Consider the following 57671-nt stretch of genomic DNA (forward strand, 5'->3'; position numbering starts at 1 on the left):
TGACCAGGAAACGCAGAAGCATTTGTTTGAACGATTCTATCGGGCTAATGAGCAGGATGTCCAGGAACGCCCCGGCAGTGGATTGGGATTACCGTTGGTAAAGGCGATTGTCAAGTTATATGGAGGTAAGATTCGGGCATATAGCGACGGCAAAGGGGAGGGGAGTACATTCGTCGTTGAATTACCTTTGATAGAGGAAGCCAAAAGTTAATGAGGTTTTGTAGCCTCAATCCGTTTAACAATACCACCTGATGTTAAATCCTGTACGGCTTCAATATCCCATCCCGCCTTTTCAACATTTGAAACTGTCCTGCGAGCTATATGTACGCCACTTAGATAATGAATAGGACTATCCAGTTTATCCATTGCAGAAGCTAATACAGGGGAATGAGCACGCATGTGTTCCAACAGATGCAGCTTGCCACCGGGCTTGGTCACGCGCAGGGCTTCCTTTAATCCCAAAACCGGATCGGGAACCGAACAAAAGACAAAGGTAGCAATCACATCATCAAAGGTATCATCAGGGAAATCCATCTGCTGGGCATCCATCTCTTTAAGTGAAACACGGGCTTGCTGATTTTTAGCCAATAGTTGTTTGGCCCGTTTAAGCATGCCCGGAGAAAGGTCAATGGCCGTAACTTCAATATCTTCAGGATAAAAGGGAATGTTTTTGCCGGTCCCGACCCCAATTTCAAGCACCTTTGGTCCCGTTATTTTACCCCAAAGTTCCTTTCGCCAACGCTTGAAAAAAAGCTGCTCAATGGGCCACTCCATAACATTATAAAGAGGGGCAATTAAATCATACCGGCTGCGCGTGTGTTGTTGACCTCTCTGAGTCATAAGCAGGTTTTCTTACAGAATTAACCTCAGTAGGATTTAATTTTCTTCAATAATGTGTTTTCGTTCCTCAAATTCTTCTCGTTCTATTTCTCCCCGTGCAAATCGTTTTTTTAAAATATCCAGAGGATCTTCACAGGATTCAGAAGAAGAGTAGCGATAGGGCAAAATATTGAATATGACCAATACTATTACCAAAGTTATAATAACCCACCAGGCCCAATGCATTCCGATAAAGTGATGATCGTAAAACATGACAATGATTTTTTTGGTCAAAACTATTGCATCATTTAATTATGATGCTGTTGATGTTTATTTCCTTTCTTTGATTCTTTGTTCATCATTCCTTTTTGATCCATCATATCTCCCTGCATCATCTGGATACATGTCATATGCATTTTCATCATGGATGAATCGCCCATCATCTCCATCATTTTTGAGCGATCCATTTCTCCATCCTGCATCATAGACTGCATCATGTTCATGTGTTTTTGCATGCGCTCCTTCATCTGAGGATTATTCATCATTTGCTGCATATTGCCCATCATCATGGTACTGTCCATGTTCATCGAACCCATCATCTGCTGCATCATTTGTCGGCGCATTTGGGGGTTCTGAGCCATGTGTTCCATCATCATGGCACGCATGGAGGAATCTTGCATCATCTCCTGCATTTGCTGTTTCTTTTTGTTCATATCACCTTGCTTTTGCTGGGCAATGGTTGTTCCGGCCATTAAAAGAGCAATTGAGAGGGTAAGCATTAAACGTTTCATAGTAACCACCTTGAATGTTCGTTTTATTAAATTAACAATAGTTGAACTTATTTATGCCCAATATAATGAGGGGTTACTTAAAGTAACCTTAAATTATTACCGTTAATTAAGAATATTTGATCCTTGTTGGCCATCTCGTATGCGGATTGCTTGTTCAATGGGTATGACATAAATGATACCGTCTCCTTTCCGTCCGGTATGGGCGTGTTTTTGGATCGTTTGAATAATTGATTCGGTATCCTCTGATTCTGCTGCTATTTCCAATTTTACAACATGGGTATGCATTGCGGGAAAACTGAGGGAGCCATGCTTTTTCTTCGGATCAGTATATCGGCCTGTTCCTTCGCCCTCAAAGATGGTCATAGACGTATGGCCATTATCTCGAAGCTCCGTGTACACATCCTCAAGCACCATAGATCTGATATATGCTTTGACTAATTTCATCATAACCTCGGATTTAGCGTTCTATTTTAAGGAACCGCGCATTAATAGCCACGATTACGGTACTGAGTGACATGAGCACAGCGCCAAGGGCGGGGCTCAGAATAATGCCATAAGTGTATAAAACCCCTGCAGCCAATGGTATCGCAAAGGCGTTGTATCCCGTAGCCCACCACAGGTTTTGCACCATTTTCTTGTAGGTCGCTTTTGCAAGCGCGATTAATGACGCTACATCTTTGGGATTACTTCGGGTAAGGATGATATCTCCTGTCTCCACAGCCACATCAGATCCGGCCCCGATAGCAATACCCACATCAGCCTGCGCCAGGGCGGGAGCGTCATTCACACCGTCGCCGGTCATGGCTACTTTGAGTCTGCGCTGTTGTACTTCTTTAATTTTCGCTGCTTTTTCTTCGGGCAATACCTCGGCAAAGAAATCATCCAGTCCGAGCTCGTTGGCCACATAGGCGGCTGTTTGCCGGTTATCGCCGGTGAGCATAATACACTGGATACCCATGTCGTGGAGGCTTTGAATAGCCTCGCGGGAATCTTCCCGGATATTATCACCAAGGGCGATAGCTCCCTGGAGCTGGTCGTCAATAATGACAAACACGACGGTTTTCCCCTGACTGGAAAGCTGTTCGTATTGGTCGCCAGGCAAATCGATATTGTGTTCACGCAGGTAGCCGGGACTTACCACTTTAATCTGTTTGCCATCTACGCGCCCTTCAATCCCCTTCCCAGTGATAGAGTTGAAATCCTCTACTTTCATCAACCCGTCAGTAGCTTTCACGATGCCACGGGCAATAGGATGTTCAGAGTTTTGCTCCAGCGAGCCGGCCAGGCTCAACAGTTGCTCTTTATCGTCGAAGCCATTGAATGTCAGGACATCTGTTACGCCAAACTCACCGTGGGTCAGTGTTCCCGTTTTATCGAAGATGACAGCTCCGAGATTACGGGCTTCTTCAAAGGCGGTACGGTTGCGGATCAGGAATCCATTCTGGGCGGCCAGGCTGGTGGAAACGGCTACGACCAGTGGTACGGCCAGTCCCAGCGCATGCGGACAGGCAATCACCATCACCGTAACGGTACGTTCCAGGGCGAATACAAAATCTTCAGTGGTGAAGAACGTCCATGCAAAGAAGGTGAGCGCACCGGCACCTAACGCAATAATGGTCAGCCAAAATGCGGCGCGATTGGCCAAATCTTGTGTGCGAGATTTGCTTTCTTGGGCTTGCCGTACAAGTTCAATGACCTGGGAGAGAAAGGAGTCTTCACCCGTCCGGTTAATTTCAATCGTAAGAGATCCTTCTCCATTGATAGATCCCCCGATGACTTCATCGTCTTTTTGTTTGGACACGGGCTTAGATTCTCCGGTCATCAGTGATTCATTAACTGATGACTCACCGTCAATAACCATTCCATCGGCCGGAATCTTTTCACCGGGTTTTACCAACACTTTATATCCCTTTTGCAACTCCTCAAGTGGGACGTCTTTGATGGAACCGTCTTCTTGAATTACGTGCGTTTCCGACGGCATGAGCTTAGCCAGTTCTTCCAGGGCTCGGGAAGCGCTCATTACGGATTTCATCTCGATATAATGACCGATCAGCATGATATCCACCAGCGTAGCCAGCTCCCAGAAGAAAACCTGTCCTTCTACCGCAAAGACTACGAGAGTGCTATATACGTAAGCGGCCGTAATGGCAACACCGATCAGGGTCATCATTCCGGGCTGGCGATCACTTACCTCGTCGTAGAGGCCTTTCAAAAATGGCCACCCACCATAAAAGAACACGATGCTGGAAAGGACGAATGAGATATAGGTATCACCGGTAAACTGGAGGGTATCTCCTAATCCCAAGAACCCCTGAATCATGTGAGAAAGAATCAGGATAGGAATGGTTAGGGCAATGGATATCCAAAACCGCTTCAAGAAATCCTGGGCCATATGGGCATGATGTTCAGCATGCCCGCCGGAATGCCCTTCCTTTTTATGATCGTGTTCCATGTTTCGTTGAGAATGTTCCATAATACTATCCTTAAGCTATTTATTATGGTAACTAATAGATTGCTGGGCATTGATTTGAGGTATTATAGGAAAAGTAGCTTAAACTAAGCTTAAATATTCTCTGAATTTTACCGATAAAAGATTAAAGAAATTGATTAGAGATTATTATGACAGCACCTCCGAAACCCAGGCCCGACGAACACCAAATTTTCAAGCTATTTCAGCTTGGTTTTTTACCTCTCCTGAATCAAGCAATTCTTGATAAATTTTGTGTTGTTCAGCCCAACTTTTCCGTTTCTTTTTCTTCTTCTTTGATGGTTTGGGGTTCACAGATTTTGTATGAAAATTTTGGTTCGCATCATCAAAATTGGGGTACAAATTGAGCAGTTTTTGATAGCCAATTTTGTACTCATTTCCTTTCAGACCTGTCTCAGGACTCCGATACGCTATTGTAGGGGAAAGACTTTCCGTATATCATTTGTATAGGTGAAGCCTTTTTTATTTTGTGCCGGTCTTTTATACCAGCTGAGGTATTGGCTAAATAATGTATTTCAATCGTGATGGTTTACCCCAGGTTTACGGAGATAAAGTGACACAAAATAAATTAAATTACTTAATGAAATCGATTACATTCTATGTATATTTTAAGGTCATTTTAAATATATTTTGGTTTAGAGATGGGAGATAGTCAAAAATATACGGTAGAAGATGTAGCAAGAGAGGCCGATGTATCAACGGCAACGGTTTCAAGGGTATTCAGTGGATCGGCACGGGTGAATAAAGATACCACCGAAAAGGTATTAGAGGCGGCCAAAAAGCTGGATTATCGTCCCAACCGTGTGGCCAGCAGACTTCGTGCCAAGGGAGCCCAGTCGAAAGTCCTGGGGTTAGTAGTGACCGATATGCAAAACCCGTTTTTTTCTGATATTTCTCGAGGTGTGGGGGATGTGGCTTATGAAAACGAAAACGGAGTTATTGTATGTAATACGGATGAGGATCCCAAGAAAGAACGGTTCTATCTTGAAACATTGCTTTCTGAAAAGGTGGCAGGATTGGTTATTGCCCCCACCAATGGGAACAAGGAATTTTTAAACACGGTGAAACAGACCATTCCGTTGGTTACGGTGGACCGGCACCTGGACGGTTTCGATGTGGACAAGGTTTCAGTAGATAATACTCAGGGGGCCTATCTGGCGGTAAATAGATTGCTAGAGCTAGGGCACCGGCAAATAGGGATTGTATGTGGTATTAAGGGTATTTCAACGACTGAGGAACGGCTCGATGGGTATAAAAAAGCTCTTGCCGAAAAAAATATACCGGTTGATAACGCACTTATTTTTCACGGTAACTCTAAAGAAAAAGGGGGCGTTGAGGGAGTACGTTATCTATTAAAAGGAGCCAGGCCACCAACAGCAATATTTTCCACGAATAATCTAATGACCCTTGGAATTTATGAAGAGCTTTACCGCCAGAAGGTACAGGTGCCCGAGGGTATTGCGATTATCGGCTTTGATGATATGTCGTGGGCAACAGCACTAAATCCACCACTTACCGCCGTACGTCAGCCGGGATATGAGCTTGGTGCCACCGCGGTAGAACTGTTATTAAAGCGACTGTCTAACCCCAATCGCCCCATCTCTAATACGGTATTGCAGCCTGAACTGATTGTTAGGGAATCTTGTGGAGATCCAGTAGGGTAACCTATCAAGCAAGCCAAACACACTTACGCACAATTTTATGAAAACGATTACATAAGATTAAGGGTATAATTGGGAATTATATCTCAGCCTATCGTTTAAAACCTTCCATATCAATACATTAGGCCTGTTTTTAAATTGTAACGAATTACCAGAAAAATTACTTTGACAATTTGATGTAATCGTTTACATATTGAAGAGCGGTTACTTTGCATCAGCAGGTAATAAACTAATTGTGTTGAGGTAATTTTTTTGCGGTGGAATGTAACCGATTACATTTTGATGAAAATTAGCCCAAATCCACGAGGATATGCGGTTATCAACAGATAGTAAAAATGTTAAAGTTATGATAAAAATGGGGACATATTATGGATGGTAAAATAAAACGGATGGGGATTTTGGTTATCTCCTTTTTTCTTTTCACCTGCATTCAAGTTCAGGCCTATTCATTTCAACAAACAGCACCATCGAATGATCATACGGTGACGGGCGTAGTAACCGATGCAACAAGTGGGGAGCCAATGCCCGCTGTTAATATCTCGGTTAAAGGAACGACTACCGGAACAACTTCGTCCGCCGATGGTAGTTACAAGCTTGTTGCTTCATCATCGACCGATACGCTGGTGTTTTCTTTTGTTGGTTATAAAAAGCAAGAAGTTGCTATAGACGGTCGTTCAGAAATTAATGTTGCTTTAACGGCCCAGACGCTGCAGGGAGAAGAGGTGATTGTAACCGGTTACCAAGAGACCAGTCGGTCCGAAATTATTGGTTCGGTATCCTCGGTAGATACTGAGGAACTGCAGGATATACCGGTTGATAATCCCACCAAGGCCTTGCAGGGTCGATTGGCGGGGGTGAGTATTGTAACGGATGGTTCGCCCGGAGGTTCTGCCCAAGTTCGAATTCGTGGTGCAGGGACGCTCAATAATAATGATCCGCTATATGTTATTGATGGGGTGCCTTCTAAAAGTGGAGCATTTGAAAATTTAAATCCCCAAAATATTGAATCCTTGCAGGTGCTGAAAGATGCATCGGCGACTTCTATCTATGGAGCTCGTGCTTCGAATGGGGTTATCGTAGTAACAACCAAGCAGGGAGCCGATGGATCGCTGGATATTGAGTACAGTTCCAATATTACGCTGTCGCAATATGCCAGCAAGCTGGAGCCGTTAAATACCCGGGAACGCGGTCAGGTACTTTGGCGGGCTGCTATTAACGACGGACGTGATCCAGCTACGCTGCCAATTTACGATTACGACTGGGAAACCGATTCCAATGGGAATGCTCAGCTTAATGAAGTGATCATCCCGGAATACTTGGGAGATCCCTCAGAGGGTATTCGAACGGCAGATACCGATTGGTTTGATGAGATCTCTCGAACGGGCGTGATTAATCAGCACAATTTAACGGTGTCCACGGGAAATGAACGCGGCAGTGGGTTGTTTTCGCTTCGATATCACGACAACGAGTCTATTATCAAAGAGCAGAATTACAATCAGCTTTCGGCACGGGTAAACTCCAGTTTTAACTTTTTTGATGGCGATCTAACGATCGGAGAAAACCTGTCTATATCGCGCGGAAAAGGTACGCCGTTGCCCAGCGGGTTGGGTGGCCAACCACAGTGGGTAGCCTTGATTGCGCAACCTATTTTGCCGGTTTATACCGAAGATGGCAATTTTGCCGGACCCATTGGTGCAGGATTTGACGATCGTGATAATCCCGTTCGACTGTTGGAGCACAACCGGTGGGATAACACCAACAGCGTAAATATTTTTGGTGATGTGTATGGATCCGTAAGTATCCTGGAAAACCTTGAAGCCAATGTACGGTTTGGGGTAGATTGGGAACGGTATCAATCACGTGATATCCAGCGCACCTATCAAACTGGGTTTTTAAGCAGGGCGACCAATTCTCTTAACAGAACGAAAAATGATGAGCTAAACTGGACCTTTAATTCCACCTTAGAGTATGAAACCAGTGTAGGGAATAATAACTTTACCATCTTAGGTGGAACTGAAGCCATCAAGAACACCTTTCAATCCACTTTTACTTCTATTGAAGATTTTGCATTGGAAACCGAAGATTTCTTTGTGGAAGATGCAGGAACCGGTAATCAAACGGTCTCTGGTGGAGAGACTGGCTTTATGCTGTTGTCCTATTTTGGAAAGGTTGATTACGATTATGATGGAAAGTACCTGGCCTCGGTTACGTTGCGCCATGATGGGTCGTCTCGATTTGGTGAAAACAATCGCTTTGGTACCTTTCCAGCGTTTTCGGTGGGCTGGCGCTTGTATCGCGAATCATTTATTCAGGATAACATTCCATTTCTATCAGATTTAAAAGTGCGCTATGGATGGGGAGTGACGGGTAATCAGGAGATCGATAACCTGGCACGCTTTTCATTATTCGCCCCCAATTATGGGGTAGGATCAATGCCGTTCGAAGCTTCTTATGGAACGGCTTATGATTTGGGAGGAGCCAATACCGGAAACTTGCCCTCAGGATTTAGCAAGCTGCAGACCGGAAATCCCAACTTGAAGTGGGAAGAATCGGCCGAGCATAACATCGGATTGGATATTGGAGTGTTTGAGCAGAAGTTGACGGCTTCTTTCGATTATTTTATGAAGACAACCTCTGACATCCTTATTTCACCCGCATTTATTGGCGCACAGGGTGAGGGTGGTAACCGGTTTGTGAATGGTGCCACGGTAGATAGTCGCGGTTTTGAAGCGGTGGTGGGATATAACCAGCAGTTTGGTGAGTTTGGCTTTGATGTAAAAGCCAACGTGAACCGCGCGGTGGATGAGATTACAGAGTTGCCGCCCGAAGTGGTACGATCCTATCCCGGAAATGTAGAAAAAACGATTTTAGGCCGATCGCAAAGCTCCCTGTTTGGATATGTCGCTGACGGCATTTTCCAAAATCAGGATGAGGTTGATTCCCATGCTAATCAGGCGGGCAAAGATGTGGGGCGTTTGCGGTTTAAGGATCTAAATAATGATGGTGAGATAAATGCACTTGATCAAAAATACCTTGGAGTGGCAACGCCGGAATTTTCTTATGGATTAAACCTCCAGGGCAATTATAAAGGCTTCGACTTGTCGGTCTTTTTGCAAGGGGTATATGGTAATGAGGTGTACAACGGGCGAAAGATTTACACTGACTTTACCTCGGTCTGGAACGGCGCCAATTACGGGCAACGAACGTTGGATGCCTGGACGCCGCAAAATAGCGACTCATCCATTCCGGCTTTAACGCTCTCTGATGATAATGACGAGGCACGATATTCGAGTTACTTCATCGAAGATGGAAGTTATCTGAAACTCCGTCAGCTGCGGCTGGGATACACGCTTCCACAAGATGTTGTATCAAAAGTTAATCTAAAAAGTGTACGATTGTACTTGCTGGGTGAAAACCTCTTTACGATCAAAGATAGCAGCGGTGATGATGCATTTACCGCTCCAGATCCGGAAAATCCAGGCAATGCCTTTCCGCGACCGCGTAACTTTTCACTTGGCATCAATATCAAATTATAAATCTACGGGGATTACGTTATGAAGAATCTAAAGATCATATTTGTACTTGTTTTCACGGGCTTATTATTCGCCTCTTGCGATAACTTTTTAGACTTTCAGCCAAAGGGAACCATCAGCGGGGAGCAGCTAAATACCCCTGAACGGGTTGAAGGGTTGGTAACTGCGGCTTATGCGTCGCTGGGCAATGACCACTGGGATACGCCCTATTCCAACCCCTGGCCCTATGCGACCACGCGTTCCGATAACGCCTACAAAGGCGGAGGGGGTACAGCCGATCAGGGTGACTATAACGATTACGAGCAGTTTGTTTCTCTAAGAGCCGACAACCCCAAGGGAGATCGCATTTGGTTTGACCTATACCAGGGCATTTCGAGAGCTAACGCAGCCATCAATCGCATTAATGAGTTGAGTGAAGATGAATATGCACAGAAGCAAACGCGTCTGGCTGAAATGCGCTTTATTAGAGGGCATTTCCACTTTACGCTCAAGGTTCTGTTTAAGCGCGTGCCTTTTATTGATGAAACCATCTCTGCCGATAGCATTAAGACGGTATCGAACCGGGAGCTTTCGAATAATGAGCTGTGGAATAACATTGCCGATGATTTTCAGTATGCGGCCAATAACCTGCCGCCCCAACAGTCAGAAGTGGGCCGGGCTGACCAGATTGATGCCAAGGCTTATTTAGCCAAGACGCGGTTGTACCAGGCGTATGAGCAGAACGAAGATCACGAAGTTGTAAATATCAACCAGGATCATTTGCAGGAAGTAGTGACGCTGACCGGAGAAATTATGCAGTCGCGTCATGACCTGTTTCCCGATTACTCGCAGAACTTTTTATATGAATCTGAGAATGGAACAGAGTCAATTTTTGCCGTACAGCGTTCTATTGATGATGGAACCGATGAAGGACGAGTGGATATGACAACGGGCTTGAATTATCCCATGAGCGGCGGATTTGGGTGCTGCTGGTTTAATATCCCCAGCCAGAATTTGGTCAATGCTTTCCAAACGAACGCTGATGGGCTACCAATGTTTGATTCATACAACCAGAATAGCTTACAGGATTCTTCTGACTTCAAGGATAATACAGTTGATCCGCGTTTGGATCATACGGTTTCCATTCCCACGCATCCCTTTAAGTACGATCCGAATTTAATTTACGATCTATCATGGGCACGTACCCCACAGGTATACGGACAGTTTTCGTCAATGAAAGCGCTGCAGCATCCCGATAGTCCAAGCCTGAAAGAAGTTGGGCCATTTTTTGCCAGCGCCAAAAATACGGTCATCATTCGGTATGCGGATGTAGTTCTGTGGCGGGCCGAAGCGCTTATCGAGCTGGGACGTCATAACGAAGCGCTACCGCTCATCAATGACATTCGTACTCGAGCGCAAAATAGCACCGATAAACTGCAGTACGCGGATGGGGAATCCGTATCCAACTACAATATTGAAACCTATCAGCCGGGTGTAAACATACAGTGGACTCAAGAAAATGCGCGACAGGCCCTCCGGTTCGAGCGTCGATTGGAATTTGCCATGGAAAGCAGCCGGATGTTCGACCTGGTGCGGTGGGGCATTGCTGAAGAGGTGATGAATGATTATTTATCGGTGGAAAAACAGCGGTACGGTTATCTCCAAAATGCCGAATTTACGGCCGGACGAGATGAATACCTGCCCATTCCGCAGCAGCAGATCGACTTGAGCGAAGGACTATACAAGCAAAATTCGGGCTATTAATAAATCCCAACAGACCTTAACAACCAAAACGTAATGACTATGAAAAAACTAACGATTGCGAATATAATCACGCTTGCCCTTAGCCTGGCTTTTTTGGGGATTTCCTGCCAGAATGCCGATCAGCAGCAAACACCGGAATCATCCGCTGATGCCCAGAAGGTAAGCTACGACGAACCCTATCGCCCACAGTTCCATTTTACGCCAGCCGAGAAGTGGATGAACGATCCCAACGGCTTGGTGTATCACGATGGGGAGTATCACCTGTTTTACCAGCACAACCCCTTTGGGGATACGTGGGGACACATGAGCTGGGGTCATGCGGTAAGCAAAGATCTCGTGCACTGGGAGCATCTGCCCGTGGCACTGGAGGAGGAAAATAATATCATGATTTTTTCCGGCAGTGCAGTCGTAGATCATAATAATACCAGCGGGTTGGGTACCAAAGAAAATCCGCCGATGGTCGCTATATATACCGGCCATCACACCGATCAGGATTTGCAAGATCAGCGTATTGCCTATAGTACCGATAACGGACGTACGTGGACCAAGTACGAGGGCAATCCTGTGATCGATGAGGATATGGCCAACTTTCGAGATCCCAAAGTGTTTTGGCACGATGAGTCAGAGCAATGGGTTATGGCGGTCGCACTGCCTGACGATTATAAAGTGCGATTTTATGGATCAGATAATTTGAAGGACTGGGATATGCTCAGTGAATTTGGTCCCGCTGGCAATACGGGCGGTATCTGGGAGTGTCCCGATTTATTTAAATTACCGGTGGAAGGCAGTTCTGGAGAATCAAAATGGGTACTACAGGTGGATACCAATCCCGGCGGACCGTTTGGCGGTTCGGGATCGCAGTACTTTATTGGTGATTTTGATGGTGAAACCTTTACCCAGGATGAAAGCACCAAAGACGAAATTCGCTGGGCCGATTATGGGAAAGATTTTTACGCCGTGCAATCGTATGCAAATATTCCAGAAGATGATGGCCGACGCATCTGGATTTCGTGGATGAATAACTGGCAGTATGCCAACGAAATTCCCACCAATCCGTGGCGCAGTGCTATGACCATACCGCGTTCGTTGAGCCTTCAGGAATTTGATGATGAAATTCATTTGATGGACGAACCTGTTGAAGAACTGAAGCAACTACGTGGCGAGCATCATCAGTTTTCGGGTGAAACCATTGAGGGTGCATCCAACCTACTAGCCGAATCCGGCATTCGTGGAAACCTGTTGGAGGTAAAAGCGACTTTTGATGTTAGTAATGCTTCGGAGTTGGGATTTGAAGTCGCCAAAGGTGATGACGAGCAAACCATTGTAGGCTACAATACTGAGGATGCGGAACTGTATGTGGATCGTCGCAATTCAGGCGAAAGTGATTTCAGTGAGGAATTTGCCGGAGTGCACAAAGCACCATTGTCAGCACAAAACGGGGAAGTTACCATGCATCTATTCATCGATAAATCATCGGTGGAGGTATTTGGGAATGACGGGCGTGTAGTCATAACAGATCGCATTTTTCCTTCTCCAGAAAGTGATGGCATAAGCCTGTTTTCCGAAGGAGGTTCAGCCGAATTAGTTAGCCTGGATATCTGGGAGCTACAATCCACATGGAAATAATTACAGCAAACGCTATTTATCATGTTTAAAACAAAGTCGATACTTCTTTCGGTATTAGCAGCCTCGCTGGCCGGTTTTCTCTTCGGATTTGATACTATTGTCATTTCCGGGGCCGACCGGCCCATCCAGGAACTATGGCAGACCAGCGATTTATTTCATGGGACTTTTATCATGTCGATGGCCCTTTGGGGAACCGTAATCGGGGCACTTTTCGGGGGAATTCCCTGTGATAAAATTGGCCGTCGCAAAACCCTGTTTTGGATTGGCGTGCTATATCTATTTTCAGCATTAGGGTCAGCTTTTGCTACCAATCCGTACATTTTTTCCTTTGCCCGATTTATGGGAGGACTCGGGGTTGGGGCATCCTCGGTGGCTGCGCCCATTTATATCTCAGAAATTACCCCGGCCAACGACCGCGGACGTATGGTAGCCTCATACCAGTTTAATATCGTGTTTGGGATTCTTGTGGCCTATATCTCAAACTATTTAATTGGCGTTTATTTTGATGCCAATGCCTGGCGGTGGATGCTGGGGGTAGAGGCCATTCCTGCTGCCATTTATTCGATGCTGGTAATGGGCGTGCCCGATAGTCCACGCTGGTTGGCGCTGCGCCAGAATGATAAAGAAGGGGCCCGCAAGATTTTAAAGCAATTAAATCCCACAGAAAATATTGAGCAACTGCTGGCCGAAATTACGTCTTCGGTAGAACGGGCTTCAAAGTCAGAATTTTTTTCCAAGAAGTTTAGCTATCCCATTCTGCTGGCATTTCTTATTGCGTTTTTTAACCAGGTGTCGGGCATCAATTTTGTGTTGTATTATGCGCCCCGCATTTTTGAGCAGGCCGGGCTCGAAGCAGCCGCGGTGCTAGGGGCATCCGTGCCCATTGGTATTGTAAACTTGTTGTTCACCCTTTTGGGGATGTATCTCATTGATCGCGTGGGACGAAAACAGCTTATGTATTATGGCTCATTTGGGTATATCGCATCACTTTCCGGAGTTTCCTGGGCCTTTTTTACCGGCGCAGAAGGGGGCATTGTGGTGCTGTTTGTAAGTGCCTTTATTGCCGCGCATGCCGTGGGACAAGGGGCGGTGATCTGGGTCTTTATTTCCGAGATTTTTCCCAATTCGGTGCGCGATTACGGCATGTCACTGGGATCGGGCACCCACTGGATTTGTGCCGCTATCATCACCTTGATAACGCCCACCGTGCTCGGGGCCTTTTCGGGCGGGACGATCTTTGCATTTTTTGCATTCATGATGGTGCTGCAGCTTCTATTTGTCTGGAAGATGATGCCTGAGACCAAAAATAAATCACTTGAGGAATTAGAAAAGCAATTGCTTCCCAATGAGGTGGAAGTGGAAGACGGATGGGAATAATTATATAGTCAGAAGTAGATTATGAGCTCACAGAAAAAAGTATTGTGCATTGGAGAGGTTCTTTGGGATGCCTTGCCTTCGGGATTATATCTGGGTGGCGCCCCGTTGAACGTTTGTTATCATCTAAATCAGTTTAACGTACCGGCAACTATTGCCAGTAAAGTGGGGGCAGACCGACTGGGTAAAGAGGCCGTACGTCGTATCAAAAAACTGGGTATGAGTGCAGAGCTTATCCAGCGGGATGAAACCAATGAAACCGGCTTTGTAGAGGTGGAGCTTTCACCGGGGGGCGATCCGCAATATAAAATTGTGCAACCCGTAGCTTGGGATGGCATAAACCTTGACGACAAGTTGGAAAACCGGGTGGAATGCTCTTGGGGATTGGTGTTTGGTTCGTTGGCGCAGCGAAATGAAGCCAGCAGAACCACCATCCAAACGCTGTTACGCCATGATGTCAATCTTATTTTTGATATGAATCTTCGCAAACCGTTCATCGATAGAACCGTGATTCGGAAGTCTTTGGAAATGGCGGATATCGTAAAAATGAACGAGGAAGAGCTCAATTACCTGATCGACTGGTATTCGCTTTCCGGAGGTCCAAAAAATGCCGTCGAAGATTTGGCAAGCAAGTTTGGCTGTTCAACATTGTGCATTACCAAAGGCGCCAATGGATCAATGCTTTTTAAGGATGGCAATTGGTTCGAGCACAAGGGCTTTCCCGTTAAGGCGAAGGATGTTGTTGGGGCGGGCGATGCATTTTTGGCCTCATTGATCTATGGAATTATTAGTGAAAAACCGGGGAATGAGATGCTTGCATTTGCAAATGCTACCGGATCGCTTATTGCTCAAAAGAATGGAGCAACGCCCGAGTATAACACAGATCACATATTGGATGAAATGGTTTGATGCAATCTTATCCTAGTAAAAAGAAAGAAAATTTTTTCTATAGCACAGACCATTTTTTCAACAAAATGTTAGAAGTCCGGACCCGGCTGACACCCAATTTACGAACAACTTGAGCTTGATTTCACCTCTCCGGAAACAAGGAATGATTGATAAATGTTATGCTGTACAGCATGACGTTTTCGCTGGCTTTTTTTTGATGATTCGGGCGGCATAAATTTTGTACTTATGTCCTTTCGGCCCCCTTATTAGACTCTGATAGGCCATTGTAAGGGGAAAGACTTTCCGTAATCATCTTTAGAGGTGAGGCCTTTTTACGTTGTGCCAGTCTTTTTTAGACGTTCCAATACAAGTATGGGATGAAGATTACCCATTGCGAGTATGACTCATGGCTTTTATTAAAAGTCTCTAAGAATTTAGGTCATTCAAAGAAAAACTCTTAGGTCTTGGAGGCTTACTCGTCCTGAGCAATTTTTACTCAGTGTCCTAAAATTTCGTCGTCATTAATTCTCACCGATTAATGATGAAAGGGAGTTCAGTTCAAGAAATGTAACAGTATAGTACAAGAGTAGCACTTCGTTACAAAAATTGAATTATAGTTTTATAACAATATTAGAATGGCACAACAATTGTGGCCTATAAATAAAATAATATCTACTAAAATTCGGGGTATATAGCCATGAAAACGTCATCTAAACTTATCACTTCACTGTTGCTAATTGTTATAATCGGGGGCATATCCTGTAAAAAAGTTACAACGGGCAACACAACAGAAATCGTAGAATCCTTGGAGCCCGTTGAATCGGTCACACCCGTTGAAAGCGGAGAAAATGTGACTCTTATTGTAAATATCAATACCGCTAAACAAGCATATTTTGATCTTAGATTCGAAAATATTCAATCTAATTCTGTTATTGGTAATGGCAAATGGGATGGATGGTGTATTGATGTTTTTAAATCAATAGAAAGTAATAATGGGGAATATAATAACGTCAAACTCTTTTCAACGGATTTGGTTGAGAAATGGATGCCAATTAATTATCTGCTGAATATTCAAGATGAATTAAGAGCGGATGATGAAGAGCTCAGCTGGCTTGAAATTCAAGTTGCAGTTTGGTCATTGCGTGCATATCCAAAATTTAATTTGGATGAGGTGGCGATTACAGATCTTCCCGGTCAGTTTCATAAGGATGGAGAGGCGTTATTTAGCTACGAGAAAGTGGAGGATATTTTAGCGTTGGTGGATAGGGAATACAAGGAGTTTGATTACACTCAAAAGGGGACTAAATTTGCCGTAGTAGCAGAGCTCCCCGTAGATGTACAGACAGTATTTGCAGTCGTAGAAAAGAACTAAAATGTTAGAACGGTTTTCTTTTCGAAATGGAGTCTTTGTGAGGGCAGAAAATAATCTTTGAAGTGCGAACTTGGATTTTTCAGATTCGCACTTTTTGTTTCAGTCCTTTCAGCTACTCAGCTTTTTGTCAGGTAAAAAGTTGCTTTCAATATCCCCAGTGTTATTATTTTGTACGTGATAATTTAATGCTTATATCCCTGCTTTCATCAGTTCTTTTAAATTTCTGCTGTCAGATTAATCCCAAAGTTTTAGAAACTTGTTTTGATAATCATTGACAGATCTCAAGAGCTTTTTTGTTTCTGTACTTAATACTCTAAGGTATATTTAATTTTTATTATTGAGTCATGCATATATATTGATGCATGGATTAAAAATAGTACTTTGGGATCTTTTAGATGAAAAACAGCTTTAGCAAAGAACGTTTAGAATTTATTGCAGAAAACGTTAATGGCATACTTTGGGAAGCTGATGCAGAAACGTTTGCTTTTACTTACGTAAGTTCTCAAAGTAAAAATATTTTAGGCTATCCTCCTGACGTTTGGTACCAAAGCCCATCTTTTTGGCAAGAGCATATCCATCCCGAAGATCGTGAGCAAACCGTTGCTTTTTGTCACCGGAAAACAGAAGAGAATGAAGATCATGAGTTCGAATATCGAATGATTGATGCTGATGGTAATGTGGTGTGGCTAAAAGATCTTGTAACTATTCAGCAAATAGAAGACGGGTCTAAGGTATTAACGGGTTTAATGATAGATATTACCGACCAACGTAATCAAAGTATTCAGAAAGAAGAAGTTCTGAAGAAATCATATGATTTGGCGGATATCGGCCACTGGGAGGCTGATTTGGTAGATGAACGTTTGTATTGGTCCCAAAAGGTGAAAAAGCTTCACGAAGTTGATCCGGATTATAAACCGGACCTTGAAACGGCTATTGAATTTTATGAAGAGGACAAACACAGAGAAACGATCAAAGAAGCCGTGAATGATGCTATTGAATCGGGAGGATCATACGAACTTGAGTTGAAAATTATCACTGCCAAAGGAAATCCGAAATGGGTTCGGACCGTGGGTGAGACGGTAATTGAAGATGGTCACTGCATAAAATTATTTGGTAGTACACAGGATATTACAAAGCGTAAGTCAGCGGAATTACAACTCAAGGAGACCGAGAAAAAATATCGCAGTATCCTTGAGAATAGCACCATTTTGTTCTATCGACATGACGCAGACCATAATCTAACCTATGTAAGCCCCCAAGCCAAAGAATTTTTAGGTGTTGAGCCCGGGGATGAATTAGAAGCCTGGACGGATTACTTAACAGATCATCCTGTTAATAAAGAGGCGATAGAAAAAACAAATACAGCCATTCGGACTGGTGAAAGGCAATCCCCTTATGAGATCCAGGTGCAAAAAAAGAGTGGAGAACGGATTTGGGTTCAGGTTAATGAGGCTCCTGTTGTTGAAGATGGGAAGACCATTGCAATGGTGGGTTCGCTCACGAATATCACCAAGCAAAAAGAAAATAAACAAAAGCTTGAGAGATTATCACGCGTAGCGCGGGAGACCCAAAATATTGTCATCATTACGGATCCTAAAGAACGAATAACGTGGGTGAACAAAGCGTTTGAACAGATTACAGGATATACCCTTGAAGAAGCAGAGGGAAAGAATCCTGGAGAGCTTTTACAGGGATCAAAAACGGATTCAAAAACGGTTAGGCGTGTTGCCAGGCAGATCTCACAGCAAGAGCCGTTTTCGGAGCAAATTCTTAATTACAGTAAAGATGGCACACCTTACTGGATTGAGATGGATATTATGCCCATCAAAAATAAAGAGGGAGAGATTGAAGAATTTTTTGCCATTCAGGAGGTAATCACCGAGCAGGTGCGTAGGAAAAAGCAATTAGAAGAACAGAGCCAGCGGCTCGAAGAAGCCCAGCATATCGCCAACGTTGGCGATTGGCATTATGATGTTGAATCTGGCGATATCAGCTGGTCAGATATGACATATGAGATATTTGAACGTGATAAAGAGCTTTCTCCTCCTTCTTTTGAGGAATTAATTGATTCATATAAAACCGATTATCCACAGGGGCTTAAAAAATTGGTTAATCATGCTGTAAAGCAAAATGAAAAGTACGACCAAGATTTTGAAATTCGAACTGATAAAGGGAATAAGAAATATATTAAGACCAGAGGGATCCCAATAACGAACGATGATGGAGAAGTGACCGCTCTGAGAGGTATTGTACAGGATATCACAAAGAGAAAGAGAGCGGAACTCGAACTGCAGGAACGTCAACAGCAGCTGAGTAGTGTAACGAATAGTATAAATGGATTAATTCTCAGATATTTGGTGTATCCCGATGATACCGAAGAAATCACTTATATCAGTGACGGGATCAGAGAAGTACACGAGATTTCGCCGGAAGAAGTATTGCGCTCACCAAAAAAGATGTGGAACCTAACCCTTAAAGAAGATTTAGATGATATGGTTCAATCTGTAAAACGTTCAGCAAATGAGCTCAGTTATTGGGATCATACCTGGCGCATTCAAACACCAAGCGGAAATCTTAAATGGTTGCATGGGAGAGGCAATCCTACCCAATTGGATGATGGAACGGTCCGTTGGGATACGGTTATTTTTGATGTAACCGAACAGGAAAAGGCTAAGCAAGAACGGAATGAGCTTTACGAAATCATCGGGCAAAGCGTAAATGAGATCTACATTTTTGATATTGAATCGCTAAGAATCCAATACGTAAATAATGCAGCTATTGAAAATATAGGGTATGCAAGAGAGGAGTTGCGAAAGATGTCCCTGGCGGACCTTAAGCCGGAATATTCTACAGATCAATTTAGAGACCTGATAGGCTCATTAGTTGAGGAGAAAGATGAAGAGATTTATTTCCAGACGGTTCATCAACGAAAGGATGGGTCCTTTTATCCCGTTGATGTATACCTTCGCAAAGATGCGTATCGAGGTAATAATGTACTCGTAGCCTCTATACTTGATGTAACAGAGAGAACAGAGGCAACCCAAAAACTACGTTCCCTCATTGAAATGGCCCCCGTCCCCATCTACATTGAATCTCCGGAGGGAGAAGTAACGGATCTGTGGAACAAGGCAGCTGAAGATATTTTTGGGTATAACAAGACAGAAATTACAGGACAAAAACTACCTCATGTAGGAGACTCTCGCCTTGAAGGTTATCATGAAATGCTATCTAAAATAAACAAAGGGCAAACTATAAAAGGAGAGGAAGTAACTCGAAAGCGCAGGGATGGAACATATTTTCCGGCAAGGGTAAGTGCAAGTCCATTGCAAAATGAAAAGGGTGTGGTCGAGAACATTTTGGTTGTTATGGAAGATATAACCGAGCAAAAGCAGTTGGAAGAAGATTTAAAGGAGCAGATCTCTATCTCTGAAAGCATATTAGACAGTTTGCCCGGGCTGTTTTATATGATGGATGAGGATTTAAACGTTGTGAGATTAAATAACAATGTCTATAACTTTTTTGGTCTGGCACAAGACGAAGATGAACAAATTAACCCCTTGAGTCTTATTGCGCCTTCCGAGCGAGCAAACGTGAAACAAAAAATTGCGGAAGTAATTGATACGGGCTACGCCGAAATAGAGACAATTATGGTGTCTGGCAACCAAGAATATAACTTCTTCATTAACGGAAAACTGCTTGAACTTGGGAATCGCAAATATATTTTAGGAAATGGTATCGATATTACGGATCGGGTTAAAACCCAGCGAAAAAACCGTGTTCTGTTACAGGAAATCCATCACCGGGTAAAAAATAACTTGGCCATTATTTCCGGTTTGCTGAGTATGGAAATGGAGGAATTTGAGAATGATGATGCCAAACTATCTTTTCAGCGTAGTATTAATCGCATCCACTCGATGGCAAAGGTACATGAGCTCCTATACGATACTGAAGATTTCTCCTCAGTAAATATTGGCCAGTATCTTAGAGAATTATCATCGATTGTTCAGACTACCTTCGACCAGACCCAAACGGTTGATATTGATATAGACGTGGACCAAATCGATATGAATATCAACGAAGCCATTCCACTAGGAATGCTGATGAATGAACTGCTTACCAATTCTTTGAAATATGCCTTTGGAGATGCTGGTGGAAATATTATGGTACGGATAGAGCAGAACGGTAAAGGACACCATGTTATTTACCGTGACAACGGAAAGGGGATGTCTTCAAAACCTGATCTTTCCAATGCTGATTCGCTTGGTTTTATAATTATTTACACCTTGCTACAACAATTGGAAGCCGAGTTTGAGCTGGATGTAGACAACAAGTTTGAGCTTGCATTTACTTTTGGGAGAAGAATGAAAGGGTCTCATTCGACCTTATAGCTTATTAATGTTACCCTTTAATTTTATGCTGTCTGCAACTGCTTTGCTTTCCGCTTTTGATGATATTGATCAATAGTGGCAAATATTTTTGCCATGGCTTCTTCAACATAAACCCCTGTGGCATAGATATTTTTCTTGCCGTTTGAAAAAGCGAGAAGCGTCATTCGAGAGTGAGGGTAGGTACAATTATTAATTTGATAAAAGCCCTTGTACCGATCTGTTTGATAAAAGCTTCTGAACTTTTTGGCCGTTGTCATAATGTTTTCCTCGTATTTAAAAGGACAATCAAATATTGCAAATAGGTAATTAACCGTCTGTAGATGATATTAAGCTGCTTTGTTCCTTTCGGAAAAGCGCTACGACAATTTAATATATTTATAGTTAATAAAAATTAATGTTTGTAAAAATTTATTAGTCATCATGTTGATTATATTGATATCTACATAATATTTTAGCTTAAAAACCTATGTAGTGTAAAGAAATAAAGACCTTGATCGGTATAAGAATAGAAACTAAAAACTGAGATGGGTTGCTGTATATGGCAGGTTTAACTTTGAAAATTATACTTTTAGTTGAACTACTATAAACAGTTATGAAGAGTGTTTTCAGCTTAAGGATGTACTAATTTTATGCCGGCTTTCTCCAGTCCTTGTCAATAGTAGTAGATAAAGTTGAAAACCGACGATCTTTCTTAATATTCTTTAGCTCGTTGGGGAAGAGGTGATGCATTACTTGTGTTGGCCACGGTTCCCAGGCAGATATGCTTTTAAAAGCCTCAAAAGCTTTATCATTATTCTTTAAAGCAGCATGGATAACCCCCTGAGAAAAGAAGTCTTTTTCCCTGTCAAAGTATTCCAGATTGTGTTTTTCAGGTTGTTTCAGTTGGGATTTGATTTCAATTAATGCTTGCAATAGTTGGGGGCCATTACAGGTCCAGGGAACTACCAAGCCCTCCAAATGTTCCTGTGATTCTTCATAGTCATCCCTGTGATAATGTATTAAAGCTATATAGAAAGATGTTGTAGGCCAATCAGGTTGTAATTCACAGGCTTTTTTTGCGTATTGCAAAGCATCGCTAAAATGACTGTTAATAAGATGAGAATAAGCCAGATTAATGATTGCTTCGGGAGAAAAAGGATCAAGATCCACCGCTTTTCGTGCACTTTTGAGCGCCTGTTTTTTGTTTCCCATCAGCTGGAAAATCCAGCTAAGTTTGTTGTGAGCGTTGGCATAACCGGGCCTGATCTTCACCGCCTTTTTTAATGCTTGTATGGCATCCCGACCTTCTTGCCGGCTGGTATGCAAAAGTCCCATTGCCGAATGTGCTTCAGCAAGATTCGCATCCTGATTTAGTGCCTTACGTATAAGCTCTTCGGCTCTGGATAATATTTGCTTGTTTTCTTCATAACCGTATCCGAATAATCCCAGCAGGGCATAGGCCTGCCCGACAAGTGATAAGGAAAAATCTCGATCAACAGCACTGGCTTCCTCAAAATAAGATAAGCCTCGTTTTAATCCTTTTTGCGTCCGTTGTTCTACCCAGGTCCATCCCTGTGTGTAGAGCCGATAGGCCTCCAGTTGATCGGTGTGCTGGACTTCCACACGTTTTTTTTCTCTGGCGCTGAGTTTAGTTTCAAGGGCTTCTGCAATCTTTTTCGTGATTGTACTTTGAATATGGAACAGGTTATTTGCAGTAAGTTTATTTTCAAAATCTTTGGACCAGTACTGGCGATCGGTACTGGTATTTACAAGCCGTACTCGAACTTTGACCAGATTGTTAACTTGCTGTACAGTACCCTCAACAATCCAGTCAACTCCCAGTTCGGCAGATATTTTTTTTAAGGGCAATGCCATTTTTTTATATCGCACTACGGATGTTCGGGAAGTCACCTCAAGGCCTGAAATGCTTGAAAGCCGAGTTAGCAAATCATCATGAATACCATTGGTGAAAGAAGAGGAAGACTCGGTTGATTTAAGCGTTTCGAATGGAAGTACGGCAATAGAGGGTAAGAATTCATTTATAGCCGAATCGTGGTTTGAATTTGGTCCAGAAGTTTGGTTTCTAATTCCTGCAATGCTTTTTTTAAGAGCAGGAGATGGCGATATTTCCCACTTTTGCTTTAGTTTAGTAGTGAAATCTTGGTATATTTTCAGTGCATTTGTTGGTTGTCCCGTGCGATTGAGCAATTCTATCAGTCGAATATGGGCCTCTTCCGAAAGCATCGTATAGTCTACCGCCTTTTTAGCCCAAACTTGTGCTGCTTTTATATTTCCCCTTTCTTCTGCTTTTTCCGCCAGCTTCCAGGAGGCATCATGAGCCAACATTCTTAGTCGTTCTCTCTTACTGTCCAGCCAGCTATGGAAGTCATTGGAAACATCGGTTACATGAAAGCCAACGAGCAGATCATCACGATACAGGTCAAGAGCAAGTTGGTACTTTTTCTCATGAATTAACTTTTCAAAAGCCAGGGCGTCGCACCAGATATTGTTTTCATTCACACTAATTTCTTCCGAACCCCGGTTTTGAATAGTCTCTTTCCCCAGCGAACTTCTGATATGGTAAAGTATATTGCTAAGGGCATTCCGTGCTTTTTGCTGATTCAATTTCGGCCAGAATAAAGCAATAATTTTATCTCTCCGCTTAAATCCTTTTGGACTTCCCAATATTAGGTAGGTAAGAAGAGCCAGTCTTTTAGCACCGGTCAGCAGGGAGAGAGCGTAATCACCATTTGCTTTCTGAATAGTCGTAGATCCGAGTATGCGAAGTTCAACACCCATGGGAAGTGTACCAATTAATCTCTTAGAAGCAATCTAAGAGTAATAACGGATTAAACAAAGAAAGGGAGCTTATAATGATAGTGAACCCCAAAATTTTCACTTAAAGAAGCGTCCTTATGAAAAATTCAAATAACGTGTTATACGGTATAACCCGATTGTTAATAGTAATGTTGTTATTGTTGGTTACAACGAGCGCCTGTAGCGAAGAGTCCGGAATTGCAACAGATTCCTTATCAGATGGGAAAAACCTAACCCAAGCAAAGTTTGTAGCTAAGGGTGGTCTAAATCCAAATGTGGTTGATATCACCTCGATACATGATCATGAAACTAATGAACATTTGTTTGAGGTTAGTGAGGAAGAGATTCCCAGCGGCTGGACGACCTTTCGCTTTAACAATAGCTCACATTCAGACCATTTCCACCTCTTATATAAAGTTCCAGAGGTTGCCATAGAGGCCGCCAATGCTGCCGGTGAACCCGTGCTGGATCACTGGTATAATACCGTGACCGTACCCTTCCAGCAGCAATGGAATCCATATATTGAGGGAGACATCGACTTCGGAACTTTTGTAAACAATCTCTTCGGAGCGGTTTTGAGTTCAGCCCCTTGGTTTGTTGAAGCTGTTACTATGGGAGGTCCGGGGCTTACTGCAGCGGGACAAACCTCGCAAACTACGATAAAACTAATGCCCGGCACCTACATCGCTGAATGCTATGTTAAAGATGAAAACCAGGAATTCCATTCCTACAATGGGATGCTCGATGTAATAAGGGTGACTGATGAAGTATCTGAGAAAAAAGAGCCTCGCGCGAGCATTGAGGTTGCTGTAACACAAAACGGCATTGATTATCCGTCATCGGTTCGTCCCGGAATGCATACTGTAGCTATTCATTTTGGAGCGCAACCCGCTACGGGTTATGAACACCTCCTGGGACATAACGTACAGTTGGTGCGTTTTGATGATGGCTATGATCAGGAATTACTGGATGAGCTTGGTGCATGGATGAATTGGGCAACGGAAGATGGTCTCGTAGATCGCGCTCCTGCAGGTGCTACTTTCATTGGTGGAAGTATGGAGATGACGGGAGGCAGTACCGCTTATTACCATGTAAATCTTAAGCCCGGGAGTTATGCCTGGATAGCGGAGGTTCCTGATCCTGCTTCCAAAGGAATGCTTAAAACATTTTCCATTCCCTTTGGGAAAGAAGTAGGAGAAAATCCTGCCGCATTATCAAATCAAATAGGTAACAGGTGATAACATAGCAACCTGAATTTTGAAATAGACCTCGGAAAGCATAGTTGCTTCCGGGGTTTTTATATTATTAGATCAAATTACTTCCAAAGAGAAAAAATTATGTGAAAGGTGCTCTAATTGAGTCTATCGCCTAATTTATGTAGAGCTATGGTTATATTTGCAGTATATATTATCCCTAAGTATTTAAAAAACAATATTTTATAGAAAAAATTAACGGTTTGTTGAGTATTTGTTTTGTTATATGAAGTGATAGTTCTAATCTATCAATAACCTTAAATGACTATTATGAAAAAAATCTATTTAACAATTGGACTATGTCTCTTAACGACCCTTGCCAGTGCTCAATGGGTCACTGATATGTCTTGCAATAGCAAGGCTGGAAAAATTGCGGATAAAGCAATTACCCATTTTGTAAATTTGGAGAGGCCGGTCGCTGTAGGTATGGCAAGGGCAGCCCTTATGATTGACGAAACATGCGGTAGTGCCAAATTAGTGCTCATAAACTCTGCTATGGGTGGGGAGTATGGAACCCGAACGGCTCAATTGGAAAAGCTGGACACAAAGAAGTTTACGGACCAAGAAAAAGCCTGGGTGAAAGTAATGTCCGCATCCAATGAAGAATTTGAAGGCGCCACGAAACAAGTTGCTGCAACGTATCCGGACGTACCGCTTTTTGCTTTTTGGGCAAGTGTATCCCTCGAAGATGGTAAGGATAAGTTAGCGGAATATGTGATAGAATTCCCCGAATACGCTTCGCCGGCCTATAATATCATGTCTTACCGTTATGCGGATGGGACTTATGGAGAAGAGTCGGATATGCCGAAAGCTATTGAAACAGCACAAAAGATCTTTCTAACACACAATGGACCTAATGGCCATGATTCAATAGCTGAACATTATGCCACAAAAGGGGATTACAAGAAGGCTTTTGAGCATCAACTAAAAGCCCTTGATTATGCTGGTACAGGGTCGGCCTATTCATACAATGCCCAAATATACTATGGACACACGAATAAAGCCGCATTAACAGATTCAATAACGTCCAAGACTAAGCAACGAATAATGTACCAAATGAATAATGACTCTGAGAATCTAAAGCAGTTTTACTCAGATAAAGTCGGGATGGTAGGCTGTAATTCGAATATGGAGCCGTGTGAGTTTTATTCCAGCTTTGAAGAGGAGGATGTGAATCATACTTGGAATCGCTGGGATGTGAAGGATCTGAAAGTATATTTTAGCCCGGATATGAAAACGGCTCTAACCACCTTCCACAACGATGGAGAATATACCATGAAGGGGAGTGATGAACCCATTGCCTATAAAACCAGAGCCAGTGAAGTGTGGCTTTATGACAATGGATGGAAACTGATGCATTCCAATTTTGCCCCGTTGGCTATTGGATCTGGAGTCCCTCAAACAAAGTAAACTAGATTTAAACAATCTATTAATTTAAGGCCGTGAATCATCACGGCCTTTTTTATTTTTCTGAATTTTAATCTCGTTACTCTTTAAAAAAACAAATTTTATAAGAAAATTGCGGAAAATGTATTCTACATAAATAGTTAAAACCCATATTAAACTCTTCAATATGTAAAGTAGTAAGTGTTTTAACTTAGGTGTAAAGGGGAAATCTTACAAATATTTACAACTGAAAAGGACTTTTATGTCTTTTTATTAGTACACTTCGAGAGTTCCATAATTTATTTATGGGACTTCTCTCTCTAAAGCCTCGCGGTGGATAGCCGTGGGGCTTAATTATTTAACATTTAGTTTTGTATCAGCTTAAAGAGTATAATGGTGATCTTTGCTTAATCATTAGTGGCAACGGGGTGGAACTCCCTGAGAATTTTGAAGGATGCAAAGGATCTGTTGGCATGTATCTGATTGGTAAACTTACCAATGAGTTAGATGGTGAATACACCTTTAATTCCACTGATAATTCCATTGACGAAGGAGCAATGTTCACCTTAGAATTTGAGCATTAACCGGGAATTTTAAAGTGGATGATAGGTTTTGGGGTTACTTTTGCTTTTAATGGTATAGCTTTTTGTTATGTCTTTTTCAGCCTTCAGGTTGGTTTTAAGCAAGTCTTCTAAATATAAATCTTCTTTAAGGATTTCGTTTTTCCAATCCGGTGCTACATGATCCAACAGCATGGCTTGAAGCATCCCCAGGTAGTAAAATCGGCTTTCTCCACTGCGAGATGCTGCTCTCTCTGCTTCACCTATTTGCTGTTCAAGGTAGCTTTTACTGTTTTTATAATCTTCGAAATCACTCAATGTTTTTATTTGAGGGACTGATTTGTATTGAGCTAATTCAGAAGCTGTAATGCCGGTTTTTAATTCCGCGTACTTCGCCAGTCCTTCAAGCCACTCACGGTTACGCTCGTAGTCTATAAGCTCTGAAGAAATACTGGCTGATGTTCTTCTTTGTTCACGTTGCTCCAAAAATTCTCTGATATATTTATTTCGAGAAGTATCAGTTTCGCTTTTATAGGCTTGCAGTAAAAGGTCTGCTTCTTTTTTCCATCCCTTTTGGTTTTCTGCGGATTCCCAGGGATACTCTGACGTCAGCCGGGCAATAGATTCACCTTTTTCAAATTTATCATAAACGGATGTTGCCTGGTAGGCATGAAATGCCTCGTGCATGAGTCCGCTAACGTAGTTTTCTGCATTTCCCATAACAAGATTCCAGAATATCTTGTAGGGAAATACCCAATTTATGAGGGGAGGTAGTTCGTTCCGAAATCCGTTATAAAATGCGACTTCTGCGTACTCTCTCGTTTGCATGGTACTAACCCAATTGTCACCAACTTTGACGGTAAAATTTTCAGGCGTTTTGTTTTTATCGGGAAGGGGCTGGCGGTAATAGGACTTATCCAAAAAACGATCATTGCTCACTTTTTGCCATGGGCCGCCCCGGTGTTCTTGCGAAGGCATTTTGTACCATCCGGTATCAGGTTGTTCGATGCCAATCAGGAACGCATATTCTTCATTATATACAATGGCAGGGATTTTAACGTCTCCAAATCCGGGCCAAATATTGGATGTTACCTCAGGCTGTAGGTTAATATACTCTGCAAGATATGCTTTTTGAGGATCTGTTAGCTTTTCAGTTACTGAGGAGGAATCAGGCAGGGTTAAATTATACAATCCGGATATCAAAAGAACTCCCATCAGAAAGATGAAGAACCATTTCAATCCTTTTCCAACAATACGTAAAAGTTTCTTTAGGATTTTCATATCTCTTGTATGTTTACTCAATTTATTTAAGATCTCCAGTTAAGGACTCAAAAGGTTTTGTGTTTCAGGAGTTGGGGGTTGTAACACCATACTCTTCAAAAGGGAAAAACTTAATGAATCAATTTTCCCTGCATGGGCGTGACCTGCGGAAATATTGGATAAAACAGCTACGCCTTTTTTGTTATTGATGTTCATTACCATCGATGATCGATAGCCGCCTGTCCCTCCGTTGTGCCAATGCCAACGGGTATCGGAATCTTGTTTTATAATAAACCAGCCTAGGGCAATATCACGATCTTTAGTAATGGTAAAGGTTCTTTCTTGCTGTAATTTCATTGCTTTGTTATTGGAATCAAGGTTGGCCTGACCAAACTTGGCTAAATCCTCTGAGCTGGAAAGGATGGCCCCGGCCCCGGGGATAGCGCCCAGATCCCAGTTTGTAGCGGGCTTTCCACGCTTGGTTAAGCCAGCGACAAAATTATCAGCCACCAAAGTTCGTTTGGTGGTTGATTGTTGCATGGCCAGTGGCTCAAATATCATCTGCTGCAGCATTTGTTCGTAGGACTGCCCCTCAACTTTTGTCAATGCATAGCCAAGTATTCCGGCTCCGATATTCGAATACTGAAACTCTTTATATGGTTCATACTCCAATTCTATTTCACTGCTTAGATACGTTCGTAGCTTTTCCTCATCATAATCTTTATAGGGATTATCCATGTGCCAAAGTGATTCCCAGATAAATCCCGAGGGAATGCGGGGCAGCCCAGAGGTATGAGTTGCGAGCTGTTTAAACGTTATCTGGAGACTATCATTGAGAGTAAAATCCAGGCACTGTTGGATGGACTGGTCAAGCTGTAATTTGTCCTGCAATACCAGTTTGGCCAGCAGGGTAGAGGTAAAGACTTTTGACAGCGAACCGATTTCGAATACGCTTTTTTTGTTATTTATGGTTTTCAGCGTATCAGCGGTGCGAATAGCACCGTAAAATGTGGCTGATGTATCATCAAAAAAGACAACCGAAAGCTGTGTTTTATTTGGATAATAACGCAACGTAGAAAAAATGCTATCGACCTGTGTCTCAGATACCCCCGGTGGGACTTTAAGGTCGTTGATTGCAGCCTCAGGATTGCTAATACTGCCACAAGATGATAGTGCTATAACCAATCCAGTCAAGCAAATAAGCGGACGCAATTTGATATGTACAGTATTCATGTTCCTAATAAAATACCGAGAGCACAGAAAGGCTCCCGGTAAATAGTTAAAATTAGAATGATCTTGTAATACCTACAGCAAGGTTGAAGTATGTCAAATCAATATCTGTAGTTGTATTTCCAACTTCTATATCTCGAGATAACGATCGATATCGAACACCGGGTTTCAGCGTCCATTTATTGCCGAGGTTAAATGCTAATCCCGCTTCTGCTTGCCATCCCAGTCCATGATCGGAATCGGCGGTGATATCACCGTCACTGCTTTCGACTTCGATATGATTATAGATACCTCCGCCTCGGATATAAAAGTCCATAGAGGTGTTACCCAACGGATGTAAAAATTCTAACCCAAAAGTATATCCCGTTTCTTCAAAATCCATGTTTGATCCGGCAAAGGACTCATCCGAAGTAAAACGATGCCATCCCCACCCTCCAAAAACAGAAGTATGTTCCATGAATTGATAGGTGAGTATACCGTCAAAGCCGAAACCTGTATTTAAATTAGCATCGCCTAAATCCTGTGTAGCTAAGTCAACACCTGCGCGAATCTCCCAACTCAGGTTGCTTTGAGCATGAACTGTTTGAAGCGATAGTGTAAACACTATTCCAATAATTGATAATGTGGTTATTAGTTTTTTCATAATAATTCTTCTTTAAGATGATCCCATCGAGCATAATATATTCAGCTCAGACGAGGTAAATACCTATAACAAGAGAATGCAATTTGTATGCCCAAAAGACATACTGAAACAATTCGAAAGCAGTGGAATTAGTGGGTTATCGGCATTTAAATATCAATCTTTAGTGCAATATTGCGACTTTTAACTAATTGTTTTTCGCAGTTTTGCAATACCTTTTTTAAAAAGAAATATGTTACCCCTTTCTACAGGGCTTTGTGACCGATTAGAAACTGTTAGAATGATGTGAATGTGTGACTTAATAATGGATAAGGACAAGTACAATTTGGTACGATTATTTCATTCTGAATACTACACCTGAGCTGCATGTAATGTTGTTATGCAGAGAAAGTAGTCAGGAGGTTTATTATGAGATATAAAAAATCGGTAACTATTCTGTCCGTAGTGATTATGCTGTTGTCGGTCATTGCCGCATCCACGGGAATTTTTTCGACGGGTGGGCCGGGCGCCTATCAGGTAGAAACGGTACGCGGAGATCAGGTGACCGTTTACGGCAAGGGTATCTATAAGCATATGTCTATTGATGTTGCTCCTCAGGGCATTGCCCAGGATTATGTAACACTTTTTGTGGCTGTGCCGCTGCTTTTTATAGCTCTTATATGGGCGCGAAATGGTTCTATGAAAGGTCGTTTTCTACTGGCGGGTACGCTAAGCTACTTTATGGTAACCTATTTGTTTTATCTCGTAATGGGCATGTACAACCTTTTGTTCTTAGTGTATGCAGCTTTGCTAGGTACTTCATTTTTTGCTTTGGCACAGACATTATTTGCTATAGGATGGGATAATATTGCAGGCCACTTTGAGCCATTAACACCGGTCAGATCCACCGGCGGCTTTCTTATTTTCAACAGCCTGACCATTGGCTTAATGTGGCTCGGGATTGTGGTACCTCCCTTACTGAATGGAACTATCATTCCTGAGCAGGTGGAACATTATACTACCTTAATTGTACAGGGATTGGATCTCGGTCTTCTGCTGCCACTGTCATTTGTAGCGGGTTTGTTGTTTATGAAGAAAAAACCGATGGGCTACCTGCTGGCACCGGTTTACTTTGTTTTTCTATCGATATTGATGACCGCCCTGACGACCAAAGTGATTGCTATGGGTTTGCTGGGGCAAAATGTGATACCAGCTATTTTCATTATTTCTCTGGTGGGATTGATATCGATAACCTGTACTTTTCTTATCCTTAAAAATATCAAGGAGGTTGATAATGAATTCGCCTAAATCTAGATCTAAAAGTCAACATGGGCTGTTGGGGTTACTCCTTTTTCAGGGGATAAGCGGATTGTTTGGCGGTCTTGCTTTAGTCTGGGATTCAACCGGGGGACTATTACAGATGCCGTTAAGTATGCTGGAGGGATCACCGTTTAATACGTATTTCATTCCGGGACTTATTCTCCTTTTAGTATTGGGGGTATTCCCGTTAGTTGTGTGTTATGGTTTGTGGAAAAGAAAATCATGGTCATTGTCCGGGTCTTTTCTGGTGAGTATTGCGCTCCTGATTTGGATAGGAGTGGAGGTTGTGATGGTCGGCTACCATTCCGAACCACCCCTGCAACTCATTTACGGTTTAACAGGGATCGCCTTATTAATTTTATCTCAAATGTCTTCAGCTAAACCATGATCAAAATCGCCATGTTAATCGTAATAGTTCTTCATGGATTGATCCATTTATTGGGGTTTGTAAAAGCGTTTGAATTAGCGCAGGTTGATCAGTTGAAGGAGCAAATATCTAAAACAGCCGGAATATGTTGGTTGCTGGCAGCTGTTGTGTTCCTTGTCACAGCCGAGCTGTTCTATCTGGATAAGGAGTCATGGCGTATGACAGGCATCGTAGCCGTTATTATATCGCAGTTCCTAATAATGCTTTCCTGGAGTGACGCCAAGTCTGGCACCATAGCTAATGTTGTTATGATTGTAGCTACATTACTGGGATCTGGAAATCAAAGATCAGAAAACTATAGTATTGTTGATTTAAGTCAACGCCAATTTGCTGAACATCTCGACCGACGGGTTTCAACGTTGATGGAAGATTATTCAATTCCCGGGGTTAGTATCCTGATCCTAAAAGACGGTAAAAAGCAGTGGAGTAAAGCTTATGGATACGCTGATCGACAGAAACAGCAGCAGCTGACCATCGAATCAATCATAATGGCTCATTCCATTTCGAAATCGGTCACGGCCTGGGGCGTGATGAAATTGGTGGAAGAGGGGCAAGTTAGACTGGACGATCCTCTGTCCAAATATCTTGATTCCTGGACATTGCCGGAATCTGAATTTTCGGATCAAAAAGTAACCGTACGAAGATTGCTCAGCAATAGTGCAGGCGTACCGCTGGGCAAGCTGGGAGTGCATTATGCACCCTCTGACAGTATTCCTTCATTGACAGAAAGTCTCTCCAATGAGGGACTGCGTTTGATTCATCAGCCGGGGACTGCTTTTGCATATTCAAATGTTGGATATGCTTTGTTGGAACTGATCATTCAAGAGGTTACCGGTATGGATTTTGCCGAATATATGGAGAAAGAAATCCTGATTCCTCTTGGGATGAATCACTCGAGTTTTGAGCTGGATAACGAAATAGTTCCAAAAGTACCATTGGGATACGATTTGAACGGCAATACCGTTTCTGTTTACCGCTATCCATACAGGGCCAGTGGCGGATTATTTTCAACGCTGGAAGATATTGGGACCTTTATTGCCTCAGGTTTTAGGAAACAGTCTGCTTACCCGGTTCTTTCTCAAGAGAGTATTGAGGAGCTTTACGAACCCCAAATTCCAATATCAGGGATGTTCGGTTTTGTAGCTGACAATTATGGGATGGGACATTTTATTGAAACTTTGCCGAACGGTGATAAAGCTGTTTGGCACGGTGGACAGGGACTCGGATGGATGACCCATTTCCATTCTATTCCTGAGCGTGGGGATGGGATCGTCATTTTAACCAACAGTCAACGCAGCTGGCCGTTAATGGCTCAAATTCTCGCTGACTGGTCGCAATGGAGCGGTTATGGACCGGTAAAGTTTAGTCGGATTACCTATGCCAATATGGGGCTTCGATTTTTTATTGGCCTTATCTTACTAATCACTTTTTGGCGCATGGGAGAAATGGTGAGTGGATTTCTTGCAGGAAGGCGTAAATTGACTTTGGGAAGTGAGGACGCTTCCCTCGTTAGAATTATTGAGTTTTTAATAAGTATAGGAATAATTGCAATTCTGAGTTGGGCCTCAGTTCAAGATTACTTGTTTATGAGCTCCATATTTCCAATGGGAGCTGTTTGGCTGGGGTGGGCATTGCTAGGGCTTTCTGGAGTATTACTGCTTTCGGCCGCTTTGCCGGTTTGTCGAATGAAAAATAATAACTCATAGATATTTAACAGCGCGCCATTCTTACTTTTATCATTCCGAGTTTATTGCTAATTTGGTTAGTCATTTTATATGCAAAAAGCCAAACAGACATATTGCCTTTCATTTTTTGGGATTGCATTTATTCTGTTTCTCCTTTTGGGGATGCAGTTTAAAGAGAACGCTCCACAAAGTGCGAGTACTGCTCTTTCAAGTCAAGTTCAGGAAACCCATCAATATCAATCTTCTCCCGGTGACTCACGTTGTTTCTTGGCAACAGGGCAAAAACCCCAGTCTATTCTTTATACATCCCGATCTTCGGATCATCGATTACCATTTTCATTATTTATTGCCGTTGAGAATGAACAGAATACAGAGAATAAAAAAAGCGATTGGACGACGGTTTATCGGACTATGGAACGTTCGGTACCGACGTTGATCAACGAGCCTCTTATCAGTAAATCTGGATTGAAATATATCCCAATAAAAAAGTTATCGCTGACACTCCTTTCTACAGTAGTCTTCTTGCATTAGAAATTTGCTATTTGTCTGGCTAAGTGAATAGTGGGGAGCTGCCCCCTTAAATCTTGCAAGAAGAACTGGTTATATGAAGACTTTATTTAACAAGCTGAAAGAACGGTGGGATATTGATAACAATCGTCAATTTCTGCTGATTCTGTTTATTTTTTCTATCTCAGGGATGTCGGTCCTGTATGTTCGCAAAATAGCGTTTGCATGGTTGGGCTTTAGCGGGCAAACACCCTTTTGGGAAGAAGCCATAGTCTGGCTTTTGGTTGTCGTGCCATCGTATCAGTTACTGTTTTTATTGTATGGCACCTTACTGGGACAGTTTGAATTTGCATGGGAGTTTGTGAAAAAGAATATCGATCGTTTGAAGTATCTGGCAGGAAAAATTAATCCATTACAATAAATAGATGTGAGGATAACTAAAGTTGAGGTAGTAATGTCATCCAAAAACAAGCGTTTGCTTTTGGCGCCTATGCCGGGCGGTTATTTGGATTTGGAACAGGGCCTAAAACCTTACGGGGTAGTACCATAATAGTATTAATTTCAGGACTCAATCTTTCCGGTGTGAGGAAGTCCGGTATTTCAGAAGATATGCTGGTCTGTACGAGAATCTTGATTCTCACCGGCTTGGATAGTATTGGATTTGTAAATGTGAGTCCTAAAAAGGTGTATCCAATCGTTGATATGGGGATTGGAAGTACGATCAATGCAGAGGAGTTGGTTTTTTGTAGCATTTGAAGGCTTTCAATTACTAACCTACGATTACAATATCATTGTATATCATAAAAATAATCTCCCACATGCAGTTATCATTTCGACCCAAATATTGGTCGTATTTATGTTAACAGGATCTTTAGCCCTGACGTAATTGTGTTACTTAGTTATCGCGAAACGTGTATCTGGGGCATTCAAAGTACAAAGGAAATAGAAATTGAATAACTATTAACTTAATTGGAAAGCAAAGTGAAAGAACAAACGATAAAAAAATCATTAGAAAATTTTTTAAAAAAAGATTCAGCTGCAGGACTGATGTTATTGTTTGCCACTGTTGCAGCATTAGTGGTAGCCAATAGCCCGATTAGCGAGCTTTACCATCATTTGATGGAGTTACACATTTCAATCGACTTTTCTTCACTGAGCATTGATCACTCCGTACACGCATGGATTAATGATGGGTTGATGGCCATATTTTTCCTGTTAGTGGGGCTGGAAATTAAACGTGAGCTTAAATACGGAGAGCTTTCGTCGGTGCAGTCGGCCTTGCTTCCGGTTATTGCAGCGGTATGCGGTGCGGCTCTTCCGGCATTAATTTTCTGGACTTTTAACGGAGGATCGGCCTACATGAATGGATGGGCAATACCGATGGCTACAGACATTGCTTTCGTTATTGGAGTGATGGCGGTACTGGGCTCAAGAGTTCCGGTTTGGGCCAAAGTATTTGTTACCACCATAGCAGTTGTAGACGATCTGATAGCAGTAATGGTTATTGCCATATTTTATACCGATCACATAAGCATGTTTGCTTTGGGTATTGCTACGGTATGTCTTGTGGTTTTATTACTGATGAATTATCGAAACGTCAATAAACTGTCGCCTTATCTGATTATTGGAATTGTGATGTGGTGGGCGGTTCTGGAATCGGGCGTCCATGCAACCATTGCAGGCGTGGTACTTGGCTTTACGATCCCGGCGGCTCGCGGCTGGAGTGTCCAACGTCTTAAGGAGTATGCCCGAGAGGGATTTGAATTATTTGAACAGGCGGCCGATAAGGACTTGCCGGTTAGTAAGGAGCAGGCTCTTCACCATATGGATACCACGATTAACCAGGCAGAGTCACCATTACACCGGTTGGAGCACAAGTTGCACACCCCGGTATATTTTGTGATTATGCCGCTTTTCGCATTCTCGAATGCCGGGGTTGTATTCAATCCGCAAATAATGGCTGATGCTTTTGCTTCGACGCTTACTTGGGGAATTATTGCAGGATTATTTATCGGTAAGCAGATTGGGATTTTCAGTGCTACCTGGTTGATGACAAAATTGAATTTATCCCCGCTGGCCGACAATAAAGAGACGTGGAAAGTAGTATATGGTTTAGCATTGTTGGGGGGAATTGGTTTTACAATGTCTCTTTTTATTGCCAACCTATCCTTTGATAACGAGTCACTACTGGAATTTTCGAAGGTGGGTATTTTAGCTGGATCAATAATTAGTGGTATCGGTGGTTATCTGTTACTCAAAAGGAGACCTGCATATAGTCGAGATTCACAACCTGAGTTTGATGTGCCCGAACAGCAGAAGGTTCAATAAATTTTTTAGTGCTCTTACTGTTTTATATCTATATCTGACAAGTAAGGTTTAAAAACTATTGAAAATGAACCGGCATAAAAGTATAGATAGAGAATAATCCATATTGCTTTTCTTGATGAATTCGCAATATTCTCTACTTATAATCAGAGTGATCAGCCTGAAATTGGTTTAATCGGACCGATAAAAAACTCTTTTATAAATTCCAGTAGTGCTTATTCGGGTTGTGGAGCTATAGAAAATTCCTGAATGGTTGTTTTATTTACCGGCTGCTCGGAAATCCAGGCGTAGCGACCGGGAACTAAATCAAGGGTGAAATAGGCTGTATTACCTTTGGGCATTTCATGCGTTCCCCCGATAAAAGTCGTTGGTGCTACATTTTCAGTCGTTGAAATAAGTCCCTCAGCTTTATTAAAATCCATCCAGGCAGCGATTCTTTCAAGGCTGTCAGTATTACTTAATTCCGCAACGTGAACGTCTCGGCCAACCATAGCAGGATTTTCTTCATTGAAATTAACTTTGATCAGGTGTTTGCCCGGTGTTGCTTCTCCCTGAATATTCAATCCTTCGTCGGTTGTTGTTATCTCAATGGTTGCAGACTGCGGTGGTATTGCATCGGTTGTGTCAACAGTAACATAGAGGTCTCTCATCATGCCTTTTTTCCAATGAAAGGTACCGTCAGCACTTTTGATATAACACTCCATAGCGTAATTGCCCGATTTCATAAAAAGAGTAGTCTCGGTAGTTTTTCCGGGAGATACAAATCCCGCACCGCCACGGGAGACAATTTCGCTGAACCAATCCGGCAGTTTGGAAAACACAGCCATGGCCTCGTCCTGTTTTCCTTCCAAGGTTAGATAAGAAGATTCCTGGAAAATGGGACTCACTTCTTTCAATAAATCCTCACTAGTTCTATCGCCCGGCAGGTAGTCAAAAAATAGAAAATGAACCATCGGGCTTTTGTTTGTAAAGCGAAATGTTGTCCAACCTGCCGGTATGGTGTCTATCTGGGTTTGAAATAAGTGTCGGTCATTTTCAGCATCGTAAATGGCACTGACTTCAACCAAAGTCGGTTGTTGGTTTGACGTAGCGTTATCTTTTTCTCGGTCGTTGGAACAAGCAAATGCACCCAGCATTACTACAATTCCCACTATGATCTTTGATAGTGATTCCATCATATCCCCACTCTATTATTTGTGCTCTATTGATTTAAGTAAACTGGCTATTTAATAATTGGGTAGTTGAACGTAATAATTTTAGTATTGATCAATTTACCTTGTACTATATCCTAAATAGTGTAATTAAATTTCTACCTGTTTAAAGCAGCCCTTTATAGTCGGCCAAACATACATTTACTTATACTCTTTTTATAACCATGAGGGTGATATCATCACTCTGAGGGGTTCCATCAGCATGTTTCTGAACATCCTGTAAAATGGCATCTAATGTTTCCTCGGATGAAAATCTACTATTACAAATAGCCTGTTCTTCCAATCGTTCTACGCCGTATTCTTCCTTTTTGGGGTTCATGGCTTCCGTAATTCCATCGGAGTATATCAGTAGTAAATCACCCGGCTGAAGTAATAGGGTTTGCATTTCATATTCCGATTCTTTCATAACTCCTAAAAGCAATCCCGTTGAATCAAGATGAATGGCTTCTTCATTATTTCGGATAAGAAGCGGGGCATCGTGGCCGCCATTAGAATATTGGATGGTAGCATTTTTTTGATCCAGAATGCCGTAAAATAATGTGGCAAATTTGGTGGAATCTATACTCCTGTAAAGAAGATTATTTGTTCCATACATGCACTTAACACAATCTTCGTACATGATCGCATGGCTGCGGAGTGTTGCCTGTAAGTTAGCCATCAACATCGCGGCGGGCATGCCTTTTCCTGTTATATCCCCCACACAAAACCCAAGCTTATTGTTTGATAAGCTGATAAAATCAAAGTAGTCGCCCCCGACAGATTTAGCCGGCATGTTAGCGGTACTTATTTGAAACCCTTCAATTTCAGGAGTTGAATCCGGAAGCAGATGCAGCTGAATATCGCGGGCCATTCTCATTTCTTCCTGCAAACTCAAAAAAGCTTTTTCTTCTTCGTATAGTCGGGCATTTTCTATTACTTGAGCTGACTGTGATGCGATAATTGAGATAAGTCGGCGATCTTCATCAGAGAATGGAGCCCCATCTTTTTTATTAAACACGGCCAGATAGCCGATGAGATCCCCTTTTATCATAAGGGGTGCGCTAAGGATGGAGCGGAACGAAAATGAAGTCTTTTGGAGAAAGCTAAACCGCTCATCTTTCAAAATATCGTTACTTAATAAAATGGACTGTTTTTTTAACATCCATCCTTTGAGGTGGTCATCCAGTTTAATGGGTACTTTTTCAACAGAGGAATCATAATGTCTTACCATCGTATGAAATTCCTTTTCAGGGGTATCCACTTCAAGTAAGCTGACTGTCCCTTCTTCAACTCCAAGATGTTTTATGCACTTAAAGACAATTTGGTCGATAATTTTATCAACAGGCTGGATAGATGATATCGTTGTAGCGATATCATTTAAAATGCGCAATTCGTTTACAGCCAGTTGAAGGCTGCGGGTCTCATCCGATATGGACGGGTGCATAGGCATTTAGTAATTGTAGATAGGAATATCACTTACATGATAAAGGACAAAAAACACCATGAAAATATACCTAAATATTTTATAAAACTTATTATTAATACTAATAATATAATATATTAATTATTAATAGTATTAATTATTTAAATAAGGAGGGGTTAGAGAGTTAGCGCTTTCTCCGTGATGATAAATTCTTTTTTACACTACGATGTGATTGAAAAGCTCGGCGAAGGTGGAATGGGTGTGGTTTATCTTGCCCATGACACGAAGCTGAATCGGAAGGTTGCTCTTAAATTTCTGTCGAGGCGTATTTCAGCGGACTCAGTTGAAAAGGAGCGGTTTATGCAGGAGGCCCGAGCCGCTGCTTCCCTCAATCATCCCCATATTGCCCAAGTGTATGCCATTGAGGAAGTCGGCGATGAAGTATTTATCGTGATGGAATTCATCAAAGGAAAAGAGCTAAGAAAGGCCATAAAAGAGGATACCTTTAGCCTTGAAGAAAAAAAATCAATAGCTGTACAGATAGCCGAGGGGTTACAAGCTGCCCAGAATAATGGCATTATCCATCGGGATATTAAGTCCGGGAACATCATGCTGGATGCCGAAAACAACGTCAAAATTATGGATTTTGGCCTGGCTCGAATAGAAGGGGCTCCGCAAATCACCAAGACCGGTACCACTATAGGGACCGTTTCTTATATGTCACCCGAACAGCTTAAAAATAACCAGGTTGATAAACGATCAGACATTTGGGCATACGGGGTCGTTCTCTATGAGCTTTTTACGGAATTGCTTCCTTTTCAGGGGATTTACGAAGCAGCAATCATGTATGCGATTACTGAAGAAGAACCCGTTGCAGCTTCCGAAATAAATGCAGCTATACCAAAAGAAATTGAAGCTGTTATTGAACAGTGTTTGAAAAAAGATCCGGACGTTCGATATCAGGACTTTGGAGAAGTTTTGCATGATTTAGACGAGACATCCCCAAAAATGACCGAGTCCGTTGGGCACAAGGAGAAGGTCTTCAATCCAAAGTTGGGGAGATATCTCTATGTAACCTTGCCTGTAGTGCTGCTGTTACTTCTCATAATTTTTTTACCAATCAGGCTATATTTTGGCTGGGAGAGCTCGGAAGGTATGTCTTTGCCTGAAGAACGGGGAATGGCAATTTTACCATTCAAGAATATTAGTGCCCCTTCCGAAGAGCTGGAAGCACTCTCCGATGGATTGATGATGAATGTAACGAGCAGGCTCACCCAGGTAAGCAATTATAAGGGAGCCCTATGGGTTATTTCTGCTAGTGAAATTATTCAAGAAGGGGTTACATCTCCCGGTCAGGCCCGACGGGATTACTCGGTGAATTTGGCAGTAACCGGTAGCATACAGAAGTTCGAAGATCGAATCCAGTTGACGATGAATCTGATTGATACAAAATCACTGCGACAATTGATGTCCCGCGAAATCAATAGCGAAGACAATAGCATTGCTGTGTTACAGAACCGCGTGTTTGAGGAGTTGTTGGATATGCTGAATATTGAATTGCAGCCTGAAGTAACAGAAGTTGTAATAAAAGGAAATTATAATAACCGTAGTTCGCAGCACTATATAGAAGGTCAGGGGTATCTTTTACGGTATGAAAAAGGTGACAATCTGGATAAAGCAATAAATCATTTTCAGCAGGCCGTTGACGAAGATGCTGATCATGCTCTAGCGTATGCTGCATTGGGAGAAGCATTTTGGCGTAAATATTATGATACCGAAGAAGTAGAGTATGTTGAGCAGGCAAAGAACGCCTTGGCAAAAGCAATGAAAATTGACAGCGATTTGGTACAAGTAATTTCAACCCTCGGCTTGATAAACCGAGGGACCGGTGATTACGATCAGGCTATTGAGAATTTTCAAGAAGTAATTACCCGTGAACCCTATAATGCCATGGCTTTTCGGCAATTGGCCGGTACCTATGTCGAAAAAGGGGAATTAGATAAAGCCGAAGCAAATTATATGGTGGCCATTAAGCTAAAACCGGATTATTGGAGGGGGTACAGTGATTTAGGTAATTTTTATTTACGATATCGGGGAGACATTAATAAAGCGGAAGAGCAATATCAGCAGGTACTGGCGTTGACCCCTGAAAATTATATTGGCCTATCGGGGCTTGGGGTCATAAATATTTATCGGGAAAACTTTGAGTTGGCCATTAATTTTTTAGAGCAATCCATGAGTATTAGGGAGACCTATTTTGCCGCTTCAAATCTTGGTGTTGCGTATTATTTTATGGGGGATTACAGTGAAGCAATTCACTGGTATAGCACCGCTTATGAACTGAATTCCAGTTCTTATACTGTTTTGGGAAATATTGCCTCAGCTCATGAGGCTATCGGCAATGATGATTTGGCCATTAGTTATTACAAAAAGGCTATTGACGTTGCTAAGAAACAGCTAGAGGTGAATCCGAATGAGGTTAGCATTCTTAATAATTTGGGATCTTATTATGCTGATATTGGAGAAAACAGAATGGCCTTAGAGTATCTCCAACGTTCTTTAGCATTAGATTCCAATAATAACGAAATACTGTTTTACACCAGTGCTGCTTACGAACGGATGGGTAATCGGGAAAAAGCATTGGAGTGGATTGAGCAGGCAATTAGAAAGGGGTATCCTGTATCGAATATTATAAATCAGCCTGAACTATATAGTATGGTTAAAGACGCCAGGTTTAAAGAAATGATTAAAGACTATGAAGAGTGATTACTGTCCTAATAAATGTTGACCTGCTGATATTACTAATTGGACAAATATAGAGGGAGCACAAAAATATCACCAAATAGAAAACTAATTTTACCAAAAACCTGATTTCATCAGGATAACGAAAAACAAAAAGTACAGACCCATGACCACTAACAAGATAATTTTATTTTTTGCTTTAGCAGTGTTCAGTTTCGCAACTGTTGGTTTTGTTTTCCATACCGAAAGTATAGATGGAATGCTACGAACGTTTAATGTTAAAATTGAGAAAAGTGAGGATGGCGCTTGGCGTGTGCGGGATAATGAGGGCAGAAATAAAGGAACCTTAAGTGTTGAGAGAGGTGATGTTATAAACTGGCAGGCTAAGGGTTCCGACTTGGTTTTTATCTTTTCCGAAGACGTGGAAAACTATTTTGAGTACGAAGAGAATATGTTTGCGGATGGGCGTACTCAGAAAATATTAAACAATAAGAAGCTACGTCTTACACTCAAAGACGATGCCCCTCAGGGACTTTTACCATATGAGGTTTATATTATATCTGAGACTAAATCGGTAGTTGGTAATTCACCGCCCCGTTTAATTATTTATTAATCGTAGCAAGTTACCTGCGGTGCCATTACAAAGTGATTATCAAACTATAGCCTGTGTTTTAGAGCATGGCTATCTGTATGACAAAACAGTTTTCTAATAATGATTTGAAAATCCTTCTGTTTTTAGGAACCAATATATTTTGAGCTGTGTTTGTTCGGCATACTATCAAAAATGAAAAAACATGCATGGCTCAAAACGTACATATACAGCTAAAGGATTTATCAAAAAGCTATCAGGAGGGAGATAACAATCGCTCTGTTCTGGATGAATTGAACCTTAGTATCGCAGAAGGGGAAATGATTGTTCTCTTAGGGCGATCCGGTTCGGGTAAAAGTACGCTATTGAATTTGGTGAGTGGCATTGACAAACCTGATTCAGGGAAAGTTATTATCGGCGATACGGATTTAACCCGGCTGGATGAAAAAAATCGCACGCTTTTCCGGCGAAAGAATATTGGGTTCGTATTTCAATCATTTAATCTCATTTCTACGCTTACTGCTCTAGAAAATGTACTATTGCCGTTAAAGCTCAAGGGCAGTGGTAATGACGATATCGCCGGACAATTTTTGGAAGAGGTTGGCTTGGGAGACCGGACGGATAGTTATCCCGATCGGCTGTCTGGTGGAGAGCAGCAGCGGGTAGCTATTGCACGGGCTTTGGCCAGTGAGCCTATGTTGATTTTAGCTGATGAGCCAACGGGAAATCTCGATTACGAGACCGGTCGCAATATTTTAGACATACTCAATGACCTGGTTCGTAAAAATGGCCGAACGATGATTATTGCTACGCATGATCGAGATATTTGCAAAATTGCCGATCGCGTGCTTGAGTTGAAAGGCGGTACCTTGCATGAAGTGGAACATGGTACAGAAGCGGTCGGGTGATGAGCAATTCCAGCACGAATTTACTGTGGCTTTCCAGTCTGCGCTTCTTATGGAAGCATCCCTGGCATTTTGCGCTCTCTATACTTGGGGTGGCGCTTGGGGTATCGGTGGTTGTATCAATCGACTTGTCGAACAACTCTGCCAAAAAAGCGTTCTCATTATCTACACAGGCTGTCACCGGCAAGGCCACACATCAAATACGAGGAGCAGCCGAAAACCTGGATGAAGACGTGTACCGGAAGATTCGACTTGAGGGGAAATTTAGAAAATCAGCTCCGGTTGTTGAAGGATATGGTCGTATTGATGGGCTGAACCGAACATTTCAGATCTTGGGTGTTGATCCCCTGGCCGAGGGGCCATTCCGTGATTTTGCCAGTCAACAGGCCGGTATTGAGCTTTCTGAGTTTATAAGCGGAAAGAATACGGGACTTGTCGCCCAAACCGTGGCAGAGGATCTGGGCGTTACTGTTGGCGATACATTGGAGCTATCGGTAGGGGGACGAGCATACAGGTTACAACTTATTGGTACTATTGATGCCAGTAATGATCGAAGCAGACGAGCGCTGGCGAATCTTTTGGTAGTGGATGTAAGCACGGCTCAGCAGTTATTTAATATGGGGGGCGAACTCTCACGCATCGATCTCATTCTTTCTGAAAAGACCGAAAAATCAGTTTCAAAAATTCAAGCACTGCTACCAGCTGGAGCAACCATTACTCGCTCTGATTCAAGATCAGAAACAGTAGCTCAAATGACGCGTGCTTTTGAGTTTAACCTGCAGGCGTTAAGCATGCTGGCTCTGCTGGTAGGGATGTTTTTGATCTATAATACCATGACGTTTTCAGTGGTACAACGGCGTCAATTGACCGGACGACTCCGGGCCCTTGGTGCAACAAAGCGCGAGATTCTTACTACCATTCTTAAAGAAGCGGCATTAATTGGACTCATCGGGACCGTAATTGGAATTGTATCCGGATACTTTTTAGCCCAGGTATTGCTGAAGCTGGTCACCCAATCGATTAACGACCTCTACTTTGTACTTTCTGTTCAGGAGCTTTCTATTGGGATATATCCACTCGCAAAGGCAATTATGCTAGGTATTGGAGCAACATTGATTGCATCGTTCTGGCCGGCGCGCGAAGCCTCAGAGGCGGAGGTTTCAACCGTGTTAAAACGCTCATCCAATGAATCGAAAATAATGGGGCGCCTTTGGTTTTTGGCCGGAGCCGGATTTTGCGCCGGACTCGTAGGTATTGGAATTTTGCTGATCCCGGGCGGAGGTATTGCCGCCGGGTATTCATCACTATTGTTTTTGATTGTCGGATTTTCCTTGATGATTCCGCTGTTGGTCGTTGGCATGGCTCAAATATTTCGACCGATTTTCGGAAAATTCAATGGTCTGATCGGCAAGATGTCGGTCCGCGGGGTTGTGACGGAATTGAGCAGGACATCAGTGGCTATTGCAGCGCTTGTGGTTGCCGTGGCGGCAACAGTCGGGATCGGCATCATGGTAGACAGTTTTCGAACCACAGTCGTTTCATGGCTGGAAGCGCAGCTTCAGGCTGATGTTTATGTGCAGCCGCCCAGTGCTGTATCGAGAAAAGCCGATGCTGAACTGGCCCCCAAGCTAGTAGATTTGCTAAAAGAGACGCAGGGGGTAGCCGATTATCACAGTGTTCGAAGCGTGGATGTGAGTACCAATTTTGGGACTGATAATCTGGTGGCTATTGACCAGGGAGCCAGTGCCCAGCGGACCTATCAGCTTAAGCAAGAGGTTCCAAACTTCTGGCAGCGGTACACCAGCGAAAACAGCGTCATGGTATCGGAAGTTTATGCCTATAGAAATAATGTGGCGCTGGGGGATTCCATTTATATCCGAACGGATCGAGGGAAGACAGGATTTGAGGTCCAGGCCATTAATTTTGATTATGCCTCCGATATTGGAACCATCACCATCAATAGGGAAGTGTATAATCAATATTTTGATGATGAGGCCATTTCGGGCTTAGCGTTGTATTCCGCCGATGGAATGAAGGTTGACGAACTGGTGGAAAAGCTAAGGAACAGAGCAGAAGGGATACAGGAGGTGTTTATCCGGTCAAATCGCGGATTGCGGGAGGCATCAATAGCAATTTTCGATCGTACGTTTACGGTAACGATTGTTCTGCGAATGCTGGCAATGCTGGTGGCTTTTATTGGGATTTTAAGTGCTTTGATGGCACTACAGCTTGAGCGATCCAAAGAGCATGCGGTTCTCAGGGCTAATGGTATGACGCCCGGACAACTGTGGAACTATGTGATTACTCAAACCGGAACTATGGGAATCATGGCCGGTATTTTGTCGATTCCGCTGGGCATTTTGATGGCCTATATCTTGGTGTATGTGATTAACCTGCGCTCGTTCGGCTGGACGCTCCAGTTTATGATATCACCGGATCTTCTTTTGCAAGCGGTTGGATTGGCTATTATTGCCGCACTGCTGGCTGGGGTTTATCCGTCGCTTAAGATGGCGCAATCCAATCCCGCTGATGCCTTACGTAATGAATAGCAACAGAATTATGAAGAACTTTTTCTGGTCTATTGGTGCAATTCTATTGGTCATCGGGTTGGGTTTGGGATTTTGGTATGCCTCCGATGAAGAACCTGAAATTGAGGCCTCGGTCTCGGTAGCAGAGGCCATGGGGGGCGGCAATTTGGAAGGCTACAAGCGAGCAACCGGTCCCAGGGCATTTGAATTTCCGGAAGATCACGGACCTCACCCCGGATACAAAACGGAGTGGTGGTATTACACCGGCAATTTATTTACTGAAAACGGTCGCCAATTTGGATATCAGTTTACCATTTTTCGCAATCAGTTAAATCCGCCACAGGGAGATGCTGACAGTTTAGCCTCTGGCAAAACTTGGAATACCAACCAGCTCTACCTGGGACATTTTGCAATTTCAGATGTTCAGAATCAGGATCATATTTTTGAAGAGCGATATAGTCGCGGTGCCGCAGGATTGGCCGGTGCACAGTCAGACCCATATCGAATTTGGGTGGAAGATTGGGAAATCAGGCGAATGGATATGGAGGAGGCCTCCGACAAAAGCTTTCCGGTACATATTATTGCTTCTATGGAAGATGGGGCATCCATAAATTTGAATGTCAGACCGGAAAAACCCTTAGTGCTTCAGGGAGAGCAGGGCTACGACCGCAAGGGAGCAGGAGCGGGCAATGCTTCATATTATTTGGCTTTCTCACGGATGCAGACCAACGGATCGATTACGATAAATGGAAATCAATTCGAGGTAACGGGTTCAAGCTGGATGGACCACGAGTGGAGTACCTCGGCCTTGGATGATGGGCAAGAAGGCTGGGATTGGTTCTCTATACAGCTGTCAAATGGGTATGATCTGATGTATTATCAGTTGCGTAATCAAGATGGGTCGGTAAGTAAATTCACGACCGGCTCGCTGATCAGTCCGGAGGGAGAAAAAATATCCATTAGTCCAAGTGATGTGAAGATTGAAGTACTAGACCGCTGGGAAAGTCCCCATAGCAAGTCGGAGTATCCCTCATCATGGAAAATGGAGATTCCGAGATTCGACCTCTCGTTAAATATGAATCCACTTTTTCCTGATCAGGAGATGAATGTATCGGTGCGATATTATGAAGGTACCTTATCAGTTTCGGGAGAGATGAATGATGAAAAAATTACCGGAAATGGTTTTATTGAGATGACCGGATACGAGAATGACTGATGCTGTATCGTCTGTCCCTACGGAAATTGCTTACAAAAGGTAAGGGTAAAATCGGTCAAATCTTTGACATGCTATTGGTTATTATGTTAAAAAATAGGGAGTTATTTCTGTAGTGATAGCTTCTTGAAGTTTAATACCAAAAAGAGAGCGATCATGTCACTAGCTAAAGTTATTGAAGTTATTGCAGAGGGAAGTACGATGGAAGAAGCAGTGGAAAATGCCGTAAAACAAGCGTCCGAAACGGTACATAATATCAAGAGTGTAAACTGTGAAAATATTCAGGGCATTGTTACAAATAACCGCATCGAAAAGTATCGCGTTAATGCCAAAGTGACCTTTGTGCTTGATGATGCTTAGTTATCGTAAAGCAGATTTTAAAGATACTCTCTAAATTTAGAATCGTTGGTAAATATATTGAGAATTTAAAATTTGAAATAAAAATTGGAAGAACACTTAAGTACAGTACTCTCCATGTATTCTTATGTATTTTTGGGATGGTTATTCAAAAGTATTCTTTGCCCAACCCTCTGGAATACGGATTGCGAACGTTCTTAGGTAAAGGGTTGCCTCTGAAGTCAAAGTAAGAGGTTAATGCTTTCTAACCCCAATTAGTGTATTTTAACCCCCTGCTGCATGGTTAATAGAAGAAATATTCTTAGATTCTTACCGAAGAAAAACGCTATCTACCCAATGATTCATGTTGTTTATTTTGTTCTTAGCCATCTTAAAATTTAAGAACTGTGGAAAAGTAACGATACGTTCTTAGAAGAGAGCAATCTCTATTTTATCCTTTTTTATCATCTATAGTACTATTTTTATATGCCGCAATTAAGATCCTCGGAAGCTAAAGCCCAAGCACGGCTTGACAAGCTGAAACAGTATGAAATTACCAACAAAAATGTTGAAAAAGAGCTTGATAACTTAGTCAGGCTGGCATCTACTATTTGTGAAACTCCCATATCACTCATCAATCTTTTAGGTGCAAATACGCAATTTACCAAAGCCAGTAAGGGTTGGGATATTACTGAAATACCAAGAGAAAAAAGCTTTTGTCACTACACTGTTAAAGATGATGATCTCATGATTGTAGAAAACGCTGTTGAAGATGAGCGTTTTGCAGGTAGTCCATTTGTAAAAAAAGATCCACATATTCGTTTTTATGCCGGTGTTCCTCTCCAAACTTCAGATGGACATAATATTGGAGCTATATGTGTGATTGACAGAGAACCACGAACTTTAACCCGGCAGCAGAAAGATAGCCTCAATATGATAAGCAGGGAGGTGGTATCGCGTCTGGAACTGATCAAAAAGAATAATGAGCTCAAAAAGGCCGACATATTCCTTCAGAACTCATCTGATATCCAAGCTATTATTGATCCCCAATCACTGGTATACCTTGAGTTGAATAAAGAAGCTCAGTCATTATTCAATTGTTCTTACAATAATATGGAAGGTACTCAATTTGGGAAGAATATTGTTGACGATGACAAAAAGGAAACGATTATTTCATTTTTACGTCAACAGGATGAGCCAAAAGGCGAATATTTTGTTCGTATTGGGAATAAAGCGGGAGATGTCACAGCGCTAAATTTGAGCTTTACCTTGCATAAAGGGAAATGGTATATGACCGGACGTGATATTAGCCGGCGCGAAAAAGCGTTACGCGATTCTGAGTTTCAAAAGCAATTTTCTAAAAATATTATTAATCATTTGCCGGGCATTTTTTGTTTGACCGATGAAGATGGTTTATTAAAACGATGGAATAAAAATTTCGAGGAGCTAGTTGGCAAATCTCATTCCGAATTGAAAAATTCTCAATTATTATCTCATTTTGATTCAGATGATTCTGAGCTTCTTGAGATTGTGTTTCAGCAAGTGTTAACCAGGGGCAGAGGCGAAGCCGAGGGGGGACTGAAAACTAAAGAGCAGGGACTCGTACCTCATGCATTAACAGGTTTTCGTTTCATGATGGGGGGGCAGCGATATATTGTGGGTATCGGCGTTGATATTACAGAATTGCGTGAAACGCAGGATCAGCTAAAAAAGACCTTAACAAATATGCGGATTGGTCAGGAATTGGCTGATTTGGGTAGTTGGCGATGGGATCTCAATAAGAATTCATTGTTTTGGTCTCCCAAGGTGTATGATATCTACGATATTGCAGATGTTTCGCAAAAACCATCAGTAGAGCGTTTTATGGAGAAAGTCCATCCTGATGACAAGCCAATAGTTGAGGATGTTCTTGACCATATTACCTCTGGAGATCCTTTCATAGATTTTGAGCATCGTTTAGTAACTGAGGAAGGAGAGGTTCGCTGGGTTCGTCATTCTGGCCAGATTAATTATACTGCTGATGGATCTGTATCGCATGTTATTGGTGCAGTCCAGGATATCACAAGTCAAGTGGCAGCAAAGAAAAAGTTGGAGAAAGAGAAAGAGCTGAGTGATCAAATTATTAACAGCTTGCCCATTTCCTTTTTTATGTTCGACGAGAAAGGCAATGCTATTCGGTGGAATGATTATTTTAGAAAGGCTACAGGTCTCAACGATATAAAAATATCATATATGGATCCGCTCGATTATTTTCCGGAAGATCAAAAGGAGCGTGTTGCCGATACCATTAAGCAGGTGCATGAAGAGGGAGAGGCAACGGTTCAGGCAAAGTTCAGGAAGGCGGATGGGACCGAGGTTCCATTTCTATATAGTGCGTCTCTTTTTGAAGGAGATCATGAAACGTATATGATTGGCACTGGTCAGGATATTTCGGACCTCAAAGAGTATCAGGAGGAGCTTGATCGGTCGCTGAAGGAAAAGGAGGTATTGCTTGCAGAAATTCATCATAGAGTTAAAAACAACCTGGCTATCATTTCAGGATTGTTACAGCTTGAGGTGTTTTCTGTTGAAAATGAGCATACCCAGAAAATCCTCAAAAATAGCCAGATGCGTATACAGTCGATGGCCACTATACACGAAATGCTGTATGAGGCTGAAAACTTCCATGATCTTTCATTTGAAGGTTTTGTGGAGCAGATTATTTCGTCGGTAAGGGAGGTATATCATCAGGAAAATCAACAAATTTCTTTTGAGATTGATATCGAATCCATCAACCTTAATATCAATCAGGCGGTCCCGTGTGGATTAATCATTAATGAGTTAATTACCAATGCATACAAACATGCCTTTGATGATCAGCAGGAAGGATGTATTAATATCGTAGGAGAAAAATCTGATTCTAATATTCAATTTACGGTCAAAGATAACGGGGAGGGATTACCCGCCGACTTTCGCATCGAAGAACAGAGTAGTCTCGGTTTTACTCTCATAAGTTCGCTCATATCCCAGCTTGGAGCAGAACTGACAGTGAATTCCGGAGAGGGTACAACCTTTGTCTTCTCATTTCAACAGGAAGCTGTCCGTGGTTCTGCAAGTACGTTAGAGTATGCATAAATTGTTGACAGCAGAGAATGCTTAACGCTTTTTTACGTTCATTTTTTGCTTGTCACAAAGTATTTTAATAAATAAGGAAGCCAATCAAAGAAAGCTTTAAAACACTATTTCTATGAAACGTTTACTGGTATTCTTTTTAGCTCTTTTTATTTCAACAACTTTCTATTCGGCCGAAGCTCAGACAACAAGTTCAGGGGAATTGGAAGCTATGGCAGGATTTGCTCGGTCCGTTTCAGTTAACAACGGAACGGTTTTTATTGGTGAGGCGGCCAACCCTCATCAACCAGGACTTGTACATGTTTATCAGCGTACTGATGGCGAATGGGATGTGCAATTTGAGCTTTCCGCAGCTGATGGAGAAATTGGTAACGGTTTTGGAGTCTCAATAACAACCGACGATGATGCAATTCTTATAGGTGCTCCGGCATGGGATGATGAGCGAGGAGCAGCGTATCTATTTACGAAGTCTGTCGATGGATCTTGGAACCAAACGGCTCAGTTGGCTCTGTCGGATACTAGCAAAAAGGGTAGCTTGGCTTCCAGCGTAGCGCTAAGCGGTGACTTTGTTTTTCTGGGTGCACCCGCAGAGGCAGACGGCAATGGAGCTGTATATGTATTTCGTAAAACAGAATCAGGATCATGGAGCCAGAAGCAGCGTTTGGCTAATCCAGATACAGCACAGGGAATTGGTTTTGGTTCAGCTCTTAAAGTGGATGGGGCAAAACTGCTTGTCGGAGCACCGGAAGAAGGCGGCGCAGTACACGTTTATCGATCAGGCAATGAGGGAGCTTGGGAAAAAGAGGCAACCCTCAGCAGTGATCAGGTTGCTGATAATGCACGTTTTGGCTCAACATTGGGAATGTTCAGTGACAAGATTCTTGTAGGAGCTCCACGCGAGGCATCAGGTTCTGGAGCTGTCTTAGTATATGAACAGAATGCAGATAAATCTTGGGAAGCCTACGGCAAATTGGTGGCTTTTGATGGTCAACCGCGCTATGGCTTCGGTTCTTCATTAGCTATAGCCGATGGAAAGCTTTGGGTAGGAACACCCGGTGCTGATGATAGAAAAGGAGCTTTGTATCAGTTTGAATATAATAAAAGCAACGGAGAATGGATTGGTGTCAGCAAGATAGGCGGACCTGATCGCAAGGAGGGCGACCAGTTTGCAAGTACTGTTGCAGTTGATAAAGGTATTGCCGTGGCCGGGCTTACCGGTGCCGATTATGGAGCGGGGACTGCTGTGGTTTTAGAAATGGATGATACGGGGAGATGGTCCGTAGCTTCAAGGTTAATCAGCGAAAGCAGTTCTGTTCTTGAGCCTATTACCGGTAACAAAATCGACTGCAGCGACGGTAGTGCCTCTCATTTTGGTTGCCGCAATGTAAATCTTCTCTCCTTTCTTCCCATCGAAGAAATAGGTGGTGATCGGGGAGTCCGAATGAACGATATATGGGGATGGACAGATCCCCAAACCGGTAAAGAATACGCATTGGTCGGACGTATAAACGGTACGTCTTTTGTGGATGTCAGTGATCCCAAGAATCCCGTTTATGTAGCTAATTTGCCAATGACAGAAGGCGCCCGAGCCAATGCTTGGCGTGATATCAAGGTGTATAAAAATCACGCGTACGTAGTTGCCGATAACGCGGGTGAACATGGAATACAGGTGCTGGATTTAACCAAGTTGAGAGATTTTGAAGGTTCGCCGATGACGTTAGAAGAAGATACTATATATGACAAGGTGCACAGCGTCCATAATATTGTAATAAATGAGGATACAGGATTTGCATATGCGGTGGGAAGCAGCGGGGGCGGACAAACCTGCGGTGGTGGATTGCATATGGTCAATATTCAGGATCCTAAAAATCCTACTTTTGCAGGCTGTTTTGCAGATCCATCAACGGGACGAAGCGGAACAGGTTATACTCATGATGCGCAATGTGTAACGTACCATGGCCCTGACAAAGAGTATCAGGGAGAAGAAATTTGTATCGGTGCCAACGAAACTGCGATCAGTATTGCTAATGTAACGGATAAGGAAAATCCACGGGCGCTTTCAACGGCTTCATATCCCGATTACGCTTATGTACACCAGGGATGGCTTACCGAAGATCAGCGTTATTTCTTCCAGAATGATGAGCTGGATGAGCTGACCGGGAATGTGGATCGTACGCGTACGCTGATCTGGGATCTTTCTGATCTGGACGATCCTCAGTTCGTTGATGAATACCTGTTCGATAATTCTGCTTCGGATCATAACCTATATATTAAGGGCAATACGATGTATCAATCGAACTACGTAAGTGGATTACAGGTTGTTGATATCAGCAATCCCGAAAATCCCAAAAAGGTTGGATATTTTGATACCGAACCGTTTGGTAAAGATGAGCCCGGTTTTGCCGGAACGTGGAGTAATTACCCTTACTTTGAGAGTGATATTATTATTATGACCAGCTCTACGGAAGGGTTGTTTATCTTAGAAAATGCAGATCAGCCTGTAAAACCGGCAAGCGCACAGTAATTTTTATCTAATTCGATAATTATTTAGCAATGCAAAAATGGATATCTTTTTTGCTCAGAGTTCTGTTTGTAACGCTGTTTTTTGTGGGGTTATCCGCTAATTCACTTGTTGGACAAGATGATACTAGCGAAGAAAATCAGCGGATCTATGTCTGCAATCAGGGCGAAGCGACATTATCAGTCATCGATGTTGAAAGCAATGAAATTGTTGACCGTATTGATCTGCAGGAGCTGGGCTTTTCAGCCAATGCGAAGCCGCACCACACTGTTGCCGAGCCGGATGGCTCATACTGGTATGTAACACTTATTGGCGAAAATCGCGTGCTAAAATTCAACCGTGACAATAAGCTGGTTGGTGAGGCTAAAATGGAGGTGCCCGGATTATTATCACTACATCCCACTGCCGATCAACTGATTGTGGGACGATCTATGAGTGCCGTAAATCCACCGCAAAGTATCGGGATTATAAACCGATCTGATATGACGCTCCAAAAAGAAATTCCTACTTTTTTTGCACGTCCGCACGCATTGACCATCACACCCAATGGAAAGTGGACCTTCATTGCAAGTCTTGCAGAAAATCAGATCCTCTCACTTAATAATGAAACCGAAGAGACGGAATTGACTACTTTGGATGGGGATACCCACGTGTTTGTTGATTTTACGGTATCTCCGGATGGAAATACGATGGTGGTTACCGGACAGATGTCAGGCAAATTACTATTCTTTGATATAAGCAATCCGGAATCGCCTACATTGACCGGTAGCATTGAGGTAAATGCACAGCCCTGGCATCCGGTATTTTCTCCAGACGGCAAGCAGGTCTATTTTGGCAATAAGCAGGCGAACACAGTTACCGTGGTTGATATGGCATCGCTTTCGGTAGCTGGCGTTATTAATGGAAATGGATTAGCTCAGCCGCATGGAAGCGCAATGTCAGCGGATGGAAAATACCTATATATCTCGAATAACAATCGAAAGGGAACCTTTGATGCAGAAGGGGCATCACCCGCCGGTGCTCCGAATGGGACTATTACTGTAATCAATACCGAAACAAACGAGATTGAGAAAGTGATCGAAGTTGGGGCTTACCCATCCGGGATAGGAACCGATGCCCATTGGTAATTCCTAGTGACTTTTGCGTAAAACACTGGCTCAATCCAACTTAAACTGATTCGTAAATAATGTCTGATCGATTTTTATCTTTTGCGCTTATATGTATTGCCGTTTGGGTAGGCGGATGTAGCGGACCGGGGATTTTGGGTCAGGAGGGTACATCAGGAACATTTCAGAAGACGATCGCTCCCTTTCCGGTTTTTGACAGCTCCGGGACTGCTATGGAACATCCCTTTTTGGGTGGATTTAATGCCCCGCGCCCACAGTTTGTGGATATAAACGCGGATGGAGATCCGGATCTTTTTCTGCAGGAAAATTCCAACGAGCTCATGTTTTTTGAGAATGAGGACTCGAATTTAAGTTGGCAAAGTGACAAATACCATGACCTCGATATCGGAGAATGGTACCGGTTTGCTGATCTGGATCAGGATGGAGACATGGATCTGTTGGCCGAGCAGCCATATAGCTATATTAGGTACTATCGTAATGACGGTGGCCCGGAAGAGCCCGATTTTACTTTAGTGGCGGATACCCTTAAGGGTGTTGAAGGAGAACCAATATTTTCGGACCGTCAAAATATTCCTAATGTCACGGATATTGATTGCGACGGGAAGCTGGATTTGTTTATCGGGCGACTGGATGGGACTGTAACGCGCTATGAGTCGGTAGGTCGTGATGAGCGAGGCGTGCCACAATTTGAGTTAGTTAGCAGGAAATTTGAAGGCATCGAGATCGTCAAACAAATAGGTACCATGCATGGGGCCAATACGCTTACGTTTGTTGATATTGATGATGACGGTGATCAGGATCTTTTTTGGGGCGACTTTTTCGAGCCTAGTCTTCTTCTTATTGAGAATAGGGGATCATGCAGTAATCCGGGACTGCAAGGGGAGCCGCAGCCATTTCCTTCTTCCAATCCTATAGAGTCCAGCGGATATAATGCCCCTACCTTTGCTGATTGGGGACAGGATGGTAAAAAGGATCTCCTGATTGGCGTATTGGGAGGAGCCTATAATGCAAGCCAGACATTGGCTGAGAATTTATATTTCTATAAGCAAAACGATACCGGACGATTCAGCCAAGAAACCAAGCAGTTTTTAGACGGCATTGATATTGGAAATGAAAGCATTCCGGCAGCCGGTGATATTGATGGGGATGGCGATATAGATTTGCTGTTGGCGAATAAAATTGATCCCGGCGGACGGAAATCATCAACTGTTTATACCTTTGAAAATCGTGGTACGAAAGCCAAACCATCTTTGCATAAATCCCGAATGCTGAATTTACCGGATGCCTATCATTACGCCCCTGCATTGGGAGACCTGAATGGAGATGGCCTTGATGATCTGTTGCTGGGAACCTGGAAAGGGCGTATTGCTTACTATCAGAATACCGGTGATGAATTCGAGAAAGTAGAGGACACGTTTGTAGAGCTGGAGCGGGGCAGTAACAGTACTCCTGCGCTTGTTGATATCGACAGCGATGGTGACCTGGATCTTTTTGTAGGAGAATCTGGTGGAAAAATTTATTTTTATCGCAATGAAGGGGAAGCTCAAAATCCCGATTTTGTTCTTGAAAAAGATTCGTTTGCCAATGTTGAGGTGGGCCATCGGAGTGTTCCCACATTTTATGATATTGACGCCGATGGTGATTTAGACCTGTTTGTAGGAAGTAAAACTGAAGGACTTGTATTTTACCGGAATACAGGGACTGGGAAAAAGGCTGCTTTTGAAAAGCAGGTGCTCCCGATTGCTGTAATGGCTCCACGATTAGCTTCTCCTCAATTTGTTGATTTTGATGGCGATGGGGCCGCAGACTTAATTTCAGGAGGCCGCGGTGGTGGACTTGTCTATTTCCATTGGATTAGTCAATAAATTAGCCTGCTGAGGTATATGGACTATGTCGGTAGTATTTTGGGGTTGAATCCAGCCGAACATGAAGCCAGGCTACTCCACCGCCGGCCGTGTTGAGCCAAAGCGGTTGATCGGTAATCAAACTCTTAGTCACCTTTCCCACTGTCTCCCAAAGTGCCAGCTGCTGCGATTCGGGAGCATTCTCAGTAAAAACACCAATATGCGAGTAGTTTAGCTGTTGATCAGACGGCGTAGGGGCAATCAACTTGGCATCACTACCCAGATTATCAAAGACTGCAACATTTTTGCCGAACTCAAAATATTGCCGGAAGGGGCCCGGATCAGGGGGTAAGTCTATACTCGGAGTGCGGCTAACTACAAATTCAAAGGGTTGATTTAACGAGTATTTGGAGGCTGGAGGTGTTTCCCAATGGTAGGAGCGAAAGGGCAGGCTCGCTAAGAGATCAATAAAAAACAAGCGGAAGTTATCGGTTTGTTGTTCTAGTAAATCTAAAAATTCTGCATAGTTTAGTTGCCGGTCTTGCTGATAGATCTTGTACTTATATGATTTCCCTTTTTCAATAGTAATTTTTTTGGACTCGAGCATAATTTCATTAAAAATACTAGGTTTCAGCTTAACACATTATTCTGTTAATAATGAGCGGATATGGTTGCCTACTTTAGGGTTTCTAGAGTACCAATTTTAGTTTTATCGCTCAAATTCGCATACTTAACTTAGTCTTGTATATTATGATCTCTGAATTTAATTTAAGGGACAACTTAAAAAGAAAAACAGCATATGAATTATTCTATTAACGAGCGTTATAATTGTATTGTGATAGAGTTTAGTGGTAACCTGATGGGAGGTCCGGATGCCAATAAATTTAACGAGGATCTGCATGATTTGATTGATGAAGACAAAAAAGAAGTAGTGGCAGATTTGAGCAATGTTAAGTTCATGAATTCCTCCGGGTTGGGAATTTTAATAGGTGGACTTACAACCATGCGCAATGCCGGTGGCGATTTGCGTATTGCCGGGGCCGATAAACGAATTAAAAGTTTATTAATGGTTACTAAACTGATAACCGTATTCAATAGTTACAGAACGGTTGAAGAAGCTGTTGAATCATATGAAGACGATCCGATAGGAGAAGAGGAATAAACGTGATCGATTAGTTGCGATTTTTAAAGTGCCGCCGGATATATTCTTGCGGCACTTTTTTATGCGGCAATATCTCTACAATAGAAATTTGTATAAAATAAAAAAGGCCGCAAAAGCGGCCTTTAAAATTTGACAAGTGGATAAACGAAATTAGATTTCGTCAACTTTTCCAGTGTTTTTCCACTCTTGAATTTCCATTCGAATTTCTTGCGCTTTCTTCTTCATAGCTTGAAGAGTTTTACGAGCGCGAGTACCTGCAGCTTTATTCCCCTTGTTGTAGAACTTATTAATGTCAGGTTCCAATTGGTCTAGCAAATCACTCATTTCATCGAATCGGCTCATTATATGACTCCGTTTGATTAGTATTAATAATTAAAAATTTTGCTCGATGTAATTTCTTTTATACATCGAATGGTCGAATCTATGTATATGGAACTGTTGTGTCAAGTAAAAAAGCCCATTTTAATTCATTAAATGGACTTTTTCCGGAAAATGTGGTGATTTACAATTGGTTTCAGGAAAATAATTCATGTTCTACTGCTATTGATAACTGTAGTTTGTTCCAAATTTGGTAATTGATTAAAGTCTCGGGCTGTCGTAAGTCTTACGGTATGACTAAAATTGACAAACTCCTCTGGAATTTGATGTTCCTTAAATTCTGGATCCATCGCATCCCAACTTAAGTCACTTCCGGATTTATCATTGGTAAATATTTCTGACTCGTCTGCCTTGGAAAAAAGAAATAGTTCATCAGCCTGTAACTCTTCGCATAAAAAAGTAGCAAGACGAGGTAGTGATAAGGGCTCAACTTTATCTTCAGCAGCGTTTTGGACCAAAGTAGAGAGCAGCAAGACTGATTGGCTGGGAAGTGTGTCCAAAAATGAATGATCAAGGGTTAGCATCTCATTTTGACGGGTTATCAGATTTCG

General features: G+C 42.6%; 44 protein-coding genes (2 of these 44 cut by a window edge). 29 read left to right on the forward strand and 15 right to left on the reverse strand.

From position 1 onward, the window contains the following. A protein-coding gene (locus ACT3IB_RS00515) for a sensor histidine kinase (protein ID WP_491537057.1) crosses the window boundary here: on the forward strand, window positions 1–211 show its final stretch. The gene continues 1226 nt to the left of window position 1, outside the view; only the last 211 of its 1437 coding nucleotides appear in the window; its start codon lies off the left edge, out of view; the stop codon is at window positions 209–211. Here the strand turns inward: ACT3IB_RS00515 and ACT3IB_RS00520 are convergent. From ACT3IB_RS00520 to ACT3IB_RS00540, 5 genes are all read right to left on the reverse strand, one after another. Continuing rightward, on the reverse strand, window positions 208–840 hold the full coding sequence (locus tag ACT3IB_RS00520; protein WP_491537058.1) for a class I SAM-dependent methyltransferase: 633 nt from the start codon (window positions 838–840) through the stop codon (window positions 208–210). The genes ACT3IB_RS00515 and ACT3IB_RS00520 overlap by 4 nt on opposite strands. A 36-nt stretch (window positions 841–876) precedes the next feature. Continuing rightward, complete coding sequence (locus tag ACT3IB_RS00525) at window positions 877–1092, reverse strand: SHOCT domain-containing protein (protein ID WP_491537059.1); 216 nt, start codon at window positions 1090–1092, stop codon at window positions 877–879. 35 nt (window positions 1093–1127) lie between these two features. Further along, window positions 1128–1610, reverse strand: a complete 483-nt coding sequence (locus ACT3IB_RS00530; protein ID WP_491537060.1) for a hypothetical protein — start codon at window positions 1608–1610, stop codon at window positions 1128–1130. Window positions 1611–1712: 102 nt separating this feature from the next. Beyond that, window positions 1713–2057 (reverse strand): P-II family nitrogen regulator, encoded by a 345-nt coding sequence (locus ACT3IB_RS00535; RefSeq protein ID WP_491537061.1) that lies wholly within the window; start codon window positions 2055–2057, stop codon window positions 1713–1715. Between the two features lie 10 nt (window positions 2058–2067). Continuing rightward, on the reverse strand, window positions 2068–4083 hold the full coding sequence (locus ACT3IB_RS00540) for a copper-translocating P-type ATPase (RefSeq protein WP_491537062.1): 2016 nt from the start codon (window positions 4081–4083) through the stop codon (window positions 2068–2070). A gap of 656 nt (window positions 4084–4739) precedes the next feature. On the opposite strand from ACT3IB_RS00540, the gene ACT3IB_RS00545 reads away from it, so the two are divergent. The 8 genes from ACT3IB_RS00545 (at window position 4740) to ACT3IB_RS00580 (ending at window position 20683) form a co-directional block, all read left to right on the forward strand. Beyond that, the gene (locus ACT3IB_RS00545; RefSeq protein ID WP_491537063.1) at window positions 4740–5762 is read left to right on the forward strand and encodes a LacI family DNA-binding transcriptional regulator; all 1023 of its coding nucleotides are present in this window, start codon (window positions 4740–4742) and stop codon (window positions 5760–5762) included. A gap of 365 nt (window positions 5763–6127) precedes the next feature. Then, a complete protein-coding gene (locus ACT3IB_RS00550) occupies window positions 6128–9295 on the forward strand; it encodes a SusC/RagA family TonB-linked outer membrane protein (protein WP_491537064.1) in 3168 nt (1055 codons plus the stop codon). A gap of 18 nt (window positions 9296–9313) precedes the next feature. Then, window positions 9314–11035 carry a RagB/SusD family nutrient uptake outer membrane protein gene (locus ACT3IB_RS00555; protein WP_491537065.1) on the forward strand — a complete coding sequence of 574 codons (1722 nt, stop codon included), beginning with the start codon at window positions 9314–9316 and terminating at the stop codon, window positions 11033–11035. 39 nt (window positions 11036–11074) lie between these two features. Continuing rightward, the gene (locus ACT3IB_RS00560) at window positions 11075–12661 is read left to right on the forward strand and encodes a glycoside hydrolase family 32 protein (RefSeq protein ID WP_491537066.1); all 1587 of its coding nucleotides are present in this window, start codon (window positions 11075–11077) and stop codon (window positions 12659–12661) included. A gap of 21 nt (window positions 12662–12682) precedes the next feature. Beyond that, window positions 12683–14038, forward strand: a complete 1356-nt coding sequence (locus ACT3IB_RS00565) for a sugar porter family MFS transporter (protein WP_491537067.1) — start codon at window positions 12683–12685, stop codon at window positions 14036–14038. A 21-nt stretch (window positions 14039–14059) separates the two neighbouring features. After that, on the forward strand, window positions 14060–14944 hold the full coding sequence (locus ACT3IB_RS00570) for a carbohydrate kinase family protein (RefSeq protein ID WP_491537068.1): 885 nt from the start codon (window positions 14060–14062) through the stop codon (window positions 14942–14944). 676 nt (window positions 14945–15620) lie between these two features. After that, window positions 15621–16295, forward strand: coding sequence for a hypothetical protein (locus tag ACT3IB_RS00575; protein WP_491537069.1), 675 nt, complete (start codon window positions 15621–15623; stop codon window positions 16293–16295). Window positions 16296–16690: 395 nt separating this feature from the next. After that, window positions 16691–20683, forward strand: a complete 3993-nt coding sequence (locus ACT3IB_RS00580; protein ID WP_491537070.1) for a PAS domain S-box protein — start codon at window positions 16691–16693, stop codon at window positions 20681–20683. 23 nt (window positions 20684–20706) lie between these two features. Here the strand turns inward: ACT3IB_RS00580 and ACT3IB_RS00585 are convergent, their stop codons facing one another. Both ACT3IB_RS00585 and ACT3IB_RS00590 read right to left on the reverse strand, forming a co-directional pair. After that, window positions 20707–20940, reverse strand: a complete 234-nt coding sequence (locus tag ACT3IB_RS00585) for a hypothetical protein (RefSeq protein WP_491537071.1) — start codon at window positions 20938–20940, stop codon at window positions 20707–20709. Window positions 20941–21310: 370 nt separating this feature from the next. Next, window positions 21311–23461: a BTAD domain-containing putative transcriptional regulator gene (locus ACT3IB_RS00590; RefSeq protein WP_491537072.1), complete on the reverse strand. Its 2151-nt coding sequence runs from the start codon at window positions 23459–23461 to the stop codon at window positions 21311–21313. A 116-nt stretch (window positions 23462–23577) separates the two neighbouring features. On the opposite strand from ACT3IB_RS00590, the gene ACT3IB_RS00595 reads away from it, so the two are divergent. From ACT3IB_RS00595 to ACT3IB_RS00605, 3 genes are all read left to right on the forward strand, one after another. Next, window positions 23578–24717 (forward strand): hypothetical protein, encoded by a 1140-nt coding sequence (locus tag ACT3IB_RS00595; protein ID WP_491537073.1) that lies wholly within the window; start codon window positions 23578–23580, stop codon window positions 24715–24717. Between the two features lie 285 nt (window positions 24718–25002). Beyond that, window positions 25003–26142 (forward strand): hypothetical protein, encoded by a 1140-nt coding sequence (locus ACT3IB_RS00600; RefSeq protein WP_491537074.1) that lies wholly within the window; start codon window positions 25003–25005, stop codon window positions 26140–26142. Between the two features lie 347 nt (window positions 26143–26489). Beyond that, window positions 26490–26702 carry a hypothetical protein gene (locus ACT3IB_RS00605; RefSeq protein ID WP_491537075.1) on the forward strand — a complete coding sequence of 71 codons (213 nt, stop codon included), beginning with the start codon at window positions 26490–26492 and terminating at the stop codon, window positions 26700–26702. Window positions 26703–26711: 9 nt separating this feature from the next. On the opposite strand, the gene ACT3IB_RS00610 is transcribed toward ACT3IB_RS00605, so the two are convergent. The 3 genes from ACT3IB_RS00610 to ACT3IB_RS00620 are packed head-to-tail and all read right to left on the reverse strand — an operon-like array spanning window position 26712 to window position 29811. Continuing rightward, the gene (locus ACT3IB_RS00610; protein ID WP_491537076.1) at window positions 26712–27959 is read right to left on the reverse strand and encodes a hypothetical protein; all 1248 of its coding nucleotides are present in this window, start codon (window positions 27957–27959) and stop codon (window positions 26712–26714) included. A gap of 39 nt (window positions 27960–27998) precedes the next feature. Beyond that, entirely contained in the window at window positions 27999–29171 is a 1173-nt protein-coding gene (locus ACT3IB_RS00615; RefSeq protein ID WP_491537077.1) for a serine hydrolase domain-containing protein, read from the reverse strand. A gap of 52 nt (window positions 29172–29223) precedes the next feature. Then, entirely contained in the window at window positions 29224–29811 is a 588-nt protein-coding gene (locus tag ACT3IB_RS00620) for an outer membrane protein (RefSeq protein WP_491537078.1), read from the reverse strand. 405 nt (window positions 29812–30216) lie between these two features. Here ACT3IB_RS00620 and ACT3IB_RS00625 point away from each other — a divergent pair, with 405 nt between their 5' ends. From ACT3IB_RS00625 to nhaA, 6 genes are all read left to right on the forward strand, one after another. Next, window positions 30217–31095, forward strand: a complete 879-nt coding sequence (locus tag ACT3IB_RS00625) for a hypothetical protein (protein ID WP_491537079.1) — start codon at window positions 30217–30219, stop codon at window positions 31093–31095. After that, window positions 31082–31495: a hypothetical protein gene (locus ACT3IB_RS00630; protein ID WP_491537080.1), complete on the forward strand. Its 414-nt coding sequence runs from the start codon at window positions 31082–31084 to the stop codon at window positions 31493–31495. Before ACT3IB_RS00625 ends, ACT3IB_RS00630 begins: the two co-directional genes overlap by 14 nt. Window positions 31496–31506: 11 nt before the next feature. Next, window positions 31507–33240 (forward strand): serine hydrolase domain-containing protein, encoded by a 1734-nt coding sequence (locus ACT3IB_RS00635; RefSeq protein ID WP_491537081.1) that lies wholly within the window; start codon window positions 31507–31509, stop codon window positions 33238–33240. Between the two features lie 69 nt (window positions 33241–33309). Continuing rightward, complete coding sequence (locus ACT3IB_RS00640; protein ID WP_491537082.1) at window positions 33310–33750, forward strand: hypothetical protein; 441 nt, start codon at window positions 33310–33312, stop codon at window positions 33748–33750. 73 nt (window positions 33751–33823) lie between these two features. Next, on the forward strand, window positions 33824–34147 hold the full coding sequence (locus tag ACT3IB_RS00645; RefSeq protein WP_491537083.1) for a DUF6787 family protein: 324 nt from the start codon (window positions 33824–33826) through the stop codon (window positions 34145–34147). Window positions 34148–34707: 560 nt separating this feature from the next. Then, the gene (gene nhaA / locus ACT3IB_RS00650) at window positions 34708–36054 is read left to right on the forward strand and encodes a Na+/H+ antiporter NhaA (protein WP_491537084.1); all 1347 of its coding nucleotides are present in this window, start codon (window positions 34708–34710) and stop codon (window positions 36052–36054) included. Between the two features lie 212 nt (window positions 36055–36266). Here the strand turns inward: nhaA and ACT3IB_RS00655 are convergent, their stop codons facing one another. Both ACT3IB_RS00655 and ACT3IB_RS00660 read right to left on the reverse strand, forming a co-directional pair. Then, a complete protein-coding gene (locus ACT3IB_RS00655) occupies window positions 36267–37229 on the reverse strand; it encodes a hypothetical protein (protein WP_491537085.1) in 963 nt (320 codons plus the stop codon). A gap of 178 nt (window positions 37230–37407) precedes the next feature. Then, window positions 37408–38685, reverse strand: a complete 1278-nt coding sequence (locus ACT3IB_RS00660) for a GAF domain-containing SpoIIE family protein phosphatase (protein ID WP_491537086.1) — start codon at window positions 38683–38685, stop codon at window positions 37408–37410. A gap of 180 nt (window positions 38686–38865) precedes the next feature. On the opposite strand from ACT3IB_RS00660, the gene ACT3IB_RS00665 reads away from it, so the two are divergent. The 10 genes from ACT3IB_RS00665 to ACT3IB_RS00710 all read left to right on the forward strand — a co-directional run bounded on the left by ACT3IB_RS00665 (window position 38866) and on the right by ACT3IB_RS00710 (window position 55601). Beyond that, on the forward strand, window positions 38866–41430 hold the full coding sequence (locus ACT3IB_RS00665) for a protein kinase domain-containing protein (RefSeq protein WP_491537087.1): 2565 nt from the start codon (window positions 38866–38868) through the stop codon (window positions 41428–41430). 142 nt (window positions 41431–41572) lie between these two features. After that, complete coding sequence (locus ACT3IB_RS00670; RefSeq protein ID WP_491537088.1) at window positions 41573–42019, forward strand: hypothetical protein; 447 nt, start codon at window positions 41573–41575, stop codon at window positions 42017–42019. Window positions 42020–42204: 185 nt separating this feature from the next. Next, window positions 42205–42903: an ABC transporter ATP-binding protein gene (locus ACT3IB_RS00675; protein ID WP_491537089.1), complete on the forward strand. Its 699-nt coding sequence runs from the start codon at window positions 42205–42207 to the stop codon at window positions 42901–42903. Next, window positions 42903–45449: an FtsX-like permease family protein gene (locus ACT3IB_RS00680; protein WP_491537090.1), complete on the forward strand. Its 2547-nt coding sequence runs from the start codon at window positions 42903–42905 to the stop codon at window positions 45447–45449. Before ACT3IB_RS00675 ends, ACT3IB_RS00680 begins: the two co-directional genes overlap by 1 nt. 10 nt (window positions 45450–45459) lie before the next feature. After that, window positions 45460–46644: a lipocalin-like domain-containing protein gene (locus tag ACT3IB_RS00685; protein ID WP_491537091.1), complete on the forward strand. Its 1185-nt coding sequence runs from the start codon at window positions 45460–45462 to the stop codon at window positions 46642–46644. 153 nt (window positions 46645–46797) lie between these two features. Continuing rightward, window positions 46798–47001 carry a dodecin family protein gene (locus tag ACT3IB_RS00690; RefSeq protein ID WP_491537092.1) on the forward strand — a complete coding sequence of 68 codons (204 nt, stop codon included), beginning with the start codon at window positions 46798–46800 and terminating at the stop codon, window positions 46999–47001. A 462-nt stretch (window positions 47002–47463) separates the two neighbouring features. Beyond that, window positions 47464–50091, forward strand: a complete 2628-nt coding sequence (locus ACT3IB_RS00695; RefSeq protein WP_491537093.1) for a PAS domain S-box protein — start codon at window positions 47464–47466, stop codon at window positions 50089–50091. A gap of 112 nt (window positions 50092–50203) precedes the next feature. After that, window positions 50204–52612: a choice-of-anchor B family protein gene (locus ACT3IB_RS00700; RefSeq protein ID WP_491537094.1), complete on the forward strand. Its 2409-nt coding sequence runs from the start codon at window positions 50204–50206 to the stop codon at window positions 52610–52612. Window positions 52613–52662: 50 nt separating this feature from the next. Further along, complete coding sequence (locus ACT3IB_RS00705) at window positions 52663–53736, forward strand: YncE family protein (RefSeq protein ID WP_491537095.1); 1074 nt, start codon at window positions 52663–52665, stop codon at window positions 53734–53736. A gap of 59 nt (window positions 53737–53795) precedes the next feature. Beyond that, window positions 53796–55601, forward strand: a complete 1806-nt coding sequence (locus ACT3IB_RS00710) for an FG-GAP repeat domain-containing protein (protein ID WP_491537096.1) — start codon at window positions 53796–53798, stop codon at window positions 55599–55601. A gap of 1 nt (window position 55602) precedes the next feature. Here ACT3IB_RS00710 and ACT3IB_RS00715 read toward each other — a convergent pair whose 3' ends face one another. Continuing rightward, complete coding sequence (locus tag ACT3IB_RS00715) at window positions 55603–56187, reverse strand: DUF6940 family protein (protein ID WP_491537097.1); 585 nt, start codon at window positions 56185–56187, stop codon at window positions 55603–55605. Window positions 56188–56379: 192 nt separating this feature from the next. Here ACT3IB_RS00715 and ACT3IB_RS00720 point away from each other — a divergent pair, with 192 nt between their 5' ends. Beyond that, window positions 56380–56742, forward strand: coding sequence for an STAS domain-containing protein (locus ACT3IB_RS00720; protein WP_491537098.1), 363 nt, complete (start codon window positions 56380–56382; stop codon window positions 56740–56742). 150 nt (window positions 56743–56892) lie between these two features. Here ACT3IB_RS00720 and ACT3IB_RS00725 read toward each other — a convergent pair whose 3' ends face one another. Both ACT3IB_RS00725 and ACT3IB_RS00730 read right to left on the reverse strand, forming a co-directional pair. Beyond that, a complete protein-coding gene (locus ACT3IB_RS00725; protein WP_491537099.1) occupies window positions 56893–57084 on the reverse strand; it encodes a histone H1 in 192 nt (63 codons plus the stop codon). A 185-nt stretch (window positions 57085–57269) separates the two neighbouring features. Next, a protein-coding gene (locus ACT3IB_RS00730; protein WP_491537100.1) for an amino acid kinase family protein crosses the window boundary here: on the reverse strand, window positions 57270–57671 show its 3' portion. Its footprint extends 267 nt past the window's final position; 402 of the gene's 669 nt are visible here — the last part of the coding sequence; the start codon falls outside the window, past its right edge; it ends in the stop codon at window positions 57270–57272.

This window comes from Fodinibius sp. GM21 (assembly GCF_058386955.1).

What these genes read in the sequence shown, in the direction of transcription:
- ACT3IB_RS00520 (WP_491537058.1), bottom strand. Translation starts at nt 840, where the DNA reads ATGACTCAGAGAGGTCAACAACACACGCGCAGCCGGTATGATTTAATT.
- ACT3IB_RS00525 (WP_491537059.1), bottom strand. Translation starts at nt 1,092, where the DNA reads ATGTTTTACGATCATCACTTTATCGGAATGCATTGGGCCTGGTGGGTT.
- ACT3IB_RS00530 (WP_491537060.1), bottom strand. Translation starts at nt 1,610, where the DNA reads ATGAAACGTTTAATGCTTACCCTCTCAATTGCTCTTTTAATGGCCGGA.
- ACT3IB_RS00535 (WP_491537061.1), bottom strand. Translation starts at nt 2,057, where the DNA reads ATGATGAAATTAGTCAAAGCATATATCAGATCTATGGTGCTTGAGGAT.
- ACT3IB_RS00540 (WP_491537062.1), bottom strand. Translation starts at nt 4,083, where the DNA reads ATGGAACATTCTCAACGAAACATGGAACACGATCATAAAAAGGAAGGG.
- ACT3IB_RS00545 (WP_491537063.1), top strand. Translation starts at nt 4,740, where the DNA reads ATGGGAGATAGTCAAAAATATACGGTAGAAGATGTAGCAAGAGAGGCC.
- ACT3IB_RS00550 (WP_491537064.1), top strand. Translation starts at nt 6,128, where the DNA reads ATGGATGGTAAAATAAAACGGATGGGGATTTTGGTTATCTCCTTTTTT.
- ACT3IB_RS00555 (WP_491537065.1), top strand. Translation starts at nt 9,314, where the DNA reads ATGAAGAATCTAAAGATCATATTTGTACTTGTTTTCACGGGCTTATTA.
- ACT3IB_RS00560 (WP_491537066.1), top strand. Translation starts at nt 11,075, where the DNA reads ATGAAAAAACTAACGATTGCGAATATAATCACGCTTGCCCTTAGCCTG.
- ACT3IB_RS00565 (WP_491537067.1), top strand. Translation starts at nt 12,683, where the DNA reads ATGTTTAAAACAAAGTCGATACTTCTTTCGGTATTAGCAGCCTCGCTG.
- ACT3IB_RS00570 (WP_491537068.1), top strand. Translation starts at nt 14,060, where the DNA reads ATGAGCTCACAGAAAAAAGTATTGTGCATTGGAGAGGTTCTTTGGGAT.
- ACT3IB_RS00575 (WP_491537069.1), top strand. Translation starts at nt 15,621, where the DNA reads ATGAAAACGTCATCTAAACTTATCACTTCACTGTTGCTAATTGTTATA.
- ACT3IB_RS00580 (WP_491537070.1), top strand. Translation starts at nt 16,691, where the DNA reads ATGAAAAACAGCTTTAGCAAAGAACGTTTAGAATTTATTGCAGAAAAC.
- ACT3IB_RS00585 (WP_491537071.1), bottom strand. Translation starts at nt 20,940, where the DNA reads ATGACAACGGCCAAAAAGTTCAGAAGCTTTTATCAAACAGATCGGTAC.
- ACT3IB_RS00590 (WP_491537072.1), bottom strand. Translation starts at nt 23,461, where the DNA reads ATGGGTGTTGAACTTCGCATACTCGGATCTACGACTATTCAGAAAGCA.
- ACT3IB_RS00595 (WP_491537073.1), top strand. Translation starts at nt 23,578, where the DNA reads ATGAAAAATTCAAATAACGTGTTATACGGTATAACCCGATTGTTAATA.
- ACT3IB_RS00600 (WP_491537074.1), top strand. Translation starts at nt 25,003, where the DNA reads ATGAAAAAAATCTATTTAACAATTGGACTATGTCTCTTAACGACCCTT.
- ACT3IB_RS00610 (WP_491537076.1), bottom strand. Translation starts at nt 27,959, where the DNA reads ATGAAAATCCTAAAGAAACTTTTACGTATTGTTGGAAAAGGATTGAAA.
- ACT3IB_RS00615 (WP_491537077.1), bottom strand. Translation starts at nt 29,171, where the DNA reads ATGAATACTGTACATATCAAATTGCGTCCGCTTATTTGCTTGACTGGA.
- ACT3IB_RS00620 (WP_491537078.1), bottom strand. Translation starts at nt 29,811, where the DNA reads ATGAAAAAACTAATAACCACATTATCAATTATTGGAATAGTGTTTACA.
- ACT3IB_RS00625 (WP_491537079.1), top strand. Translation starts at nt 30,217, where the DNA reads ATGAGATATAAAAAATCGGTAACTATTCTGTCCGTAGTGATTATGCTG.
- ACT3IB_RS00630 (WP_491537080.1), top strand. Translation starts at nt 31,082, where the DNA reads ATGAATTCGCCTAAATCTAGATCTAAAAGTCAACATGGGCTGTTGGGG.
- ACT3IB_RS00635 (WP_491537081.1), top strand. Translation starts at nt 31,507, where the DNA reads ATGTTAATCGTAATAGTTCTTCATGGATTGATCCATTTATTGGGGTTT.
- ACT3IB_RS00640 (WP_491537082.1), top strand. Translation starts at nt 33,310, where the DNA reads ATGCAAAAAGCCAAACAGACATATTGCCTTTCATTTTTTGGGATTGCA.
- ACT3IB_RS00645 (WP_491537083.1), top strand. Translation starts at nt 33,824, where the DNA reads ATGAAGACTTTATTTAACAAGCTGAAAGAACGGTGGGATATTGATAAC.
- ACT3IB_RS00655 (WP_491537085.1), bottom strand. Translation starts at nt 37,229, where the DNA reads ATGATGGAATCACTATCAAAGATCATAGTGGGAATTGTAGTAATGCTG.
- ACT3IB_RS00660 (WP_491537086.1), bottom strand. Translation starts at nt 38,685, where the DNA reads ATGCACCCGTCCATATCGGATGAGACCCGCAGCCTTCAACTGGCTGTA.
- ACT3IB_RS00665 (WP_491537087.1), top strand. Translation starts at nt 38,866, where the DNA reads ATGATAAATTCTTTTTTACACTACGATGTGATTGAAAAGCTCGGCGAA.
- ACT3IB_RS00670 (WP_491537088.1), top strand. Translation starts at nt 41,573, where the DNA reads ATGACCACTAACAAGATAATTTTATTTTTTGCTTTAGCAGTGTTCAGT.
- ACT3IB_RS00675 (WP_491537089.1), top strand. Translation starts at nt 42,205, where the DNA reads ATGGCTCAAAACGTACATATACAGCTAAAGGATTTATCAAAAAGCTAT.
- ACT3IB_RS00680 (WP_491537090.1), top strand. Translation starts at nt 42,903, where the DNA reads ATGAGCAATTCCAGCACGAATTTACTGTGGCTTTCCAGTCTGCGCTTC.
- ACT3IB_RS00685 (WP_491537091.1), top strand. Translation starts at nt 45,460, where the DNA reads ATGAAGAACTTTTTCTGGTCTATTGGTGCAATTCTATTGGTCATCGGG.
- ACT3IB_RS00690 (WP_491537092.1), top strand. Translation starts at nt 46,798, where the DNA reads ATGTCACTAGCTAAAGTTATTGAAGTTATTGCAGAGGGAAGTACGATG.
- ACT3IB_RS00695 (WP_491537093.1), top strand. Translation starts at nt 47,464, where the DNA reads ATGCCGCAATTAAGATCCTCGGAAGCTAAAGCCCAAGCACGGCTTGAC.
- ACT3IB_RS00700 (WP_491537094.1), top strand. Translation starts at nt 50,204, where the DNA reads ATGAAACGTTTACTGGTATTCTTTTTAGCTCTTTTTATTTCAACAACT.
- ACT3IB_RS00710 (WP_491537096.1), top strand. Translation starts at nt 53,796, where the DNA reads ATGTCTGATCGATTTTTATCTTTTGCGCTTATATGTATTGCCGTTTGG.
- ACT3IB_RS00715 (WP_491537097.1), bottom strand. Translation starts at nt 56,187, where the DNA reads ATGCTCGAGTCCAAAAAAATTACTATTGAAAAAGGGAAATCATATAAG.
- ACT3IB_RS00720 (WP_491537098.1), top strand. Translation starts at nt 56,380, where the DNA reads ATGAATTATTCTATTAACGAGCGTTATAATTGTATTGTGATAGAGTTT.
- ACT3IB_RS00725 (WP_491537099.1), bottom strand. Translation starts at nt 57,084, where the DNA reads ATGAGCCGATTCGATGAAATGAGTGATTTGCTAGACCAATTGGAACCT.